Below are 56,599 nucleotides of genomic sequence, written 5' to 3' on the forward strand. Positions count from 1 at the left end.
CGACGCCGTGCGGGTGCAGGGCCCTAACACGACGAGCCAGACTACCTGGACACAAACCACGGTGTGGTCGGCTTCCAAGACGGCTTCCAACTACGTACACGCCGACCACCACGCTATTGTGTGGGTGCCAGTGACGTCGGGGACGGCCACTAAAGCCTTTTTCGCCAGCGACGGGGGCATTGCCTACTCGGCTAACGCCAACTCCACGGCGGCAACGTACGGGCAGCGCAACAACGGCCTGAACATCACCCAGTTTTACGCCCTGGCCCTGCACCCCAGCGACGTAAACTACTTCCTGGCCGGCGCTCAGGACAACGGTACCCAGCGCTACACCCAGGCCGGCGGTCAGGTGACTACCGAGGCTACCGGCGGCGACGGCGCTTTCTGCTTTATCGACCAGAATGAGCCCCAGTTTCAGTTTACGGCCTACATCTACGCCCAGTACCGGCGCTCCACCAACAGTGGCACGAGCTTCACAACTCTGAACCTGAGCACCACGGCCGGCCAGTTTATTAACCCGACCGACTACGACAGCCGCAGCAACACGCTGTATGGCGGCTGGACCGTGGACCGCTTCTTCCGTCTGCCCAGCGCCACGACGGCCGCCGCAACGGCCGTTTCCAACGTATTGCTGGCTACCGGCGCCGGCATGGTTACCCACGTGACGGTGTCACCCAACAACCAGGACCGCCTATTTGTGGGCACCGAGCCCGACTTTTCGGTGGCAACGCCGGGGCCGGGCCACGTGTACCGGGTAGATAATGCCGCTTCCGCTTCGCCCATCGTGACGCTGCTCTACACTGCGCCGGCCGGCATGTCGGTTTCGAGCGTGGCCGTGGAAGCCGGCAACGATGCTCACCTGCTGATGACGCTGTCGAATTACAGCGCCACCGAAGCCAAGGTGCTCGAAACCACGGAAGGCACCAACACCGGCTCCGCAACCGTGGCGGCCGCCACCTGGACCAAACGTCAGGGCGACCTGCCCGACATGCCCGTACGCTGGGCCGTGTTTGACCCGACCGACAACAAACGCGCCCTGCTGGCTACCGAACTGGGCATCTGGAGCACCGACGACCTGACGCAGCCCAGCCCCGCCTGGAAGCCTTCGAGCACGGGCATGGCTAACGTGCGCGTGGACATGCTGCGCATTCGGGCCTCCGACCAGCAATTGGTAGCGGCCACCCACGGCCGGGGGCTGTTTACGTCCGACATCCTGAAAAACCAGCCCATGCCCGTGAAGCTGACCAGCTTTACGGCCCAGAACTCCACGGCCGGCGTGGCAGTGCGCTGGCAAACGGCAATGGAGAAAGATGCCCGTCATTTTGAAGTGGAGCGCTCCACGCGTGGGGAAGCCTTCCAGCACCTGACTACTATAGCCGCGGCAGGCAATTCGAGCACGGCCCACAACTACTCTTACAACGATGCTTCCGTCAGCGGTGGGCTCTACTATTACCGCCTGCGCCAGGTTGACCTGGACGGCACAGTTGTGTATTCGCCGACCGTGGCCGTGACCCGCCAGGGTAGCAGCGCCACCATGTTGACCAGCGTATATCCTAACCCGTTCGGCAATGAGCTGAATCTGGAGCTGCGTGAGCCCCTGACCGGTGATATCGTCACGACGCTCACCAACCTGCAGGGCAGCGTAGTGTTCCGCGCGAAGGGTCAGAGTGCCACCCGCTTGCTGACTGTGCCGGTGCCGGTGCCGCTGGCGGCCGGTACCTACGTGCTGACCGTGCAGGCCGCCGGCCAGCGCGCCACCCGTCGGGTTATTCACCGCTAGGCACGCTGCGTCGCATCAGTCAAACGGCCCCCGGAAAATCTTCCGGGGGCCGTTTTTTTTGGCATTAGCCGCTTTTGCCTACAGCTCCTTGCGGAGGCGGGCCACCGGAATATTAAGCTGCTCCCGGTACTTGGCCACCGTGCGGCGGGCAATGTTGTAGCCGCGGGCGTTGAGCATTTTCTCCAGCTTGTCGTCGCTGAGGGGGCGGCCTTTGCTTTCCCCCTCGATGATTTCCTTCAGAATGTGCTTTACCTCCCGGGAGCTGGCGTCCTCACCCGAGTCGGTGGCAATACCCTCGGAGAAAAAGTACTTAAGCGGGTAAATGCCGAACTCGGTCTGCACCGATTTGGAGTTGGCCACCCGGCTCACGGTGCTGATGTCCATGCCGATTTCGGTGGCAATGTCCTTCAGAATCATGGGGCGTAGCTTGCCTTCGTCGCCCTCGAGGAAGAACTCGCGCTGGTAGCGCACAATGGAGTCCATGGTGCGCAGCAGAGTCTGCTGACGCTGCTTGATGGCGTCGATAAACCAGCGGGCCGAGTCGAGCTTCTGCTTGACGAACGTGACGGCCTCCTTCATTTTCTTGTCCTTCTTGGCCGCCTTGTCGTAGGCCTGGAACATCTCGGTGTAGGCTGGTGCCACCCGTAAATCCGGGGCGTTGCGCGAGTTGAGGGTCAGGTTGAACTGCCCGTTGTCAGAGGTCAGAATGAAGTCGGGTATGATGTACTGCACCTTGCCCATGCCCACGGGGCCGGTGCCGCCGGGTTTGGGGTTGAGCTTCAGAATCAGGGCAATAGCTTCCTTGAGCTCGTCGTCTTCGAGGTCAAGCTTCTGCTGAATGCGCTGGTAATGCTTCTTAGTGAACTCGTCGAAGGTCTCGTGCAGAATCCGCTCGGCGTGCTCGGTTACCTCGTCCTGAGGGCGGCGCTCGAGCTGGAGCATCAGGCATTCCTGCAGGTCGCGCGCGGCAATACCGGCCGGGTCGAAGCTCTGAATAACGTGCAAGACGGCCTCAATATCGGCCTCGCTGGCTTCAATGTTCTGGGAAAACGCCAGGTCGTTGGCAATGGCCGACAGGTCGCGGCGGATGTAGCCGTCGTTGTCGATGGAGCCGATGAGCTGGCGGCCAATGGCTTCCTGCTGCTCGTCGAGGTCGGCAAAGCCCAGCTGGTCCATCAGCGCGTCAATCAACGAGCCGCTGGTGTCGGCCAAGGGCATTTCCCGGTCGTCGTCGGGCTCGCCGGGGCCGTCGCCCTGCATCTTGTATCCCGCAATTTCGTCGTCGTTGAGGTAGTCGCCCAGGTCGAGGTCCTCATTGTCCTTGGTCGTTTCGGCGGGTTCGTCCTTGGCCGGCAGTTCCACTTCAGGCTGCTCGTCGGCACCCTCGTCAAAGTCTTCGTCGAGGGTGTTGTCGTCGGAGTCGAATTCGGAGTCCGGGTCGTCGAAATCATCGTCGTCGGAGTCCGAATCGTCGTCGCGCTCCTGGTCTTCGAGCTCGTCGTCGGAGTTTTCGTCGCCTTCTTCCAGCGCCGGGTTCACTTCAAGCTCTTCTTTGATGCGCGTTTCCAGCTCTGCCGTCGGGATTTGCAGCAGCTTGATGAACTGAATCTGTTGGGGAGACAACTTCTGCGAGAGAAGTTGCTTCATGTCAAGTCGTTGCATACTCGTAAATGCGTATAGCGCCGCGGCGGAAAGGATGCGGCGCTATTTCAAAGATAGACCTTTCTGTACTTGAGTTCAGGCGAAAAAGTTGAGACGAAATCCGGGCATCGGCCGCCGGCGGGCGGCCCCGCGGCGGCAAAAACAAAACATTCGCTGCGGCGAGGCGAAACTGATTTCTGCACTAGCCAAAAGCTCTACCTTTGTTTCTCTGAGTTTTAACCCCGAAATCCGAGTCCGATGTCTGTCAGAAGGTCGAGCGTGCAGGACCTGCTCCAAAGCCAGGAGCTGGAGCGCGAAGTAGTAGTAAAAGGCTGGGTGCGTACCCGCCGTGGCAATAAATACGTGCAGTTCATTGCCGTCAACGACGGTTCGGGCTTCAATTCCATTCAGGTGGTGGCCGACGCCGAGAAGTTTCCCGAGGAAAAGCTCAAGGCCGACGGCGTGGAAAACGGCGCCGCCGTGATGGTGCGCGGCAAGCTGGTGGCCAGCCAGGGCAAGGGCCAGAGCGTGGAAATCCAGGCTTCGGAAATCACCGTCTACGGCAAGGCTGACACCGAAACCTACCCACTGCAGAAGAAAGGCCACTCGCTCGAGTTCCTGCGCGAAATTGCCCACCTGCGCCCCCGCACCAACACGTTTGGGGCCGTGCTGCGCATCCGTCACGCCATGGCCTTTGCCGTGCACCAGTTCTTCAACGACCGGGGCTTTTTCTACGTGCACACGCCCATCGTGACGGGTTCCGACGCCGAGGGCGCCGGCCAGATGTTCCGCGTAACCACCCTGCCCGACCAGAATCCGCCGCTAACGGAGGACAAGTCGGGCGTGGACTACAAGCAGGACTTCTTCGGCAAGCAAACCAACCTGACCGTATCGGGGCAGCTGGAGGGTGAAGTGACGGCCATGGCCCTGGGCAAGGTCTACACGTTCGGCCCCACGTTCCGGGCCGAAAACTCCAACACCGCCCGCCACCTGGCCGAGTTCTGGATGATTGAGCCCGAGGTGGCCTTCAACGACCTGACCGACAACATGGACCTGGCCGAGGAGTTCCTCAAATACTTGGTCCGCTACGCCCTGGATAAGTGCCAGGACGACCTGAAGTTCCTCAACGAGCAGTACGACAAGGAGCTGCTGGGCCGGTTGCAGTTCGTGGTCGACAACGACTTCCAGCGCCTGAATTACACCGAGGCCGTGGAAATTCTGAAGTCGGCCAAGCAGAAGTTCGAGTTTCCCGTGGACTGGGGCACCGACCTGCAGAGCGAGCATGAGCGGTATTTGGTGGAGAAGCACTTCAAGAAGCCCGTTATCCTGACCAACTACCCCAAGGATATCAAGGCCTTCTACATGAAGCTCAACGACGACGGGAAAACCGTGCGGGCTATGGACGTGCTGTTTCCGGGCATCGGCGAAATCATCGGCGGCTCGGAGCGGGAGGAAAGCCTCGAAAAGCTGACCACGCGCATGGCCGAGATGCACGTGCCCGAGCATGACCTGTGGTGGTACCTGGAACTGCGCAAATACGGCACCGCGCCCCACGCCGGCTTCGGCCTGGGCTTCGAACGCCTGATTCTGTTCGTGACGGGCATGGGCAACATCCGCGACGTTATTCCCTTCCCCCGCTTCCCCAAGAGCGCGGAGTTTTAAACCACGGATTCCGGCGGATTCTTCGGATTGCGCGGATTTTGTGGCCGAGTACCAATTAAAAAGGCAGCCCCACCAGGGGCTGCCTTTTTAATTGGTCGTGTTCCAAGCTAGCAGTAGTCCCGCAGCTCCTTGTCGTCAACGGCCACGAGCGTGTCGAGGCGGATTTCGAAGCCGTCCTGCAAACGCAGGTACTCCACTTTGTCTTTGATAAACAGGTCGGTGATGATGCCGCGGGTGGTGCTGGGCGGCGTGTCGGGCTCGGGGCGGTAGGTGAGGGTGCACTCCTAGCCGGTGGTGGCGCGGGCTTCGAGCTCGTCGTAGAAGGAGCAGCTGATGGGATGATACTCGGGCTTGGGCGTGGAAGACATAGCGGCGCGGGAAATGAATGGTGCTCCGCTGAAGTACGTGGTTTTGGCCCCGTGGGTCCAGTTTTTCAGGCCTGTTTTTCCGGTGCTGCGGTGCCGGCCAGCAGCTCGCGCAGGCCTCCAAACAGCGGGTGGCGGTCCAGAATCAGGGCCACGGCGGTCGACACGACGGGCGCGGCCAGCAGCAGCATCCGGCTCATTTCCCCCGACAGCAGCATGTGGGCCAGCACCACGGCCAGCCAGCCCGCGGCCAGCTTCCACGCCAGCCGGGGCAGCCACTGCCGGATGGCGGTGCGCCCACCCCATAAACCGGCCAGCAGCACCAGATTAAACAGCCCGTACACTCCGCTGCAGATAAACAGCCCGCGCGGGGCCAGCAGCCAGCGCAAATTGCTGACGATATTCTGGGTGTGGTCCAGGGCATTAATAAGGCTGTCGACGGCCGGTGGGGGCGCGTAGGCATCGACCAGCGCGTGCACGCCCAGCACCAGCCCGGCGGCGCCCAGCACTACCAGCAGCCGTTGCCAGAGCGGCACAAAGCCTCCGAACAGCAGGACCAACGGCAAAAACAGCGCAAACGACTCCTTTAGCAGCGGCCCCAGCAGCACCACGGCCAGCAGCAGGGGCTGGGAACGGACGGTGAGGGCGTAATACAGCACCACCACGGCCAGCACCACCGCGCTGTCGACCAAGGCCAGGCCCGTTACGTAGGTTGCCGCGCCGCTGGTCATCACGGCGCCCATCCCGATAAGCGCGGGCCCAACGGCGGCACCGTGGGCCCGGGCCGTGCGGAAAAGGTAGAGTCCGGCCCCGGCCAGCAGCAGCCCGTTGATCAGAAAAAAGCTGACTCCGAACGGTGGGCGGCCAGAGGCCGAAATAAACTGGGTGATGCCGTACAGGCCGCGGGCCACCCCGCCGGCCAGCAGGGGCACTACCACCCGGTAGCGGTGTGTCACGGGCACGTCGAAGTTGCCTTCGGCCATGCGCAGGTAGCTGTGCTCGTCGCCGATGTAGTTGTCTGGGTGGTTGGCCAGCAGCAGGTAGGCATTGCTCCAGAGCAGGGCCAGGGCCAGCAAATACACCAGAAACAGGGGCCGGGGGCGGGCAGAGGCCATGAGCTTACCGGCTACAGGTGAGTATGATCGTAGATGTTGGTGGCCTTTTCGTGCATGTGCTTAGCCAATTCGCCATCCTGTGAGGCTTCGTCCCAGGACGCCTCCTTGGTCATCTTCGCGGCCAGGGCGTCAATAGCGGCCTTGTCGGCATCAGTGAGAGGGCGGAAGAGGCGGTAGGCCTGATTGATGAATCCAAAGCCCAGCTGCCCCAGGTTCTGCTCCGTGCAGATAATCATCACAATGTCGCGGCCCGCCAGCTGCTCACCCAGATTCAGCTCACTCACGGTGTGAGTTTCCGGGGTTTGCTCCGGCCAGAAGATCTTTTCGTTGCTGGCCCAGTACCGGGCCCGGGGCCCGAGCAGCTGCTGGTAGAACGGATAGAAGTTGTAGAAGCTCTGCGCGAAACTGTCGCCGATAATCAGCGCGTCGGCGCGCTGCTTGCCGGTTTCGGGCCCAAATACGACGCGGGGATAAGCCATCGGATAAGGCGGCATTTCCCACATCCGGTTCAGAATCAGCTGCAAGTCGTCGTCGGTAAAGCGCAGGGAGTCGGCTTCGGTGGCCACCGTGAGGCCCTGCAGGGCAAAGTCGGGCAGGTCGAGGTGGGTGAGGGCTTCCACGCGCCGGAACATCGTATCAGCCACCAAGGCAGTGGCATAGCCGCTCCAGTGCGTGCCGCCCCGGGGAAACATGGGGTAGCGCGCCGTATCCTGCCACTGCACGAGCAGGGCCGCGGCATCGAGCACATTTAGCCCGCGCTTGCGGGCGGCCTGCATGATGCCGTCGTAGTTGCTCACGCCGCGGGGAATATTGTCGTAGCGCGGCGGAATCATCTTGGGCATCACCCGCGCTTTGCTCGGCGCTATTACCAGCAGCAGCTGGGTGCCGTGGGCCTGCAGCGAATCCTGCACCAGCTTCAGCCGCCGGACTTTATAGTCCAGCTCTTCGTCGCTGGCGTAGTCTTTCCCCAGGTAGACGTCAATAGTAATCGGCTGATACAGCACGTCATCCCGGCCCACAACCACCGTACTCACCTTGGTTTGGTGAAAAAAGGAATAGGCCAGTTGATTGCGCAGCCGGATCAGCCAGTTGCGGAAGCCCAACCGGTCCTGCAGGTAGGCTTCGAGCTGGGGCTGGTAGTTGTTGGTCCGCAGGGTGGTCCAGGTCAGGTCGGGGTGCGACTGCTTGTCGTAGAATCCGTCTAAGGGCTCCACGGTCACCATCGCCAGCTTAGCCTGCAGGGCGGGCAGAATAAATAAGGCCAGCAAGCCCCCGAATAAGAGCCGTTTCAGATAGGGATGCGACACGATAGAATTAGAATCGGAAGTAAATAAAGGGATTGAACGAGCTGCCCACGATGTAGCTCACGCTCAGAATCAGCAGCAGGGCCGTCGCCAGGCTCATGCCGATGGCGCGGGGCAGGGCCAGCCGGTCGGCCGACAGCGTGCCGAGCTCCCAACGCTCCACTCGGGGCAGAGCGGCCATAAAGGAAAAGACCGTGGCCAGCAGCAGCGTAAACCAGAACTCCCGGGTGAAGTTGGGTACGCCCGACCACTCGCCGACCAGCATGCGCCGGATGTAGGCCAGCGCCCCGCTCAGGGTTTCGGCCCGGAACAGCACCCAGCCCACGACGGTAATCAGGAAGGTGGGAATAATGCTCAGCGCGCCAATGCGCTGGTAGATGCGCAGCAGGAAGAGTCGGTCCAGCACCAGAAACAGGCCGTGGAAGGCACCCCAGGCAATGAAGTTCCAGGCTGCGCCATGCCAGAAGCCCGACAGGATAAACACGGTCCAGAGGTTGGCGTACAGGCGGCCGGTGCTCACGCGGTTGCCGCCGAGCGGACTGTAGAGGTAGTCGCGCATCCAGCGGCCCAGCGTGATGTGCCAACGCTGCCAGAACTCGGTGATGGAGCGGGAAATGTAGGGGTTATTGAAGTTTTCGGGAAACTGGAACCCGATCATGCGGCCGATGCCGATGGCCATGTCGGAGTAGCCCGAGAAGTCGAAGTAGATCTGGAAGGTGTAGGCCAGCGCGCCCAGCCAGGCAAGTGGGGCTGATACTTCAGCCGGCGCCAGGGCGAAAATCCGGTCGGCTTCCTGCCCCAGTACGTTGGCAATGAGGGTCTTTTTGGCCAGGCCCAGCACGAAGCGGAACAGGCCGGCCAGCTTGTGGTCGATGGTGTCGAAGGCGGAGCGGTCGGTGAGCTGGTCGGCAATTTCGTGGAAGCGCACGATGGGGCCGGCAATCATCTTCGGGAACAGCATGATGTAGAGCATGAAGTCCCAGAACGACTTCAGGGGCTTGTTCACGCCCCGGTACACGTCGATGGAATAGGTGAGTTTCTCGAAGGTGAAAAACGAGATGCCGATGGGCAGCACAACCTTCTCCCAGGTCAGCCCGCCGCCGCCCATCGCCTCTTTCACGGCGCTAAAGTTTTCGAGAAAGAAGTTGGTATACTTGAAGTAGAACAGCATACCCACGTTGAGGATGATGCTCAAAATAAGGTAGATGCGCTTCTGCCAGCCCTCGGCGGCATCCATGAGCCGAATGATGAAGAAGTTGAGCACTACCGAGCCCAGAAACAAGGCCAGGAAGTTGAGCCCGCCCCAGGCGTAAAACAGCAGGCTGGCGGTCAGGGCCACGAAGTTTTTCAGCCGGGCCGGGGCCAGGTAATACAGCAGCAGAAACGCCGGGAAAAAGTAAAACAGGAATAGGGTACTGCTGAAAACCATAAATCAGGGCAATTAAAAGTAGGAGAGGCGGGTATCGAAGAAAGAAGCAGCACGAATACTCAGGGCGTGGGCCGGAGAAGCTCCCGGTCGTAGCGGGCCAGGGCGGCTTCGTGCAGCGAGTCGAGCAGGGTGTGGCTGCCGTTGTGCTCCTGCTCCCAGATGCGCTGCTGCATCTGCGGCAGCGCCTCCAGCTGCTGCTGGATCTGCTGCACCCGCGCCTGCCCGGCGGCCGACAGCGGGTAGTAGAGGTTGTAGAGCTGATCGAGCAGGCTGTGGTTGGGCAGGTTGTGCTCGGTCATGAGCATGAGCAGAAAGCCGCGCGACTCAATTTCCTTCTGAAAATCGAGCTGGCTCAGCTCGTGGCCTTCCTTGGCGTATTCCTTGTCGTAGACGAAAATAGTGCGGTCCAGGCCCCAGAAGCGCGACTCGGGCGCAAACAGGGTTTGCAGGTAGGGGGCAAACTGCATGAAGGCCCAGTTGAAGCTGTCGCCGATGATGAGCAGGTTCGGCCGCTTCTGCCCGGCCCGCAACGAGTCGAACGTGACGACGGGGTAGGCCGTGGTCGGGTAGTGGGGATAGGGGAAAATCAGGTTCATGGCCCCGTTCAGGTCGCCGTCGGTGAAGCGGATGGTGTCGCCGCTTACGGCTAGCGGGCCGTGCCGCCGAAAGTTGATCAGGTCGAACTTGCCCACCTGCTCGATGCGGGCAAACAGCGTGTCGGCCACCAGGCTGGCCCCGTAGCCGCTCCAGTGCGTGCCGCCTTTCGGAAACAGCGGGTGGCTGGTGGTGTCTTTCCAGAGCTTAAACAACTGCGCGGCATCCAGCAGATTAACGCGCTGCTTTTTCATTTCCCGCATAAATACCGCGGAGTTGGTGCGGTCGGTGGGCGGGCGCTGGTAGTCGTTGGGCAGGGTTTCGGGCTGGTAGCGGGGCTTGTTGGGCGCCATCACGAACAGAAATGGCACGCCACGCTGGGCCAGCGCTTCCTGCACGGCCCGGATGCGCCGCACGCGGTAGGCAATTTCCTCTTCGCCTATAAAATCCTGCCCCTGAGCCGCGGCCACGGTGCCCGGCTGAAACAGCACCAGGTCTTTGCCCACCAGCAGGTCGGAGGAGCGGGCGATGCCCAGCCAGGACAAGGAAAGCTGGTTGCGGAACCGGATCAGCCAGTTGCGAAAGCCAAGCCGGTCTTCCAAGTACTGTTCCAGGGAGGGTTGGTAGGTGCCGGCCAGCAAACCTTCCTTGCTGAATTCGGGGTGGGGAACTTCGTGGTAGGCGCCCTGCAGGGGCGCCATCTGCACCCACTCAAACTTGGCTTGCAAGGCCGGGAGCAACAGCAACAGCAGCAGCAGGGAGAGTAGAATGCGTTTTACAAAAACTGACTGGGCAGCCATAGAATACTGGTAGCTGGAGCAAACGGCCTTTGGCCCGGGAGCAAAAAGCCTCATTATCGGAGCCGTAGCGGCCCGGGTAGAGGTAAAATTAAAGCAAGGAACGGGTATTTTCCTGATTTGCCAACTGCCCGCCGCTACCGTGCCCGCCACTTCGGGGCATAAAAAAAGCCTCTTCCGAAGAAGAGGCTTTGCGGGGTGGGGCGGGTAGGGCCGCTGCTTAGTGCTTGCCCCGGCCTTTGCCGTTGCCGTGTCCGTTACCGCGGCCGTTGCCCTGGTTCCCTTGGTTACCATAGTACTTTTTGGCTTGGCCGGGAGGCATACCGTGGGGGTGACCCTTGTATTTGGTGCGGTATTCCTCGATGCGGACCCAGGGCTGAGCCCCCACGTAGTCGATTACCACGGGGTGGAAGCTGCGCGGGTCGTAGCCGGGATTTGCCAGGCGGGCCCACTGCCCGTTGCGCAGCACCACGTACTGCTGGTCGCGCACGTCGTAGTAGCCGTCGACTTCCGGAATGTAGTAATACTGGGTATTCGGTCCCACGGCCGGACCCCAGGAGGGCGGGTTGATGTTGATATTGACCTGAGCCTGGGCCGGCGAGGCCAGACCGAGCAGCAGGAAAAACGAGGCGCCGAGGGAAAGCTTGGGGAGAAGTTTCATGGCAGAAAAAGTTTGCGTGCAACAGAATTGATGCACGGGGTTTGGCAAGAACGGGGCCAAACCGGCCGGGGTTACGGCGCGGGCGCCGTAACCCCGGCCGGTGCAAAGGCCTGCAACGCGGCTTCGCTAAAACCCATGTCGAAACTCTTCAGGTTGTGCTCGTTGAACAGCACCAGCACCACGTCATGCCGGAGCAGCTCGGCCTTACGGTCGAGGCGGCTGACGGAAGTTTCCCCGCTGAGCTGCCCGTTGTGCTTGCGCCACTGCACCTCCTGGTTGTAGTACCACAGGTGGGAGTCGTCGGCAAACAGCTGGTCTAGGTAAGGATAATACTCAATCAGGGTCCAAACGAAACTGTCGCCGACCACCAGCAGGCGGGGCTTGCGCTGGCCGGGCTTAAGCGGGTCAAACACCACCGTGGGGTAGGCCATGGGGAAAGCCGCCGGGGCCCACAGCAGATTCATGGCCCGCACCATGTCGTCGTCGGTGGAGCGGGGGGTAGTGCTGACTTCCAGGCCAGTGGTGCGGAAGTCGGGCAAGTCGAAGCGGCCGAGCTGCTCGAGGCAGGGAAACAGCACCCGGGCCGCCCGCGTTACGCCGTACAGGCTCCAGTGAATGCCGCCCCGCGGAAATAGCGGGTACGCCGCCGAGTCTTTCCAGGCCCGAAACTGCGCTCCAAAGTTGAGCACGTGAATGCCGGCGGCCTGCATCTCGGCTGCGTAGAGCGTGGCATTGGAAGGCTGAGGCCAGGCCACGCGGTAGGCTTCGGGAACGAACTCGGGGTAGAAAGCCGCTTTGCTGGGTGCAATAACGTAGAGCAGCACCTTGCCGCGCCGGGCCAGCGTGTCCTGCAGGGCCCGCAATTGCGCCACGTGGCGCTGACGCTCCCCGGCGGGCACCACGTCTTGGCCCTGGGCCGCCCACACCGGGTCTTCCTCAAACAGCACGCCCCGCAAGCCGACGAGTACGCTAAACACTTTCGCCTGACCCAGGACCGAGTAGGCCAGCTGGTTGCGGGGCCGGATCCACAGGTCGCGGAAACCGACCTGCTCGGAAGCGTAGCGTTCCAGGGCTGGCTGGTAGGTGTTGTCGCGCAGGCCGGCCCAGTCCAGCACCGGGCGCGGGGCCGGCTGCTGGTAGCCGCCCAGCGGGCCGTTGCGAAAGAACTTGAGGTTGACGGCCGTCTGCACCGCTGGCAGCACCAGCAGCCCGAGCAGGACCACGAACAGCGCCTGCTTGCCCCGGGAGGCTACCGCTCTACGCACGGATGGAAATAAAAGTAGCCGTCAGCGGGCCGTTACACATCATAGCCGAAAATAAACGTAGAAGCGAGTTTGATACTACTGCCCGCCGTCGGGCACAAAAGACAGCAATTTCTTGTTACTCCCCATCTGCACCGCCCCCGGCCGCCGGCCCGAATCTTTCGGGCCCGATCTGCTAACCAGATTGGTAAATAACGGATTCGGGTGGCGAAAGGGGCGCCAGATGCGTACCTTTGCGGACTTATTCGACTTGCTCTGAATGGCTAAGAAAACCAAGGCGGCCCCGGTCGCCGCTACGCCTGAAATCACCGTTTCCGCCGCCGTGGCCGACAATGCCCACGGTCATACCACCGCCGCCGTGCAGGCCGTGCCCCGGGCTGGGGAGGTTAGTGAAGCCGTCCTCGACGCCCGCGCCGACCAGCAGCCCGTGGGCGGAGCCGAGGTAGAGGCGCCGTTTATCGAGGTGTACGGGGCCCGGGAGCACAACCTGAAAAACGTGTCGGTGAGCATTCCGCGCGGGCAGCTGGTGGTGTTTACCGGCATTTCGGGCTCGGGCAAATCGTCGTTGGCTTTCGACACGATTTATGCCGAAGGCCAGCGCCGCTACATGGAAACGTTTTCGGCCTACGCCCGCTCCTTCATGGGCGGCCTGGAGCGCCCCGACGTAGACAAAATCGAGGGGTTGTCGCCGGTAATCAGCATCGAGCAGAAGACGACCTCGCGCAACCCCCGCTCCACAGTGGGCACCATCACCGAGATTTACGACTTTCTGCGCCTGCTCTACGCCCGCACCGCCGAGGCGTTCAGCTACGCCACCGGCGCGAAGATGATCCGGCAGAGCGACGAGCAGATCATCAATTATATCCTCAAGCACTTCGCCGACAAGAAGCTGGTGGTGCTGGCGCCGGTGGTGAAGGGCCGCAAGGGTCACTACCGGGAGCTGTTCCAGCAGATTGCCAAGCTGGGCTTTACCAAGGTGCGCGTGGACGGGGAACTGCTCGACATCACGGCCAAGATGCAGGTGGACCGCTACAAGATCCACGACATCGAAATCGTCATTGACCGGCTCAAGGCGACGAAAGAGGACCGGTTCCGCCTCTCCGGCTCGGTGCAGAACGCCTTGACCCACGGCAAGGGCACCATGCTGGTGCTGGACTCCGACTCGGGCAAGACGCAGTTTTTCTCGCGCTTTCTGATGGACCCGACTACCGGCATTGCCTACGATGACCCGGCGCCCAACACGTTCAGCTTCAACTCGCCCTACGGCGCCTGCCCGACCTGCAACGGCCTGGGCGAGGTCCAGGAAATCACCGAGGACTCGGTGCTGCCCGACAAGAAGCTCAGCGTGAGCCGCGGCGGCATTGCCCCTCTGGGCGAGTACCGCGACATCTGGATTTTTCAGCAGCTGAGCTTAATTCTCAAAAAGCAGAAGTTCAGCCTCAGCACCCCGCTCGAAAAGCTGCCCGCCGACCTGATTGAGCGCCTGCTGTACGGCGTGCCCGAGGATGAGGACGCCGACCCCAAGAAAAGCAGCTACACCGAGCCCTTCGAGGGCATCATCCCCTTCCTGCGCCGGCAGATGGAGTCCGACTCGGAAAACATCCGGGCCTGGATTCAGGAGTACACCCAGGCCCGGCAGTGCCCCGAGTGCCACGGCTACCGTCTCAAAAAGGAAAGCCTGCACTTCAAGATTGCCGACAAAAACATCGGCGAGCTGTCGGTGATGGACATCAAGGAGCTCAGCACCTGGTTTGAGAACCTGGAAGACCGGCTCACCGAGCGCCAGAACGTCATTGGCCGGGAGCTGCTCAAGGAAATCCGCAAGCGGATCGGCTTTTTGCTGGAAGTGGGCCTCGAATACCTCGACCTGCACCGCTCCGTACGGACCTTATCGGGTGGGGAAAGCCAGCGGATTCGCCTGGCCACCCAGATTGGCACCCAGCTCGTGGGCGTGCTCTACATCATGGACGAGCCCAGCATCGGCCTGCACCAGCGCGACAATGAGCGGCTCATCAAGGCTCTGCAGCACCTGCGCGACATCGGCAACTCGGTGATTGTGGTAGAGCACGACAAGGACATGATTATGAATGCCGACTACGTCCTGGACATTGGTCCGGGCGCCGGCATCCACGGCGGCCATATCGTGGCCCACGGCTCGCCCAAGGATATTTTCAGCTCCGGCAGCCTGACTTCGCAGTATCTGAGCGGGGAAAAGCACATCGAGCTGCGCCGACAGAAGCGCAAGGGCGACGGGGGCCAGCTGGTGCTCAAGGGTGCCACCGGCCACAACCTCAAGAACGTCACGGCCAAGTTCCCGCTGGGCAAGCTCGTGGCCGTAACGGGCGTGTCGGGTTCGGGCAAGTCGTCGTTGATTCACGACACGCTGTACCCGATTCTCAACCAGTTCTTCTTCAACTCCAAGAAGGACCCGCTGCCCTACCAGAGCATCGAAGGGCTGGAGCTGATTGACAAGGTAATCGAGGTGGACCAGTCGCCGATTGGGCGCACGCCGCGCTCCAACCCGGCCACGTACACGGGCGTGTTCACCGAAATCCGCAGCCTGTTTGCTTCCCTGCCCGAGGCCAAAATCCGGGGCTACGGGCCGGGGCGCTTCTCCTTCAACGTGAAAGGTGGGCGCTGCGAAACCTGCGAGGGCGCGGGCATGCGCACCATCGAAATGAACTTCCTACCCGACGTGCACGTGCCCTGCGAAACCTGTAAGGGCCGCCGCTACAACCGCGAAACCCTGGAAGTGCGCTTCAAGGGCAAGAGCATCACCGACGTGCTCGACATGACGGTGGAAAAGGCTGTGGAGTACTTCGAAAACCAGCCCCGCATCATCCGCAAGATCCAGGTGCTCAACGAAGTTGGGCTGGGTTACCTCACGCTGGGTCAGCAGGCCACCACGCTCAGTGGCGGCGAGGCCCAGCGGGTGAAGCTGGCCACCGAGCTGGGCAAGAAGGACACCGGCAAAACGTTCTACATCCTCGACGAGCCTACCACCGGCCTGCACTTCGAAGATATCAACCACCTCTCCGACGTGCTCCAGAAGCTGGTCGATAAGGGCAACACGGTGCTCATCATCGAGCACAATCTCGACCTGATTAAGGTCGCCGACCACGTCATTGACCTCGGCCCCGAGGGCGGTGGGGGCGGCGGCACCATCGTGGCCCAGGGCACGCCCGAGCAGGTGGCTAAAGTGAAGAAAGGCCACACGGCCCGCTTCCTGGCTGAAGAGCTCAAAGTCAGTAAGTACGCCGACGGCAAATCGGCTTAACCTGTACAGCAGCAGTTGTAAATGAGGCCGGGAAATCATTATTTCCGGCCTCATTTTTTTCCGGCTTATGCGCGCTCTGCTTCTGCTCCCCATTCTGGCGGTCCTGACCGCCGCTACTACCCCCGGCACGCCACCGGCGGGCACCCGCTTCGAAGGCAAGTTCACCAACGGCCTGAAAGGCAACACGCTTAGCTTCGTGCTGGCGCCCGACGGGAAAACCATCAGTGACGTCACCTTCAAAGGCTACTGGCGCTGCGACGGGAAGCTGGAAATGCTGGGGGCCACGGGACCAAAAGGGACCTTCGCCGTGACCAACGGCACCATTGCCGGCCGCCTCTGTGAGCCCCCGAATGGCGGCGCCTCGGCCTGGTGCTTCGATCTGGGCGGCAAGCTCACCGGCAAAACGGCCACCGGCCGCTTCCGCATGAACATCAACGCCCTGCGCTGCGACTCCTACGAGCTGCAGTGGGAAGCCGCGGCCGTGGGGCCGGCCAAGTAGAGCTCTGCTCGTTCTGCTACGCTAACACCCGGGTGCCGTGCTGGGCCCGGTACGCCTCGTCCAAGCGCTTATGCCGGCGGTTGACCCACAGGCTGAGCAGTGGGAATGCCACGGCCGGAATACCCCGCAGTACTACCGCCGGCAGGAAAAAGGCCAGCACAATGCTGGTGCCGAATACGATAGGAGCCATCAGGGGCCGGGACAAATCCAGGTCGGCGTGCTCGTGCTCGGGGTGGTCCACCAAGTGGTGGTGAGGGTTGCGCAGGTGGCGTTGCAGCAGAATCTGCATGATGCCGGTGAAACTCACGTTGATGCTGTACACAATCCAGGGCGTGCGCAGCAGACCGTACTCACTCTGGTAGGCCGTGGTGAAGGGCATCAGAATGATGCTGAGCAGGAAAAGCAGGTTCAGCCAGAGCAGCTTGTTGTCGAGGCGGCGCACAAAGCGGAAGATGCGGTGGTGGGCCGTCCAGTAGATGGCAATGATAAAGAAGCTCAGCAGAAAGCCCACAAACTTCGGAATCAGGCGCAGTAGCACGTTCAGCACGTCGATTTCCCGGGGGTGGTGCAACTCGGGCACCTTGATTTCGATGACCAGCAGGGTGATGGCAATGGCAAAAACCGCGTCGGTGAACAGAATGACGCGCTCAATCTGGAAGGCGTCGCGGTGTTGTTGGGCTTTTTCAGTGCCGTCCATGCGGGTCCGGGGCCGGGGAAGGTAAGTCGGCCGGCTAAAGATAAAGCGTGGCCCGACAAGCCAAAAGCCGCCGCAGAATATTCCGCGGCGGCTTTCAGGGAAAGTTTGCGAGCAGCTTACTTCCGGTCTTTCACCGCGGCGTACATCTGCTGGGCCATTTCGAGGTGATGTTGCAACACCGGCACCTGCTTGGTGGCAAACGCCTTCAGGGTCGGGTCAGCGGCTTTCACGGAGGCCTCGGTGAATTCCTTCACGTCTTCTTCGTGGTCTTTCACCATTTCCTTGAGGTACTCCTTGTCCAGGTCGGCGCCCTTTTCCTCGGTCACGTCTTTGTACACCTTGGCGTGGTCATCACCGAGGGCGGCAGGCAGGGTAACGTTCTTGGCGGCAGCAATACTTTTCAGCTCTGCATTGGCTTTGGTGTGGTCGGCCACCATCTGCGAGCCAAACTGCTTGCCTTCGGTGGTGCTGCCGTTTTTGGCCACGTAGTCGCCGAGCTGCACTTCCAGCATGCCCCCGCTGGCCGCCTTGGTCAGAAACTCGGAGTCGAAGTCCAGCTTTTTCTCTTCTACTTTGCCCAATTCGGTGTCGGTGGTAGCCGCCGCGTTCTTGGATTCGTTTTCACTCTGGGCGGTTTCCACCGAATCCTGCTTCGTGGAGCAGCCGGCGGCACCCAATAGCACGCCCGCGCACAGCAGGCCATACAACGTCTTTTTCATGGGAAAAACGGGTTGAAAAGTGTGGTAGTGAAGTAAATAAGCGGGGTGATTGGAGCAAAGGAGCGGAAAGCCGACCCGGCACCGACGGCGAAAAAATATGCCGCCGCCCAGCCGGCCAGGAAGCAGAAAGTCGCCGGGAAAACGGCCCGACGACTTTCTGCCAGGAGTAGCTTGGCCTACATTTTCATGTCGGCGCCCTTCTTCGACATATCCAGGTGGCCCTGCACGACGGGCGTTACCTTACCGATAAAGCCCTGCACATCAGCGTCCTTGGTCATTGCCTGGTGGGCCTTGAGCGTGTTGAGCGTTTTCTGATGGTCCAGCACCATCTGATCCATGAACTTCTTCTCGAAATCCTTGCCCGAGAGCTTGCGCATTTCGGCGGCCAGGGCTTTATGTTCCCCGTCCATGTCGGGAGGCAGCACCACGTTTTTCTTGCTGGCAATGGCCTTCAGGTCCGTGGTCGACTTGGTGTGGTCCTTGATCATCATGTTGGCGTGGTCTTTCACCATGCCCGTCACGCCTTTTTCGAGGGCCAGCTTGCTGAGCTGAATCTCGTTTTGGTCGCTGGCCGCCGCCGACTGCATAAACTCGGCATCCGTCGAGTGCGGTGCCGTAGGCCCTTCGGCGCTGGCATTGTTGGCATTCATATCGACGGGGGCCGTGCTGTTGGCGGCGGGGCTGCCTTCCACGGTTGCATCGGCCGGCATGGTCGTCATGGTTGAGTCGCCGGTGGTGCCGTTGTTCATGGTGTTGTCGCTGGCGTTGCCGCCGGCTGTTTCCGAAGTCGGGCCACTGTTGCAGGCCGTGGTGGCAACCAAGGCGGTGCCCAGTAAGCCAAGCAGAATGGTTTTCATAGCGGTAGGAGGTTGGTTGGTGGGAGGTGGGAGGTTGCAGAAACGGGGTCAGTTAGGGCAAAGCCTAGCGGGTGGTGGTATCGGCGGCGGCCGAGTCGGGGTTGGCCGTTACCGTTGGGCCGGCGTCGTTGTCGATAACGGTGGCGTCAGCTTGTACGCCGCCTTCTTCAGTTGCTTTGTCCATATCACTGACGGCTTCACCGGCGGTGCCGTCGGTACGTTTGGCGGAGTCGCCGCAGCTGGCCAGGGACAGGGCGCCGGCAACGAGCAGCAGCGAAAAGAGGTGCTTGGTCATGGGAGTGGGGTAGTAGGTGAAGGAGGAAAAATGGATAAGAAAAAAGTGTCTATTTAGTGACCTGCACCTGGTCCTGGGCTTGCTTGGCCATGTCGAGGTGCTCTTTCAGGGTAGGCAGGTACTTGGCCGCAAAGCCGCGGATGTCGCCGTCGTAGGCATCCTCGCTCATGTCGTCGAAGGCGTCCACGTCGTTGGCGTGGTCATCCACCATCGTTTCGAGGTAGCGCCGGTCAAATTCGGTGCTGGGCAGGCCCGCCAGCTCCTGGTAGGTTTTCTGCTGCTTGCCCCCGAGGCCGGCGGGCAGCACGATGCCTTTTTGCTCGGCCAAAGTTCGGAGCGCCGTATTCACCTCCGAGTGCTGGGTGGCCATGCGCTGGCCAAACTCCTTCACGGCGGGGGCGGTGCCCTTCTGCTGGGCCAGCTTGCCGAGTTCCACTTCCAGCAGTCCGTCGCTGGCGGCATCCACCATAAACTCGGCGTCGCGCTCCTGCTTCTTGGTGATGTTGGCGTCGCCGATGCGCTTCTCGTTTTGAAACCGCGCTTCGGCCACCGGGTCCTTTTTGCTGGCGTCAGAGGACCAGGCTCCCAGAAGTAACAAGCTGAACGGTAGAATGAAGCGGGCAGAATGCATAACGAGGAGCTAGGGCGGCCGGTCAATGGGAACCGGTGAAAGACTATACGCCGGCCCGCTCCGGTGGTTGGAAAAGAGAATAGTTCCGGGGTTGATAAATTTTTTTCGAAGGCGCTTAAACCTCCGCCGGGGCCGGGCCTCCAAGTGACGAATCTGACCAACAACTCCCACACTTTTTCGCCCTGCTCATGACCACCTCCGCTTTCCGCTCCCTGGGTCTGGCCACCCTCGCCAGCAGCCTGCTGCTGCTCTCCACGGCCTGCAACAAAGACAACACTGCCCCGGCTGACAATCTGGAATCGGCGGAAGATAACGGCAGCGCCGAAGAGGAAAACGCGGCCATCGGCGACATCATCAATGCCACCGCACCCGCCGATGCCAGCCTGGCCAACGGTGACTACGCGGCAAGCCTCGAAGACCGGGACAAAGTGCTGGGCCGCTGCGCCACGCGCACTTACAACCCCGCCACGCGCACCCTCACCATCGATTTTGGTACTACCAACTGCCTCTGCCCCAACGGTAAAACCCGCCGCGGCAAGATTGTGGTCGTCTTCAGCCCGGGCCCGTACCGGCAGCCGGGCGCCGTCACGACCGTGACGCTGGTTAACTACTTTGTCAACGACAACCAGCACACCGGCACCCGGGTGCTGACTAACCTCGGGAACGGCTCGTTCAGCCTCGACGTGCAGAACGCCAGCATCATCACGCCCACCGGCACGCACAGCTGGAGTTCCCAGCGCCAGTACCAGCGCACGGCCGGCTTCGGCACGCCCACCATCCTCGACGATGAGTACCTGGTGAGCGGGCAGGCCACGGGCACCAACCGCAAAAAAGTGAGCTACACGGCTACTATCCAGCAGCCGCTGCTCAAGAAATTTGCGCCCGGCTGCGCCCGCCACTTTGTTTCGGGTACCGTGAACATCACCAACTCCCGGGAGAAGGGCATGCTGCTCAACTACGACCCCACCGGCACGGCCGCCTGCGACAATATCGCCACCATCACGGTGAATGGCCGCACCCGCACCATCACTCTGCGCTGATTAGCCGCTCTATAAATTCCAGACCACACTTATTGCAACCCGAAAACCGGCCGGCTCCCGTAGGAGTCGGCCGGCTTTCTTTTAGGGGTAGTGTCGACGGAAGCGGACTGAGCTATTCGCCGCGGAAAACCGGCTTGCGCTTCTCCGTGAAGGCCGTCACGCCCTCCTGGTAGTCCGCCGATTCGCCGGCAATCTGCTGGCAGTGAGCTTCGTAGTCGAGCATTTCGTCCAGGGACGCCGCCCCGGCCTTGTTAAGCATCTGCTTGATGAGGCCAATCGACTTGGTGGGCGCCGCCGCGTAGCGGGCTGCCAGCGCCGCCACGGCCGCGTCCAGCTCAGCGGGGGCCACCACTTGGTTGACCAGTCCCAGCTGCAAGGCTTCGGCTGCCGTTATTTTCGAGCCCAGGGTACAGAGCTCAAACGCTTTGAGCGAGCCCACCAGCCGGGGCAGAAAGTACGAGGAGCCCGAGTCCGGCACGAGCCCGATGTTGATGAAAACCTCAATTAGGGAGGCGTCGGTGGAGGCAATTAGCGCGTCACAGGCCAGGGCCAACGAGCAGCCCGCGCCTGCCGCCACGCCGTTGATGCGCCCGATGATGGGCTTGGGCAGGCTGCGCATGGCCCGGATGATGGGGTTGTAGCGCTGGTGCAGGGAGTCCGAAAACGTGCTTTGCTCGTCGGTCTGCGCTGCTTTCAGGTCCTGGCCCGAACAAAACGCCCGGCCGGCCCCGGTGAGCACCACGGCCCGCACGGCCGAATCGGCGGCCACCTGCTGCAGCGCGTCCTGCAGCTCGTAGCTCAGGGCGTTGTTGAAGGCATTGAAGACGTCGGGGCGGTTGAGCGTGATGGTGGCCACGCCGTTTTGAACGTCGTAAAGCAGGCTGGTATACATGGTGGAGTGGTGAACTTGTGAGATGGTGAAGTGGTGAATTGTCGTTCTGCCGGACCTGTCATGGCGAGGAGGCACGACATTCCGCGTATGAGGCGTCAATTCGTCCTCTCAAATGTACCCAACTCCTTTTCAGCAAAAAGGCCGGGATTAGCATTCGAGTCTGCTCACCTTCTCAGAATTGCCCATAACGGCCGAACAGCAAACTCACCATTTCACGAGTTCACCATCTCACCGCTCCTGCCGCAGCAGGGCCTCAGCCAGAATCAGGTCTTCGGGCGTCGTGATTTTGAGGTTGCGGTAGTCCCCGTCCACAATGTGAATCGGGCACAAGTCCTCTACCACGCTGGCGTCGTCGGTGAAGGTGGGCAGCTCGGGTAGCTGGTAGGCCCGGCGCAGCAAATCTAGGTCGAAGCACTGGGGCGTCTGCACCAGGCGCAGGCGGGAGCGGTTCAGGGCGTAAGAACCCCGCTGGGCCAAGTTGCGCACCGAGTCCTTGGGCGTCACGGCCACCACCACGGCCTTGTAGGTTTCGGCGGCGGCAAAGGCCCGCTCAATGATGGTGCGCGAGGCCAGGGGCCGTACCCCGTCGTGCACGGCCACGATGCCGTCGGGCTGGCCCAGTGCCGCCAGCCCGTTGCGCACCGAGGCCCAGCGCGAGTCGCCGCCGGCTACCACGGTGTGCGGAATCTGCACGTGGTGGCGGGCGCAGAGCTCTTCCCAGACCGCAAACTGGTCGGCGGGCAGCACCACCACGAGCTGGGTCACGCGCAGGGAAGCTTCGGCAAAGCGCCGCAGCGTGTGCAGCAACACCGGCTCGCCGAGCAGCTCCAGAAACTGCTTGGGCCGGTCGGCGCCCATGCGCGTGCCGCTGCCGCCGGCCACCAGAATGGCAAATCGGGGATAAGAAGAGGAGTCAGTCATGGGAAAGCCTAAACAGCCGGCAAATAACGAATAGTCCGACAAGCAAAACGCCGGCTACCCCTGCGGGCATCCGGCGTTTTGTGGAAGCAGGAACCGCGGCAGCGCCGGCGGCTCGTCAGCCTTACAGGATCAGCATAGCGTCGCCGTAACTGAAGAACTTGTATTTCTCCTTGATAGCCAGCTTGTAAGCCTCAATCAGCAGCTCGTGCCCGGCGAAGGCCGAGGTCATCATCATCAGCGTGCTTTCGGGGGTGTGGAAGTTGGTGAGCAGGGCGTTGGCAATTTTGAAATCGTACGGGGGGAAGATAAACCGGTCGGTCCAGCCCTGGTTTTCCTTCAGGCGGTTGTTGGCCGATACCGACGATTCCAGCGCGCGCATCGTGGTGGTACCCACGGCGCAGACGCGCTTTTTGGAATCCAGAGCCTTGTTGACTACTACCGCGGCCTCGGCGGGCACGATGAAGTTCTCGGAGTCCATCTTGTGCTTGGTCAGGTCTTCCACGTCGACGGGGCGGAAGGTGCCCAGGCCCACGTGCAAGGTCACGGCGGTTACTTCCACGCCCTTAATTTCCAGGCGCTTCATCACCTCGCGGGTGAAGTGCAGACCGGCCGAAGGCGCGGCCACGGCGCCCGTATGCTTGGCGTAGATAGTCTGGTACCGCTCTTTGTCGGCCGGTTCGGCCTCACGGGTAATCGACTCCCGGGGCAGAGGCGTCTCGCCGAGGTCGTGCAGGGCTTTGTAGAACTCCTCATCGGAGCCGTCGAACAGAAACTTGATGGTGCGGCCGCGCGAGGTTGTGTTGTCGATAACCTCGGCCACCATGTCCGACTCGCCGAAGTAGAGCTTGTTGCCCACCCGAATTTTGCGGGCCGGGTCCACGAGTACGTCCCAGAGGTGAATTTCCTTGTTGAGCTCCCGTAGCAGGAACACCTCGATTTTGGCGCCGGTCTTTTCCTTGTTGCCGTAGAGGCGGGCCGGAAACACCTTCGTGTCGTTGAGCACGAAAGCGTCGCCCTCGCCGAAGTATTCGATGATGTCCTTGAACACGCGGTGCTCGATCTTGCCCGTGTCGCGGTGCAGCACCATCAGGCGGGACTCGTCGCGGTTTTTGGCTGGGTGCTGCGCCAGCAGGTTCTCAGGCAGATCAAATTTGAACTCGGAAAGTTTCATGGGCAGCTAATAGGCAGTACGTGGGGAAGCTAACAAAATTTTGGGTTGGCAAAAGTACATACATTGGCGGGATTAATCGTTACTTTTCGCCCGAAATCCGTTATTTGGGCGCGTTGCGCGCCGTCGTTAACCCGCTCCGCCGATGCTCGCCCTGCGCCTGACTCTGGAAAGCTTCCGCTTCGCGTGGCAAGCTCTCAAATCGAACCTGCTGCGCACCATCCTGTCGCTGCTCGGCGTCACGGTCGGCATCTTCGCCATCATTGCCGTCTTTGCCGTCGTCGACTCGCTCGAGGCCAACGTGCGCCAGAGCATGAGCTTCGTGGGCGACAAGGTGATTTACGTGGGCAAGTGGCCCTGGTCGTTCGGTGGCGACTATCCCTGGTGGAAGTACTTCAACCGGCCCGTGCCCACGGTGCGCGAGTTCCGGGAGCTGCAGCGCAACCTGGGGCCCAACAACAAGGGCGTGGCCATCTTTGCCACCACCAACGGCAACACCATGAAGGTGGGCAGCAACAGCGTGGCCGACTGCGCCCTGCAGGGCGTGACCTTCGACTTTCGCCAGGTATCGGACGTGCCCATTGCCGAAGGCCGCTACTTCACCACCCAGGAAATCGATGCCTCGCGCAACGTGGCCATCATCGGGGCTACCATTGCCGAAAACCTGTTTCCCTACGGTTCGGCCCTGGGCCGCGAGTTTACGGCCCGCGGGCGCAAGTTCGTCGTCATCGGGGTGATGCAGAAGGAGGGCAAGAAGCTGCTCGACACGCCCAGCAACGACACGAACTGCATGATTCCGTTCGGCATGTTCACCAAGATGTTTGCCCTCAATACCGGCGGCATGACCGGCGTAACGCCCACTATTGCCGTGAAGGGCCGCGACGACGACCCCGGCCTGCTCGATTTAGAGTACGAGCTCCAGGGCGTGATGCGCAACATTCGTGGCCTCAAGCCCCGGCAGGAAGACAATTTCGCCCTGAACCGCCCCGAAATGATGGCCGATGCCATCAGCAAGCTGTTTTCCATTATCGGGGTGGCGGGGGCCGTCATCGGCAGCTTCGCCATGCTGGTTGGCGGCTTCGGCATTGCCAACATCATGTTCGTGTCGGTGAAGGAGCGCACCAACATCATCGGGATTCAGAAGTCGTTGGGGGCCAAAAACTACTTTATCCTGTTTCAGTTTCTGTTCGAGGCCATCTTTCTGTGCCTGCTCGGCGGGGCCGCGGGCATTTTCCTCGTGTTTCTGATTACGCTCAGTCCCCAGGACTCGCTGCCGCTGTCGTTGTCGGCCGGCAACATCACGCTGGGCCTCACCGTGTCGGTGGTGATTGGGATGCTGGCGGGCATCATTCCGGCCGTTATGGCCTCCAACATGGACCCCGTTATTGCCATTCGCTCCAAGTAAACGGCCCTTCGTAATACCCGGGTAATGCGTTAGGCCGAATGTTAACAAATTGTTAACTTGCGCGTCCCTAATTTTGGTCGCCCCGCTTTTCGTGGGGCGGCTTTCTTTTTGCCTCTTAGTAGAAATTCTTCCACCAGCGGGTCGGCCGGGCCGCTACGGGCTCTTTTGCCTACTGCCGGCCCTGCCAATCCCACTCCGTAGCCATGACCAAACTCAAAAAAACGAGCCGGACCAAGCTCTCCGACGAAGTTCTGAACGCCGGCAGCGGCCAGACTATTCGTCAGCCCGACGTCAACGATAACAAAGTCACCACCATCAGCGACATCCGGGAGCAGACCCACGGGGAGCGCACCGTGCAGCTCGACGACGAGCAGCGCATCCGCAAGGCTTTCGTGGACAAGGACTGGAACGAAATTAAGATTGCCGACTCCTGGCAGATCTTCAAGGTGATGGCCGAGTTCGTGGAGGGCTTCGAGAAGATGTCCAAAATCGGGCCCTGCGTATCCATCTTCGGCTCGGCCCGCACCAAGCCCGACAACCCGTACTATCAGATGGCCGAGGAAATTGCGGCCAAGCTGGTGCGCCACGGCTACGGCGTTATTACGGGCGGCGGCCCCGGCATCATGGAGGCTGGCAACAAGGGCGCCCGCTCCGAGGGTGGCCGCTCGGTGGGCCTCAACATTGAGCTGCCCTTCGAGCAGTTCCACAACATCTACATCGACCCGGACAAAGTCATCAACTTCGATTACTTCTTCGTGCGCAAGGTGATGTTTGTGAAGTACGCTCAGGGCTTCATCGGCATGCCCGGCGGCTTCGGCACGCTGGATGAGCTGTTTGAGGCAATTACGCTGATTCAGACGAAGAAAATCGGTCGTTTCCCGATTGTACTCGTGGGTACCAAGTACTGGCAGGGGATGTTCGACTGGATTCAGCAGGCCATGCTGGAAGACGAGCACAACATCTCGCCCGAAGATATGGACCTCGTGCAGCTCGTGGACGACGCGGCCTCGGCCGTGAAAATCATCGACGACTTCTACTCGAAATACCTGCTCTCGCCCAACTTCTAAGCGAAGGGCAGAAGCTGCTGGAAAGCCGGGCGCTTGCGTCCGGCTTTTTTTATGGCCCAGCTTGCAGTGATAAAAGCACTGTACTATTTTGGGTTTGTTTTAAACTTTTGTGAATTGTCGCCGCTTAGTGCAGTTGTATCAATCCGCTCACTACCCACACCTCTGCTCATATGAGTGCCACCAAACACGTGTATGTTGTGCCCCGCTGGGCTGGCTCCGCCCACGACGACTGGTATCCCTGGCTGAAGCGTCAGTTGGAATCGTTGTCCGATTCCCCCGTTACCTACGAAGTCCACCTGCTCACGATGCCCGCCTGGGACTTGCCCACCATCGAGCAGGCCAACGACTACCTGGCGACCGTGCTGCCCCCGCGGGAGCTCAACGAGAACATATATCTGGTAGGACACAGTGTGGGCTGCCTGGCCATTCTGCACTACCTGGCCCAGGCCGCCGAGCAGTTTCCCGTCCATCCGCCCCAGGTGGGCGGGGTGCTGTGCGTGGCGGGCTGGTTTTCCGTCGACAGCCCCTGGCAGGATATTCTCAACTGGATTCACGCCCCCATCGACTACGAAGCGGCCCGGCGCCTGATTCCGGCCCACAAGCTCACCGTGCTGCTTTCCGACGACGACCCCTACACCTCGGGTTACCAGGAAAACGAGCAGCTGTGGGTGGAGCGGCTTAGCTCCAACGTGAGCATTCTGCCCGGGCGCCAGCACTTCAGCGCCCAGCTCGACGCCGACATTCTGGACGCCCTGCGCGACCTGGCCGAGGCGCCCGCCGCGCTGGCTGTGGAGAAATAACGCGCCATCAGCGCGTAGGAAAGGCACCCGCCGGAAGATTATTCCCCGGCGGGTGCCTTTCTTGCGTCCGTGAAGCACGATTTCGACTACGTAATAGCGGGGGGCGGGGCCGCCGGGCTAAGCTTGGCCTACCACCTAGCCCGGGAGCCCCGCCTGCAGGCGCAACGGGTGCTGCTGCTCGAGCCCGAGGCCAAAGACCAGAACGACCGGACCTGGTCGTTCTGGGCCGATGCGCCCACGCTCTTCGACGAGATTGTGGCGCACGAGTGGGGGCGGCTGGCGTTTCGGAGCCCGCAGTTTGAGCGGGTGTTTCAGCTGCCGCGCCACCGCTACAAAATGATTCGGGGCCTGGACTTTTACCGCTTCGTGCGGGCCGCCCTGGCCGACAATCCGCAGTTTACGCTGGTGCGGGCTACGGTGGAAAAGCTCGAAAATACGGCCGACGGCGCGGTGGCACACACCTCGGCCGGCCGCTTCACCGCCCGCTACGCCTTCGACAGCCGCCCGCCGGTTATCAGTCCGCAGCCCGGGCGCTACCGCTACCAGCTCCAGCATTTTGTGGGCTGGGAGGTAGAAACAGAGCAAGACGTATTCGACCCCACGACGGTGGAATTCATGGATTTTCGGGGCCCGCAGCAGCAAGAGGCGCGCTTCATGTACGTGCTGCCCTTTAGTTCGCGCCGGGCCCTGGTCGAGTACACGCTGTTTTCGGAGCAGGTGCTGCCCCAGGCCGAGTACGAAGCCGCCCTGCACGACTACCTGACCACGACGTTGGGGGTGAAAAGCTATCAGATTACGGCGCAAGAGGTGGGTGCCATCCCGATGACTGACCACCCGCTGCCGCCGCGCGACGGGACCCATATCATCAACCTGGGTACCCGGGCGGGGCGGGCCAAACCCAGCACGGGCTACGCTTTCAAGCGCATTCAGGCGCACAGCGCCCGGCTGGTGGCGGCCCTGGCCCAAACCGGCGCCCCACCCCCGGACTCCACCGGCGACCAATGGCAGTTCCGCTTCTTCGATACCCTGCTGCTCGACATCATGCAGCGCCAAGGCGAGCGGACCCGGGACATTTTTGCCGAGCTATTTGCCCGCAACCCCCTGGAGCGCATCCTCGACTTCCTCGACGAAAAGACCTCCGCCCTGGACAACCTGCGCGTGATGCAGTCCGTGACGCCCTGGCCCTTCCTGCGCTCCATCGGCCACGTGCTGCGCGGCTGGCCGGGGAGGCGGTGAAGTGGTGAACGTATGAAATGGTGAATTGAGGTTCTGGCAACGCGGTTCTGCGCTTTTCGCGCCATCCGCGCCACTGGCGCAGGTTGAAAAGCAAACTCACCACTTCACAAGTTCACCATTTCACCGCCAGGCTGGCTTCGCTTTCCAGGAATTCCCGCTCGGCTTGAACCAGGGCAGAAGAGAGGGGCTGGAGCTGGGGAACGGGGCGGGACAGGTTGAGCAGGTAGCCGGGCATCTCGGCCAGGTTATCGAGGTCGTGGGTGATGCAGAGTACCGTTTTGCCCGCGGCCGCCACCCACTCGTGCAGCAGGCTGAACACGCGGCGGCGGTAGTACACGTCGAGCTGCTGGGTGGGCTCGTCGAGTAGGTAGAGTCCGGCATCCTGCAGGGCCAGTTGGGCCAGCCACACCAGTTGCTGCTCCCCCCCCGACAGTTCGGTGAAGTCGCGGTGGGCGAGGTGGGCGGCTCCCACGCTGCGCAAGGCCTCGGTGGCCAGGGCGTAATCAGCGGCGCCGTAGGCGCTCAGGAAGCGGTGGTGGCGGAAGCGCCCCATTACCACCAGCTCCCGCACGTCGATGGGAAAGCCCACGACCCCGCGCTGGGGCAGGTGGGCCAGCACCCCATTGGCCGCCGGCCGGCGCAGCGTGCGCAGGTCGTGGCCGCCGATGTGGATGGTGCCCTGGTAGGAAAGCTGGCCGGTGAGGGCGCGAAACAGGGTGGTTTTGCCGCAGCCATTGTGCCCGATGATGGCCACGAAGGCCGGCGCAGGCACGCACAAAAAAAGGTTGCGGAGCAGAACGCGCTGTTCATACCCCGCAACCAGATTTTCAACGTTGAGAACCGAAAGCTGAGACATCAGAACGGAGAAGTGGTACAAACACTGCCGACCAGAGAAAACGGTCTGGGTTCTAAAATCTAGGCTCTACGTTCTGACCTTTAGTACTCGTCCTCGTTGAACATGAAGTCCTCTTTGGTCGGATAGTCGGGCCAAACTTCCTCGATGTTCTCGTAGGGCTGGCCGTCGTCTTCCAGAGCCTGCAGGTTCTCTACCACTTCCATCGGGGCGCCCGAGCGGATAGAGTAGTCAATCAATTCATCCTTGGTGGCAGGCCAGGGAGCATCTTCCAAATACGAAGCGAGTTCCAGTGTCCAGTACATAGTCGTGGGTGCTACAAAAAAAAGGTTGGCAAAAGTAGTGGTTTCAAGCCAATTATCCGGCAGTTGGGTTTGCCCAGCAAGCAACAGAACCCAATAGGAGAGATAGGGTTGCTTTAGCAGGCACAACGTAAAATCAGCGTGAATGTTGGCCTACGCCGGCAAGCGCTTGCGCAGAAGCTCGATGAGCTCATTCTTCGTGCGGGTTTTGCGCTCAAACGCGCGGATTTTGCCCTGCAGCATGGTGCGGAAAGCCTCGTTGCCGGGCGTGTCGCTGAGCTTGCCCAGGTTTTCCTCCAGCACGTCCTGCTCCTGCCGGTCGTACTTGATAAACTCGCGCAGGGCCTGAATCCGCAGGTTGACCTGCTCCTCGGGCGTGCCCGCGGGCGTGCCGGTGGTGGCCTGGCGCTTGCGTACGAAGTGCTCCAGGGCACTCATTTCGAATACTTTGTCGCAGGCCAGGATAAACTGCTCCCACACCCGGTCCGACTCTTCGCCGCGCACGGGCCCGACTTTTTTCCAGGCTGCCTGCAGCTCCTTGGCCCGGGTTACGGCTTCGTTCATGGGGCGGGTGAGCAGGGCGTCGGCCTCGGCTACCAGGGCGCGTTTTTTGGCCAGGTTGTCGGTGCCGCTGCTGGCGGCGGCCACGTCGGAATCGGTGCGGGCCTTGGTGCTGATGTGTTCCTTGAGGCGCTCAAAAAACAGGTTGTGCGCCGCCCGGAAGCGAGTCCAGAGCTCATTGGCCTGCTTGCGGGGCAAGGAGCCGCCCACCTCGCGCCAGTCGAGCTGGAGCTGCTTGAGCTTCTTGGTGGTCTCGTCGAAGTCGTTGGAGTGCTGCAGAGCCTCCGACTTGTGAATCAGGTCTTTATACTTGTCGTAGACGCGGTTGACCATGGCCTTCTTCTCGGCCATGAATTCCTTTTTGCGCAGGAAAAAGTCTTCCACGGCGGAGTGAAACCGGGATTCGAGCTCCTCGGTCAACTGCTTATCAACGGGCCCGGTTTTGATCCAGCCCTGGCGCAGGTCCTTGAGCTTTTCGCCGGCTTCCTGCCAGTCCACCACGTCGCGCAGGGCCTCCACTTCCTGAATTAGGCTGATTTTGGTGGTCAGGTTCTTCTCCCGGTTGCGGGCAATGGTCACCTTGATAGCCTCCTCGGCCTCCGTGAGGCGGCGGTGAATGGCTTCGAAGTCGCCGAGGCCGTCGTAGGTGGCAATCTGGTCTTTCAGGTGCAGGGCCTTCATCAGGAAAGAGCCCTTGTTGTCGGACTCCTCCATCTTCTGCAGCAGCTCGTCGACCTTGCCGTGGAAGGTTTCGAAGCGCTGGGCGAAGTAGTGCAGGGCCGCCTCGTCGGATTCTTTTACCAGCCCAACCTGGCGGGCGGGCAGGTCCATGAAGGGCCGGAGCCACACTTGGTCGCCCTCGATGTAGCCATAACGGCGGGCTTCGGCCAGTAGGTGGTCATGTTGTTCCATACAATAAACAGCGCGGGTGACGCTAAAAGAACTAGGTGGTCAGAAAGGAAATCAGAGCGGAATGCTTTACAAGTTTACGGTATGGCTGGCAAATAAGCTGACTCTGCTGCCCCGGCGTCGTCCGCAAAGCTGCCCGGCCGGCCCGAAGGCCGCGGGCGGATGCACGAAACTCAACGGCGGAGCTGCCTTGGCCAACGTAAGAAAAAGCTCCAGGGTTAAGGCGTAACGACGGGAAAATCAGCGGCTCAGCTGGTTGGCGCGGGTGCAACTGCGGCCGTCGGCGCCGGGGCGAGGCAGGGGCTTGGGTGCATGCCCTTGGAGCCGGGGCCCACCCCCGCAAAGGCGCGCTGCCGGAGCAGAATAACGGACGGCGCGCCGGAAAGCCGGTGGTTTTTCGGTTAAATACTTGAAATTTGGAGCGCGCAGCAGCCAGAGCCAACCGGCCGCCGCCCGCACCTGCCTTTTCCGGGGAAGCCCGCCGGCCGCCGGCTGGTTACCCGTTGTTCCATTTACCTCCCAGCCCCCGCCCATGAGCGACCAGACGATTATCTTTTCGATGGCCGGCGTGACCAAAGTCTACCCGCCCCAGAAAACAGTTCTCAAAAACATCTACCTCTCGTTTTTTTACGGCGCCAAAATCGGGGTGCTGGGCTTGAACGGCTCGGGTAAGTCCTCGCTGCTCAAGGTTATTGCCGGCGTCGACAAGCAGATTCAAGGCGAAGTGGTCTGGTCGCCGGGCTACACGGTGGGCTACCTGGAGCAGGAGCCCCAGCTCGACCCGACCAAGACCGTACTCGAAGTGGTGCAGGAAGGCGTGGCTGAAACCGTAGCGCTGCTCAAGGAATTCGACGAAATCAACGAGGCCTTCGGGGCCGAGGATGCCGACTTCGACAAGCTACTCGAACGGCAGGGCACCGTGCAGGAGCGCCTCGACCAGCTCGACGCCTGGAACCTGGACTCCAAGCTGGAGCGGGCCATGGACGCGCTGCGCACTCCCGACGGCGACGCCATCATCGGCAACCTCTCGGGCGGGGAAAAGCGCCGCGTGGCGTTGTGCCGCCTGCTCCTGCAGGAACCCGACGTGCTGCTGCTCGACGAGCCCACCAACCACCTCGACGCTGAGTCGGTGCTCTGGCTCGAGCAGCACTTGCAGCAGTACAAGGGCACCGTCATTGCCGTAACCCACGACCGGTACTTCCTCGACAACGTGGCGGGCTGGATTCTGGAGCTGGACCGCGGCGAGGGTATTCCGTGGAAGGGCAACTACTCCTCCTGGCTGGAGCAGAAGTCGACCCGCCTGGCTCAGGAGGAGAAAACCGAAAGCAAGCGCCAGAAAACCCTGGCCCGGGAGCTGGAGTGGGTGCGCATGTCGCCCAAGGCCCGGCAGGCCAAGAGCAAGGCCCGCGTGGCCGGCTACGACAAGCTGGCCAGTGAGGAAGCCAAGGAGAAAGAGCAGCGCCTGGAGCTATTCATCCCCGACGGCCCCCGCCTGGGCGGGCAGGTTATCGAGGCCCACGGCATCACCAAGGCCTTCGGCGACAAGCTGCTGTTCCACGACCTGAGCTTCTCGCTGCCCCAGGGTGGCATTGTGGGCATCATCGGGCCCAACGGCGCGGGTAAGTCCACGCTGTTTCGCCTCATTACCGAGCAATTGCAGCCCGACGCCGGCAACTTCGAAGTCGGTCCCACGGTGCAGTACGCCTACGTGGACCAGCAGCACGACACGCTGGACCCCAACAAGTCGGTGTTCGAAACCATTTCGGGCGGCACCGAAACCATGCTGCTGGCCGGGCGCCCGGTGAATGCCCGAGCCTACGTGGGCAACTTCAACTTCCGCGGCGGCGACCAGGAAAAGAAGGTCGGCAGCCTCTCGGGCGGGGAGCGGAACCGGGTACACCTGGCCACTACCCTCAAGCAGGGCGCCAACCTTCTCCTGCTCGATGAGCCCACCAACGACCTGGACGTTAACGCTATCCGGGCCCTGGAAGACGCGCTGGAGAACTTTGCCGGCTGCGCCGTCATCATCTCGCACGACCGGTGGTTCCTCGACCGGCTGGCCACCCACATCCTGGCCTTCGAGGGCGACTCGGAAGTGGTCTGGTTCGAGGGCAACTTCTCCGACTACGAGGAAGCCAAGAAAAAGCGCCTCGGCGACGTAGAGCCGAAGCGCGTCCGCTACAAGAAGCTGGGCTAAGTTTTGGCAGTATGAAAGCAAAGGGCCTCCCTGATTCGCGGATCGGGGAGGCCCATTGCCTTGTAGGAAAGGATGGCGCTAGTGCGGCATGTGGTTGATTTTGGCTTCGTCGAGGTCGAGCTGGGCTTCCTGGTGGCGGAGCATTTCTTCCTCGAACGTGTCGCCGGCGCGCAGCACGAACAGCTGCTCGCGCTGCACCTGAAGCACGTCGAGCAGCACCTGGTGGTAGCGTTGCAGGGCCTGGCGCTTGCTTTCGTCGTAGTCGAGGGCGTCGAGCAGGTTGCCGGTGCGCTGGGCCTCGGCCTGCATGCGCTGCTGCAGGGCGCTGATGAGCTCATTTTCCCGGATGTCGGCCTCGTAGTGCTGGGCCAGGTGGGCCAGCGCCGCCCGGCGCAGATGCAGGCGGATACCGGCTTCCTGCTCCTCGGGCGGCATGGCGTCGTCCTGGTCGGCAATGCCGGTGAAGCGGATCAGCAGGGGTAGGGTGAGGCCCTGGAAGACGAGCGTGACCAGAATCACCACGAAGGTGATAAACAGAATCAGGTTGCGCTGGGGAAAAGCCTGCCCGTTGGTCAGCAGCAGGGGCACCGACAAAGCCGAGGCCAACGACACCACCCCGCGCATGCCGGCCCAGCCAATCACCAGCGGGCCCTGCCAGCCGGGGCTGACTTCGGTGGTCCGGATGGAATAGCTCCACCAGCGCGGCACGAAGGCTGCCGGGTACATCCACAGCAGCCGGATTACAATCACCAGCCCGCTGATAACGAGTCCGTAGAAAATGGCCTGCCGCAGCGAATAGGAGCCCAGTCCCTGCACTACCTGGGGCAGCTCCAGCCCGATGAGGATAAACACCAGCCCATTGAGCGCAAAGCCCACGCTGGCCCACACGCTGTTGGTCTGGATGCGGGTGTCGGCATCAAACACCCGGTGGGAGCGAAACGACATCAGCAGGCCCCCGCTAACCACGGCCAGCACGCCCGAGAAGTGAAAGTCCTCGGCCAGCAGGTACATCACGTAGGGCGCCAGAAAGGTCAGCACGGTGTTGATGCTGGGCGTGGTGGGCAGGTAGCGGTGAATCAGGTAGAAGCCGTGGGAAACCACCAAGCCCACCACGAGGCCCATCAGGCTGACCAGCACGAAGCTCGTGGCGGCCTGCTGCCACACAAACGTGCCCGATATCACCGCGGCCAGGGCAAAGCGGAACACAATCAGGCTGCTGGCGTCGTTGATCAGGCTTTCGCCTTCCAGGATGCTGGTCACCCGCCGGGGCACCTTGATGCCTTTCAGCACCGAGGTGGCCGCCACCGCGTCGGGGGGCGAAATGATGCCGCCCAGCAGAAAGCCCAGCGGCAGCGTGAAGCCCGGAATCAGGGCCCGGGAGGCGTAGGCCACGATGGTGGAAGTAAAGAACACCAGGCCAAACGCCAGCAGTCCGATGGGGCGGCGCCAGCGCCAGAAGTCGCGCCAGGAAGTTTCCCAGGCGGCCTGGTAGAGCAGGGGCGGCAGGAAAATCAGGAAAATCAGCTCCGGGTCGATGACGATGGGTGGCAGGCCGGGCACGAAGCCCAGGGCCAGCCCGGCCAGCACCAGAAAGATGGGGTAGGAAATGCGCAGCTTCTGGCTCAGCATCACCAGTAGCAGCATGGCAAACAGCAGGCCCAGAACCAACAAGATATTTTCGTGCATCGCGTAAGGAGGGCCAAGGGTGAAGCGCCGGCGCGGGCGGCGGCCGGAAGGTAGGGGCTGCCCGGCAAAAACGCTACGGTAGCCCCGCCCGCCGCCGCCGGTGGGCCGCCGGCTTTAAGCAAAAGCCGTAATTTTGGCCTATGCCCACGCTTTCCCGCCCGCCGGTTGTTCCGGTCCACCCGTTTCGGCCCGACGCGGCCGTCGGCAACCCCTGGTTTACCATGGCGCGGTCGGAGGGTGGGCTGGTGTACGAGGCCGATCTGCTGCTGCCCCACCGCAAGGCGTACTACCTGCTCGTGTTTGTGCGCCACAACCGCGGCCGCCACTGGGTTGACGGTACGCCCTACGACCGGCAGGACAACCGCATCTATTTCACCAACCCGAGTCAGATTCTGGTAAAGGAAGACCCAACGCCTTCGTGGAGCACTCACCTCACCTTTACCAACGAGTTGCTGGCCCTCGAGCAAAACGCCGTGTTGCGCAGCCTGCCGCTGATTCAGAACCTTCGCCACGGGCACGAGCTGGTTCTCACGTCAGCCGATACAACTTTCGTGGAAGAGCAGCTGGCCCGGCTGGAAACCGAGTACCGCCGCCCCGGGGAGTGGCAGCACCGCATGCTCACGGCCCACCTGACCGTATTGCTCACCTACCTGAGCCGGCTGTACGCCGAGCAGTATCCGGCTGCTGAGCCCTCGGCCGACCAGCGGGTGCTGCGGGCCTACCAGGCGAAGGTGGAAGAGTGCTTTCGGGAGCTGCACGAGGTGGGCGCCTACGCGGAGCTGCTGCACCTGTCGGCGGGGCATTTGAGTGAGGTGGTAAAAGCCCAGAGCGGCAAGCCCGCCATCAAGCACCTGCACGAGCGGCTGGTGCTGGAAGCCCGCCGCCTGCTGCTGTACTCGCCCAGCCCGCTCAAGGAAATTGCCTTCGACCTCGGATTTGCCGAGCCCTCGTACTTCGGCCGCTTCTTCAAGCGCGAAACCGGCGTGACCCCGGCCGAGTACCGCAGCATCAGCCGCAAAATGTACCAGTAATGCCGCGGAATGGGTGCCGGCGGCGGCGGGCGGCGCCGGTAGTTTTGTGCTGTTCATTAACCACCTGACCAGCTTCCTTATGAAAACTGCCCTCATTACCGGCGCCAACAAAAGCATCGGCTTCGAAGCCGCCCGCCAGCTGCTCCGGCTCGGCTACTACGTGTACCTGGGCAGCCGCGACGCCCACAAGGGCCAGCAGGCTGCCGACCAGCTCCGCGCCGAAGGCCTCACCCAGGTGGAGCCCCTGCTGCTCGACGTGACAGATAGCGCCTCCATTACCGCCGCCCGCGCGGCCTTGGGCCAGAAAACACCCGTGCTGGACGTGCTCATCAACAACGCGGGCATCCTGGGCGGCATGTCGCAGCCCGCCCTCACCACCAGCCTCACGACCATCCGGGAAGTGTTCGACACTAACGTGTTCGGGGTAATCGAGGTGACGCAGGCCTTTATCGACCTGCTGCGGGAGTCGGTGGCGCCCCGCATCGTCAACGTCACCTCGGGCCTGGGCTCCCTGACGCTCCACAACGACCCAAGCTGGAAGTACTACGCCGTGAAAGGGGCCGCCTACCAGCCCTCTAAGGCTGCGCTGAACGCCTACACCATTATGCTGGCCTACGAGCTGCGCGACACGCCCTTCAAGGTCAACGCCGTGGACCCAGGCTACACCGCCACCGACTTCAACCACTACAGCGGCCCGGGCACCGTGGCCGATGCCGCCGCCCGCGTGGTGAAAGCCGCGCTGTTGGGCCCCGACGGCCCGACCAGCCAGTTTTTCAGCGACGATAACGCCCCGGAAACCGGCATCAGCCCCTGGTAGGTAGACGGCCTTAGGCGAGCTAGGCCGGGCTTAACTCTCGTCGGGCAGCACCTCGGCGTGGAAGCCGGCTTCGCGCAGGAGCTGAATCAGGCCGGCGGGGGGGATGAAGGCGCCCGGGCTTTCCACCCGCAGAATTCGGTCACAGTCTTCGAGGTCGAAGCTGGCCCGGTAGTCCTGAAAATCGTGGTGAATCTGGGCCAGCAGCTGCCGGGCGTGGCGCCGGGCGCGGACGTTGGTTTTGAACACTTCTACCATAGCGCGGAGGTGTTTCGGGTCGGGGTGGAAAAGCGGCGGCTACTCGTGCCGGGCGGGCCGGCTGGTGGATACCGCCGGCGGAAAGGTAGGCAGGCTTTCGGCTTCGGCGGGAAAGCGGCCGAGTACTGACTAGGGTATCATCGGGCGCAGAAGCTTACGCGGCCGTCGACAGGCTGCCGGTGGCCGGGGCAAAAGCCGCAGCCCCGGTGCGGCGGCGGTTGAGCTGGTAAGACGCCGCAATCAGGGCAAAGCCGACCAGAATGGGTAGCCACTGCGCCGCGGGGTCACCGACGGCCACGCCCGAGTACAGGGCCCCGGCCAAATCAAACACGAAACCGGCGTAAGCCCACTCCCGCAGGCGTGGAAAGCCCGGCACGAGCAAAGCAACTACGCCCAGCAGCTTGGCCACGCCCAGAAAAGGCGACAAATAGGCCGGGTAGCCCAGGTGCTGCAGGCCGGCAATGGCTTCGGGCACGCTGAGCAGGTTGCTGACGCCCGACAGCGTCATCAGGGCGGCCAGCAGGCCGGTGGTCAGCCAGTAAAACAGATTTAGCTTTTTCATAGCGCAGAAAGAAAGGGTGGGGAGAAAATGAGGCGGGAAGTCCCGAAGCCCGGGTGCCGTTCGGCGCCCGGGCTTCGGGGCTACTTACTGCTGGGCGGGCTGAGGCTTGTCGTAGTTGAGCATCCAGTCGATGCCGTACTGGTCGGCGAACATGCCGAAGGTGGCGCCCCAGAACGTGTCCTGCAGCTCCATGTTGATGGTACCGCCGGCTGAGAGCAATCTGTACAGACGCTGGATTTCCTCGGCGCTCTGACAATTAATAGACAGGGAAATCATGTCGCCCTTGGCCGCGAAGCCCAGGCCCGAATCGGAGGCCATCAGCACCATGTCGGGGGTGGTCAGGATGGCGTGCATCACGTTTTGCAGGGCTTCGGGTGCTACCTGCTCGGCGGCCGGCGTACCCGCGAAGGTTTGCACCGTCAGCTCGCCGCCGAGGCACTGCTGGTAGAAGGTCATGGCCTCGCGGCAGTTGCCGTTGAACGTGAGGTAGGGGGTGAGGCGGGGCGTATTCATGGGGTGAAAAAAAGGAGGGTGAAAAAAGAAAAGGAAACCCGTTTGCTAATAAATGTAGTAATATTCGCTACATTTAATCTTTCGACGCCAACAAAATTAGTAAAGCGGCCGGGGCTCCCACAGGGGCATTTCCGACTAATTCCGGGTTAATTGCGACACAACGATATTTCAGCTTGAAGCCATGAAGCACATTGCAATCCTGGTTCCCAAGGGAGCCATTCTGGGCAGCATCGAGGGTCCGCGGCTCGTGTTTTCGGAAGTGAATGCCCTGCTGCGACGCATGGGCCAGCCCCCGCTGTTTCGGGTGCAGCTCGTGGGCCTCGAGCCGGCTACCTCCGTTTGCGGGGGCCTCTACACCGTGGCCGCCGACGAGCTGCTGCCAGACGTGGGCCAAACGGATCTGGTCGTGATTCCGGCCGTGGATGGCGACCTGGAGCAGGCGCTGGAGCACAACCGTGCCTTGTTGCCCTGGATTGTGCAGCAGTACCAGGGCGGGGCCGAAGTGGCCAGCTTGTGCATGGGCGCTTTTCTGCTGGCCGCCACCGGCCTGATTACGGGCCGCCGGTGCACCACTCACTGGGCCGCCGCCCACGAGTTCCGGCGCCTGTTTCCGCAGGTCGAGCTGGTGGAAGACCAACTGATTACCGACGAGCACGGTATCTACTCGAGCGGGGGCGCGATTTCCTACCTGAACTTGGTGCTGTACCTGATTGAGAAGTACGCGGGCCGGGAAATGGCGGTGTTTTGCGCCAAAGTATTCCAAATTGACATCGAGCGGGTCAGTCAGTCGGCCTTCGTGGTCTTCAATGGGCAGAAGGAACACGAGGACGAGCTCATCAAAAAGGCCCAGACTTACATCGAAACCAACTATCGGGAGAAAATATCGGTGGACCAGCTGGCCGAAATGCTGGCGCTGGGCCGGCGCAACCTGGAGCGGCGCTTTAAGAAGGCCACGTCGAACTCGGTGGTGGAATACATTCAGCGGGTGAAGGTGGAAGTAGCCAAGAGCAGCCTGGAGTCGGGGCGGGAAAACGTGAACGAGGTGATGTACAACGTGGGCTATTCCGACCCCAAGGCCTTCCGCGTCACCTTCAAGCGTGTCACGGGCCTGTCGCCCAAGCAGTACCGCAGCAAGTACAACCGCGAGGCGGCCGTGCCGGCGTAGGCCAGCCGGCGGCGTGGTCGGCGCTTGGGCCCGCCACCGAAGGCCCGGGAAAAGTTGAGTGGCTTGGGCAACCCCCGGCCCCGGGTCCGCATCTGACCGAACTGAACCATCTACCCCCTGCTCCCATGAAAAACGCTGTTCTCGCCCTGCTTTTTGGTGCCGCCCTCGGCGTCACGACTACGGCCCAGGCCCAACAAGTAAAGCAAACCCGTTCCGTTGCCACGTTTCAGGCCGTGCACGCCGGGGGAGGTGTCAAAGTCGTTCTAACTCCGGGCGCTGCCACCGCTGTAGTGGTGGAGGCTACGCCCGAGGTCCAGTCCCAGCTGCAGACCACGGTGAAGGACGGGGCGCTGGAAATCGGCTGGGAATCCAGCTTGTCGCTGCGCAACAACCGCCGGGCCACCATCTACGTGACCTGCCCCCGGCTCACGGAGCTGGCCGTAAGCGGGGGCGCCACGGCCAAAGGCACCACGCCATTTACCGTCAGCAGCTTCCGGCTCAGCGCCAGCGGTGGCGCTTCCGTCGATATGGCCCTGGCGGCCAAGGACCTGACCAGTGAGGTTTCCGGGGGCGGCTCGGTGTATCTGAACGGTACGGCGGCCCGGCAGGTGGCCACGGTGAGCGGTGGAGGCTCCTACCACGCCTATCCGCTGCAAAGCACCACGGCCGACGTGCGCGCCAGCAGCGGGGCCACGGCCGAAGTGCAGGTGGCCGGGGAATTGGCGGCCCAGGCCTCCAGCGGGGGCAGCGTGCGCTACAAGGGTGGGGCCCGCCTGACCCGGTCGCAGACCAGCAGCGGCGGCAGCGTGAGCCCCGCCCGCTAGCCTGATTTTGTTTCCATCAGCCCAGCTTTGGTTGCCCAGGCGGCCGGAGCTGGGCTTTTTTACGGCCGGCCGGGGTCCGACTTACGTAGTTGATAATGCCCTGATTTTTACCTACTTTTCGGGTCTTATTCGTTTGCATTGCGCGCCGTATGCCCCTGATTTCTACGCTTGATTTTCTGCAGGTCACGTACCGCCCGGAGCTACGGGTGCTCGTGCTGCGCTGGATGCGGCAAACGACCCTGGCCGAACTCCAGCAGGGCTACCAGGCGCTGCTGGCCGAAGCGGCCACGCACCAGTGTTGGTGCTGGCTGGTGGATGCCCGGCGCCGCGACTCGGCCAACCAGGACGGCACGCAGTGGATGATGGACGTGTTTTTTCCCCAGCTGGCGGGCCAGATCCACCACAAGGTGTATCTGGCGTACCTGTTTGCTCCCACCCACCTGCGGGAGCTGGAGGCCGACAATTCCGTGCCGGCCCTGACGTATTTCGACGGCCGGCCTTACCAAGTGGAGCGTTTCACGGAAGAGCTGGCCGCCATGCAGTGGCTGCAGCAGTGCCAGCGCGGAGGCCAGTAGAAAACGATTTCGCACCCGCAGCAGGACCTTTTGAATCCCGCCCCCGTATTTTTGCTTGTTTCCCAGTTTCAGCTGTTCTGCCCGGGCATGAACCTTATTCCTCTCATCGATACCGCCGGAATTTCCATTGCCTTCGACCAGGACAATGGCTGGCTGTATTCGGACTGGAAGGGCGTGCACGACCAGGATTCGTCGCGGCAGGGCTGCCTGCTGATGCTGGAAGCCCTGCGGCGGCAGCCCTGCCGCAAAATCCTGAACGACAACTCCAACATCATTCACACCAGCTTTCAGATTACGGAGGGCGGTATTGCCTGGCTGCGCGAAATGCGGGCCGCGGGCCTCGAATGCCTGGCCTGGGTGTACCCGCGGCATTTCGAGTCGCGGCAGGCTACGGAAGGGCTGCTGCCGCTGCTGGGGCCGCCCGCGGTGGTGGGGTTCGAGGATCTGGCTACGGCCTACATGTGGCTGAAGAAGTATGAACTACGCAACCTGGTACCCAACCCGGCCGACGACACGCTGACCGGCAAGCTGAGTCGCTAAGCTGAACTGGCTGCTCCGGGCTCGCAACGTTTCTTTGCTCAATCCAACTTCGTGTCGCAGGATTTTTTTGAGGGTGTTTTCACATTGGCAGGGAGCGGGAGAAAGTCGCACCCAGCGGCTTTGTGCCAGGGTATTTTGCTAAAATTCTGACTGGCAATAATTTCTGAACCGGGATAGAGCAAAAATCTGTACGATGATCATACGGGCAAAATAGTATCTTTGCTTCCCGCTCTTTTCTCACCTATTGCCCTAATGAAAAAAACCTTAACTCTTCTCCTGGCAGTTTTCTGCTGGGCTACCTCGGCCCGTGCGCAGGCGCAGACCTACCAGTTTTACTACGGCAACCTGCACGCCCACTCGGCTTATTCCGACGGCAACCAGGACGAAGCCACTTCCCACGCCGCCACGCCCGCCCAGGACTACAGCTTTGCTAAGGCCTCGCTGCACCTGGACTTTCTCGGAATTTCGGAGCATAACCACGCCCAGGCTGGCATGAGCCTGCCGAACTACGCCAAGGGCCTGCGGCAGGCCGATAGCCTCACCACGGCCAGCTTCGTGGCCCTGTACGGTATGGAGTGGGGCGTTATTTCGGGTGGCGGCCACATTCTGGTGTATGGCGTAGATCAGCTGCTGGGCTGGGAAGCCGGCAACTTCAACGTGTTCGTAGCCAAAAACGACTATCAGAGCCTGTTTAAGCAAATCAACCGCCGGCCCGGGGCTTTTGCCCTGTTTGCTCACCCGCAGAGCGGCGACTACGGCAACCTGGCCGGCACGGCCGCCTTCAGCCCGCGCGCCGACAGCTCCGTGGTAGGCACGCCGTTGCGCTCCGGCCCGGCCACGTCCACCAACGTCACCTACTCTAACGCCTCGACGGGCTCCTACGAAAGCACTTATCAGCGCATGCTGGCCAAGGGCTACCACGTCGGCATCAGCCTCGACCACGACAACCACAACACTACCTTCGGCCGCACCACGCCCGGCCGCCTGGTAATTCTGTCGCCGACGCTGACCAAAGCCAACCTGATGCAGGCCCTGCGCAACCGCCGCTTCTTCGCCTCCGATGACTGGAATGCCCAAGTGAATTTCACTCTGAACGGCCAGCCGATGGGTACCATCATGGAAGGTACCGGCAACGCTTCGTTGAGCGTGAATGTGGCCGACGGCGACAATGAGTCCGTGCGCTCCATCACCCTGATGCGGGGCGTACCCGCCAACGGCGTCAATGCCGTGTCGGTAGCTACCACGCCCGCCGGCACCGCCGCCCTCACCTACACCGACACCAACGTACCGAATTCGGCCTATTACTACTACGCCATCATCATCCAGAACGACGGCGACCGTATCGTAACGTCGCCCATCTGGTACAGCCGCGGCGGCGTGACGGCTGCGGCTCCCGCCCAGGAACTGGCCGCCCTCGACGTGTTTCCCAACCCGGTGCAGGGTGGCAGCACCACGCTGTCGTACTCGCTGCCCAAGGCTTCGCGCGTGACGCTGGAAGTGCTCGATAACCTGGGCCGCCCGGTGAGCGTGCTGGCGCAGGATGAGCAGCAGAGCGCCGGCCCGCACTCCTACGCGCTGTCGGTGAGCCAGCTGAACCTGGCCTCGGGCCTCTACACCGTGCGCCTGGTGCAGGCCACAGGCACTACGTACCGCAAGCTGGTGGTCGCCCAATAGACAGTTATTAGCCTTGTGAAAAGCCCCGGTCACGTCAGCGGCCGGGGCTTTTTGTTGGGTGCGGCCACGGGAAATACGACGCAAAGGCAACTTGCGGGCAAGCCCGCTACGTAAGGATCAACCAGCGTTGCCGGTCGAAAACGTCGGCTGCTTTGTCCGTTTCTCACCTCCTGACCAGCTATTATGCATTCCGATCCAGCTATTACTCCATCCGCCGTGGCTTCGCACGACGGGTCACGCCGCCAGTTTATCAACCAGGCCGGCCGGGGCCTGCTGGCCGTGAGCGTGGCCGGGAGTCTGGTAGTGGCCACCACCACGGCGGCGGAAGCCCAGGCGGCCAAAACCGCTAAGGCGTCCCTGCAAACCGGCCCAACAGACGTGCAACTGCCGCCGCTGGGGGCCGCCACCGACCCGCAGCCGGGCGCCCTGCCCAACCCGCTGCCGCCCGACCAGCGCGTGGGTTTCGCCCTTGTGGGCCTGGGACACCTGACGCTGGAAGAAATTCTGCCTGGCTTCGCTCACTGTAAGAAATCCAAGCCGGTGGCGCTGGTCAGCGGCGACCCGGATAAGATGAGCAAGGTGGCCCGGCAGTACGGCATCAAGCCCGAAAACTGCTACTCCTATGAAACCTACGATAAGCTCAAGGACAACCCCGAGGTTGAAGTCATTTACATCGTGCTGCCCAACTCCATGCACGCCGAATACACCGTGCGGGGCGCCAAGGCCGGCAAGCACATTCTCTGCGAAAAGCCCATGGCCAACTCGGCCAAAGAGTGCCGGCAGATGATTGAGGCCTGCGAAAAAGCCGGTAAAAAGCTCATGATTGCCTACCGAATTCAGTACGAGCCCCTCAACCGTCAAGTGTTCGAGCTGGTCCGCAACAAAACCTACGGCAAAGTGAAATGGATTGAGGCCGTAAACACGCAGAACCAGGTCCACGACGACCAGTGGCGCCACAAAAAGACCCTGGCCGGGGGCGGTGCCCTGCCCGACATCGGCCTGTACTGCCTCAATACCACCCGCTACCTGCTTGGTGAGGAGCCCACCGAGGTGTCGGCCAGCATCTACAGCACGCCCGGCGACGCGCGCTTCGCGGAAGTTGAGGAAAACGTGAGCTTCACGCTGCGCTTTCCCAGCGGCATTATTGCCAACTGCGCCACCGGCTACGGCACCTACAACGCCAAGCGCTACCGCGTGTATGCCGAGGCCGGCTGGATCGATATGGACCCCGGCTTTGCCTACCACGGCCTGAAAATGACCCGGGCCCACGCCCCTAACGGCCACGAGGTGAAAGAGCAGCCCACCGTGCCCGACAAAAGCCAGTTTGCCCTCGAAATGGACCACATGGCCGAGTGCGTGCGCGAAAACAAAACGCCTTACACTCCCGGCGAAGAGGGCTTGCAGGACCAGCTGATTATGGAGGCCATCTACAAGTCGGCGCGGGACAACCGGCCGGTGAAGCTGCCCGCCGTGAGCAAACTCGACGCCTTCCGGGGCACGCCGCCCAAGTCGGAAAGCTAAGCTCGCGGTATAAGGCTCTTTATGGCAATTCCCCGGCCCGCTCGCACCTACACCAACCCCATCTGGGACGACGACTTTCCCGACCCGACCATTATTCGGGCCGCGGACGGCTATTACTACGCCTACGGTACCCAAACTAAGCGGCAGGGCCGGATCATCAACCTACAGGTGGCCCGCTCCCCCGATTTGGTTACGTGGGAATTGTTGGGAGAAGGAATGCCCGACAAGCCCCGGTGGGCGGCGCACACCCAGAAGTTCTGGGCACCGCACGTCAGTGAGCACGCCGGGCGCTACTACCTCTACTACTCGGCCCTGCCCGACACCTGCACCGGCTTCTGCCTGGGCGCCGCCTCGGCTGATTCCCCGGCCGGGCCGTTCGTGGATTGCGGCACCCCGTTGCAGTGCGGCCCCGGCTTCGTCGACCTCGACCCGATGAGCTTCGATGACCCCGCCGCCGGCCGCCGCTGGCTGTACTGGGGCTCGGGCTTCGGACCCATTAAGATGCAGGAACTGGCACCCGACCGGCTGAGCTTTTTGCCCGGCAGTGAGGTCATTGAGTTGATTCTTCCGGCCAGTAACGCCGCTGCTGGTAGCTACGAACAGCTGGTGGAGGGCGCCTGGGTGGTGTTGCGCGAGGGGTGGTACTACCTGTTTTATTCGGGCAACAACTGTTGCGGCCCCCAAGCCCACTACGCTGTGTTAGTGGCCCGGTCGCGCCAGGCCACGGGGCCGTTTGAAACCCTGACTGCTGCCACCGGCAACCCCGAAGCCACCCTGCTCGCCGCCAACGACCATTGGCACGCCCCGGGCCACAACTGCGTTATCACCGATGCCGCCGGCCACGACTGGCTCGCCTACCACGCCATTGACCCCCGCCAGCCTACCTTCGACGCCATTGACGACGAGCAGGGGTTTTCGCGCCGGGTACTGCTGCTCGACCGGCTGGAGTACGCCGACGGTTGGCCCCGCCTGCTGACGGGCGGCACGCCGTCGTGGAAAGCGCAAAAAGCCCCGCTCACGTGAGTAAGCGGGGCTGGTAGAACCGTAAAGCGGGAGTGGATTACAGATTTTTCAGCCAGGCCGTGCGCAGCGCCAGCTGGGCGGGCGTAGCGTCGGGCAGCAGGGAAAAATCGTAGCGCTTCACCTCTTCCTGGTCCAGCAAACGGCCGCGCACCGTTTTATCCGCGCCGTTGTGGCGGACGGTCAGCTCGTAGGCGTCGCCGGCCTTAGCGGTTTTTACCTGCCCCAAAACCTGCCGCAGATTGGCCGGCGTGATGGCCGTGCCCTGGTAGCTGATGAGCTGGTCGCCGGACGCTACGCCGAGCGTTTGCAGAGTTGCTGGCACGGCATCGAAGGCGACTTCCTTGCCCGCCTGCACCTGGAATGACGTCGGCGTGGCGCCCAGCGCGCCGATGCGCCGGCCGGTATGCAGTACCGGGGCGTAGCGGACCCCAACCTTGGCATAGTACTCGGTCAGGGGCAGGGGCTGAGCCTGCTGCACGTAGCGGGTGAAAAAGTCCCCGATTTCGGGGTACGTCAGGCGGACGAAGTCGGTGAAAAACGTCTTTTCGCTGAAGGGCTTGCTTGGTCCATACTGCTTGGTCAGCTCTAAAATCACCTCACGCAGCCCCCGTTTGCCGCCCGAAAGCTCCAGCAGCCGCAGGTCCAGCAAGGCGGCCGTCACGGCTCCCCGCTGGTAGATGTTGCCGTACTGGCGCTGGCCTTCGTCGCTGAAGGAGGTAAGGCCCAGCTTGCTCAGCGAGTAGGTGGTATCAGCCTGCTGGTGGTCGTAGGCCACTTTGTCGTGCAGGTTTTGCAGATATACGTCCAGGGGCTTGAGACCGGCGCGGACCTGCATCATGTCGGCGGCCCACTCGGTAGTGCCTTCGTAGAGCCAGAGGTGTTCCGACCCGGTGGGCTGCACGAAGTTGAAGCGCTCAATAATTTCGGAGTGCAGGTTCAGCGGGGTCACGACGTGGAAAAACTCGTGGGCGGCGGTGCTGGTCACGGCCGCCGCCAGCTCCGGGGTGAAAGGCGCCTCGCGCAGCACGTACTCCGAGCTGTAGGAGTGCTCCCAGGCCCCGTTGCTCCGGTCGTCGAAGTGATAGAGGAAGGTATAGCGCTTCACGGGCAGCTGCACCAAAAACGCCTGGGCGGCCTGTAGCATCTGCTGCATGCTCTGGAGCAGGGGCTCGGCCTTCACCTGGTCGGTATGAGAATAGCAGTACAATCCTACTTCGGTGCTGCCCAGCATGGTTTTCGCCTCGGTCAGTCGGCCTAGCAAAAACGGCGAATCCACGGCCTGATCATAGTTTTTGGCCTCGTAAAAGCCCTTGCTGTCGGCCGTGAGCGGAGTGCCGATTTTCCAGTCGGCGGGGTAGTTGAGCTTAATGCGCAGGGGTTTGTCCTGCCAGCTCTGGGGGTAGCCAAACAGCGTCTGCCCGTTGAGCAGGGCATGGTCAGTTTCGAGCGAGGAACCGCACATGCGGTAAATCGGGTGTTCCGTCACCGGCGTATCCCAGGTTTCGGCAATGGTATAGCGGATTTCGCGCGTCTTTTCGGGGTCGGCCAGCTGCCACTGGTTGGGGCCCAGCTGCCGGGCGCCGAGCGGGGCACCTTTGCGGTCGAAGGCCTCGAATTTGCTCACGTACCGGCCCATATCCATGATCTGGTAGGTGCCGGGCGCGGTGGCGGCAAACTGATAAACGCCCTGGGCCTTGCTCAGCTTGGGCAGCTCCAGCCGCACCTGGAAGTGGTTGGCGTCGGTGGCGGGGTCCAGCGTGACAGTGTAAGTCAGGGCTTTTTGGGCCTGGGCGAGGCCGGGGGCCGCCAGGGCGCCGGCCAGCAGGAGCCGGGAAAGGAATGGGTGCATAATGGGGTCGGGAGGATTATTGCTAACGGATGGAAAAAAGTGCCGGACGTTGCCTGCCCGCTTGCTCATTAAGCCAAACTAAGCCCCGCTGGAACACGCTAAGCCACTGGATGCTGCTTGGTAGAATCCCCGAAAGGTAGTCGAGCCAAGCAAGGTGAGCCGTGGGAGATAATAGAACTAATCAGGCAGGGAAAATGCGTTAAGGCTTGCGCGGGTAAGAAAGCTGGCAACCGCGGCAATAAAAACATTCTGATTTTACGGTATTGTTATGATCTGTGTGAAATTTTCAAAAAATATGGATTAATAATATGATTATGGCTCTAAATAACGGTGAAAGGGCAAGAATTTTTGCTTGAATTTTAACTATAGTAAGATATCCATAGGATAGGATATTGCCTTCATGAGTTGCACTCAGTTCATTGCTGCTGCATAGTGCAATCAACTTTTTTGGCGTACTTCTAACTGGCTGGATATGAAAAAAACTTGTACTATTTCGTTTAGTGGAGTTCTGGCGCGCCTGTGGCGCACTTCACTCCTGACCTTGGGCAGCGCCGTGCTGCTCGCTCCGGCAGTGCTGGGGCAGGCCTTTCCCCGCAACGAGACTTTCAAGGGAAACACTGCCTCGAACTTCTCCTTCGGCGGCACCGCCCGGCTCACCGGCACCGGGGGCGCCAACGACGCCGTGGGCGCGGGCTACTTACGCCTTACCGACGCGGCCAACAACCAGGCGGGCTACGTCATCGACAACGTGGGCTTTCCGTCCTCGGCAGGCTTCACCATCTCGTTTGAGTTCTTTTCCTACGGCGGCACGGCCATCGGGGCCGACGGCTTCAGCGTGTTTCTGGTGGATGCCGTGCAACCCAGCGGGGGCTTTGCCATCGGGGCCTCGGGCGGGTCGTTGGGCTACGCCCAGAAAACCATTGCGCCCCTGTCCGACGGCGTGACCAACGGCTACATCGGCATTGGCATCGACGAATTTGGCAACTACTCCAACGGCTCGGAAGGCCGCTCCGGGGGCAGCGCGGTCCTCGATGCCAACGGCCGGGTGGCCAACGGCATTGCCATCCGCGGGGCCGGCAACGGCTCGGCTGCCACCGATTACCCCTACCTGACCGGCACCCAGCCCGGCGGCCTGGGCTTCGCCCTCGACGTGGACGCGGTGCGCGCCCAGGCCGGCGACGCCGACTACCGCCGCGCCTTTATCGACGTGGTGCCCACGACGGTAGGGGCGGTAACCACCTACCGGATTTCGGTGCGCATTCAGCACGGCAACGCCGTGCGTACGGCCATCGACAACTTCGTGGTGCCCACTCCGCCCCAGAATCTGCGCCTGGGCTTCTCGGGCTCGACGGGCGGCAGCACCAACATCCACGAAATCCGCAACCTGAACATTGTGCAGGTTCCCTTCGCCAATACTGACGTAGCCAGCACCGCCTACAACCAGCCCGTGACGGTGAACGTGCTGGCCAACGACGTGGCCCCCGGCAGCAGCATCAACCCGGCCTCCGTCGACCTGGACCCGAATACGGCTGGCCAGCAAACCTCCTACACCCTGCCCGGCCAGGGCACGGTGGCCGTCGACAACCAGGGCGTCGTCACGTTTACGCCCAGCGGCACGTTTGCCGGCACGGTGGCTATTCCTTACACCATGCAGTCGATTCTGGGGCCCGACTACACCTCGAGCCCGGCCAACATCCGCATCACCGTGAACGGGGCTGACGTGGCCACGACGCTCAACGGCCCGGCCACCACCAACGCCGGCGCCATCATCACATACTCCATGACGACCGTAAACCAGGGCACGGTGCCGGCCTTGACGGTGGTACCCAAGGTGCAGCTGCCCGCTAATCTGCCCCTGAACACCGTCACGCCGACGGCGGGCGGGGTCTACGATCCGACCAGCGGCTGGGTAACGTTTTTGCCCGTCAACACGCTGCTGAGCGGGGCCCCGGCCGTGGCCAACGGCGTCACGTTCAAAGTACCCATCGGGGCGCCGGCTTCGATGAACAGCGTGGCCACTTCCACTTCTCTGGTACCCGACCCGCAGATGAGCAACAACACGGCCCTGCTGACCACGGCCGTGGGTACGCCGCTGCCGGTGGAACTGACCAAGTTCACCGCCACCGCCGTCCGCAACGAGGCCCAGCTGAACTGGACCACGGCTTCGGAGAAAAACAACGACCGATTTGAGGTGGAGCGCTCCACGGATGCCGTGCGGTTTGAAACCATCGGTACCGTGCGCGGCAAGGGCACCAGCACTACCGCCAGCCAGTACGGGCTGCGCGACGCCCAGGCCGGCCGCCTGGCCCGCAAGGTTGTGTACTACCGCCTGCGCCAGCTCGACCTGGACGGCAAGGTTTCCTATAGCCCCACCCGCGCCGTGCAGTTTGCCGCCCGCCTCGATATTTCGGTGTACCCGAACCCGGGGGCGTTGCAAGATCAGGCCACGCTGGATCTGACGGCCCTGCCCGCCGGCCCGTACGAGGTGCAACTGCTGGATGTGCATGGCCGCCAGGTGCAGCGCTGCTCCCTGGCCGGGGCCGCGGAGCATCCGCTGCGCGTGCAGACCTTGCCGGCCGGACTGTATCTGGTGAAGGTGCAGGGGGCGGCCGGCACGGTCACGCTGCCCTTCGTGCGTAACTAGGGCTGTCCGCAGTAGTGTATGCTGAGTTGTAAAAAGGCCGGTGGAGCAATCCAGCGGCCTTTTTGCGGGTAGAAGTCCAACGCTGGGCAAGGTTCGGGCGTAGAGTAAAACCATTCCACCCTTCCCTCTCAGCCATGTGCGGCCGCTATACTTTCACCACGCCCAAGCCGGTTATTGAGAAGCGCTTCGACGTTTCGTTTGGCCCGGATATGCCCCCGAACTACAATGCGGCCCCGTCCCAGCAGCTGCCGATTATCACCAACTCGGCGCCCGGGCGGGTGCAGCTAATGCAGTGGGGACTGCTGCCGGGCTGGGTCAAGGACGTGAAAGCTGCGCCCAAGCCCATCAACGCCCGGGCCGAGACGCTGAGTGAAAAGCCCTCGGTCCGGCAACTGCTGCAGCGCCGCCGCTGCCTGGTGCTGGCCGACAGCTTCTACGAGTGGCAGCAGACGGCCGCCGGCACGAAAGGACCCAAAACGCCCCACCGCATTCTGTTGCGCAACGAGCAGCCCTTTGCCTTCGCCGGCCTCTGGGATGAGTGGGCCGACCGCAGCACCGGCGAAGTGCTGCCCACTTTCACCATCATCACCACCGAGCCCAACGCGCTGATGGCCCGGCTGCACAACCGCATGCCCGTGATTCTGCCCGACCGCGCCGCCGAACTGGCCTGGCTCGATGACGCAGAGTCGGTGGCCGCGCACCAGGCCCTGCTCCAGCCCTATGCCGCCGACCTGATGCAGGAATATATTGTCAGCACCCAGGTTAACTCGCCGGCCAACAACGACCCCTCCGTACTGGCCCCGGCCGCTTAGGCCCGGCTGTGCCAATGAGGCTAAAAACGAAAAACCCCGCCCGGCCGAAGCTGAGCGGGGTTTTATCTTGATAGTGCAGTCTGACTAGTGGCCCTGGTGCTCCTGGGCGCCTTTGTTGGCTTTCTTGTCGTCGTCTGCTTTGCGGGCTTTGGACTCTTTCACCGGCTCAGCCGAGGTCTTGCCGTCTTCCTCTTCCTGGTCGGGCTGGGCGGCGCGGTTAACGGCCACCACGGCCACCACGGCAATGGCGGCAATTCCGAGGATGAGTTGGGTTGGGGTCAGCCGCTGGGCTGCCTTTTTGAGCAGGGTGCCGCCGTTTTTCAGCAGGTCATCCATATGGTCGTGGTTGCCCTGCACGAGCACGTGGTAAGCGCTTTCGAAAGTGCGGGCCAGGTCCTCGGGCAGAATTTTCTCTAGTTGTTGTTCGAGCTGCTGTTCCATAGCGGAGCTTTGGTGTAGTGTGGAAAAAGTCGGTTCAGATAGCGTGGCGAAACCACCGTGAGGCCTCTACGCAAAAAGGTGGCGGCGGGCTGCCCCACCGGCCGCTTTTTTCACGGCTCCCCGTTGCTTTTCAGCCTAAAGCCGAGCTCTGCCCCACTAGCGGGCTACTGAGCCTGCACAGCGTTGTCGGCTGCGGCTATCAGTCCTCGGCCGGCTGGGACAAAAGAAAAGCCCCACCGCGGGGTGGGGCTTTTTAGAAAAGAGCGTCGGTAAGGCTATTCGTACACCTTTACCACGAACACGTAATCCTGGAGCTTGCGAATCTGCTTGGGGCGCGAGGTGCCGGTGAGCAGGTTGGTGCGCGGCACGTTGTAAGCCTGGCTCGGGCCGGCCGCCGACAGCGAATCCACCAGCCGCATCAGGTACGACGACTTGGTGGCAAAGGCCGCACTCTGCATATCCATTTGCCGGCCGCTGATAATGCCGATCAGGTTGCCCCGCTCGTCGAGTAGCGGCCCGCCGCTGTTGCCGGGGTTCACCGGACTCGAAATCTGGTAGAAAGCCGTGTCGCCCTCAAAGCCCGAGCGCGCACTCAAGGACCCGTCGTTGAAGACCAGGTCTTCGCGGGGGTAGCCCAGCGTGTACACCTTCTCGCCCAGGTCGGCCGAGCCGCGCTTAAACGAGTAGGGCAGGCGGCCAAAGCCACTGAACTTGCGGTCCTTGATGCGCAGGATGGCCAGGTCGCGGGCTACGTCAGTAAACACAGTTTCGGCGCGGTAGCGCTGCCGGTCCCGGCTTTCGATGAGCAGCGAGTCGGCACCCTGAATAACGTGGTAGCTCGTTACGAGGTAGCCGTCGGCGGTGAGGGCGAAACCTGTGCCGCTGAACTTGCCGGGGTTCAGGTCCACGGCCGGCTTGGCCCCGTCGACCTGCTTAATGGCTTTGTTCATGGCGCGCTGGTTGCGCTTGATGCGCTCCACTTCGCGGCGCAGTACGGTGTAGCCGTAGAGCGAGGGCCGCTGGGCTGCCCGCCACCACTCCAGTCCCAGCAAGGTGGTAAATACGGCCATCACGGCGACCGAGGCGGCCACCATCATCGTGGCGCGGTGGGCGCCCCAGAACTCGCGCAGTTTGCGCTCAATCGGCGAAATGTAGACCTGCGGCATGGTCGGCACGCCGGTTTCCAGGGTGTCGCCTTCCAGTTCCACGGCCGCTTCCGCATCCATGGCGGCCTGCACCGCGTGCAGCTTGCGCCGGGTGCTGAGCCGCTGGCCGTAAGCGTGGAGCGTAGTGGTCAGGGCCGTAAAGTCGGCGTACTGCTGCGCAAAATCTGGGTCGGCCGCCAAGCGGCGCTCCAGATCAGCCCGCTCCTGCGCCGGCAGCTCCCCGTTGCGGTGAGCTTCGAATAAGGCGTAATAGTCAGCTTCCGTTTTCATAGTTGTAAAGCGACTAAGTGGGACTTAAAACGACTCTTCTTCCTTGTAATGAGAGAAAAACAGCTTTTTCAGGCGCACCAGGCACTTGTATTTCTGATTCTTGGCGTTGTCGGGGTTGGTGTAGCCAAACTCCGCCGTGAGTTGCTGCATGGACTTGTCCAGCAGGTAAAAACCTTCCAAAAGCGAGCGGCACGGCTCCCCGATGCGGTCCAGCGCCTCGCCCATGAGGGCAAACTGCTGGTCACGCTCCTCGGCCGCCGCCAGATCGGCTTCGGCGCCGGTTTCGAGGAAGGGCTCGTGGTCATCGAGGCGGCCGCCGAAACGGGTTTTCTCGGTGAGTCGCTTCAGCCACAACCGGCGGCACACGGCGTAGAGGTAAGTTTTGATCTGGCAGCTAAGCTCCAGGGAGCCGTCGCGCACTTTCTCGTAAAACACCATCACGCCCTCCTGATACACATCCTTGGCTTCGTCGTCGGTGCCGCTGTTTTGCAGCACGTAGTGCGAAATCATGGGGTAATGCAGGCGGTAAAGCTGTGCCAGCGCCCGGTCGTCGCCGCGGCGGATAGCCGCCACAAACTCTTCATCGGTGTAGGAAGGAACGCCCTTGCCCATTCGCTTTGCTCTTTAATACAGAAGTGAGAGTTGGGTAACCCGGAAAAAATATTTTTTCTGCCCGCGGGTTACCTTCTGGAAAAGCCGGTATGAACGGCGTTTTTCAGACAAACTTTTTCAAACGTAACACCAAAAATGAAGAATCTCCTGAAGGTTTCCGCTCTTGCTTTCGTATTCGCTGCTGCTCTGACTTCGTGCGAGTCGAAGACCGCTACCACGGAAACCACCGTTACTGAGCCTACCACCGTTGAGACCACCGTTCCTGCTACGACGGACTCGACCGCTACCACCACGACGGTAGCTACGGATTCGGCTGCTCCAGCTGCTGCTCCCGCTGCAGAAGGTGCCACGACCACCACGACGACCACCGAAACCAAGTAATTATTGGCCAGCGCCTGCTGGCACGTAATGCTGTAACGGCCCGGCTTCCTGTTAGGATGCCGGGCCGTTATCTTTTCCGGGCGGCCAGGGAAAAGGTAAAAGTTTTATTAAAAATATAATTTCAAAAGTGCAATATTTGCCGGGCTTTTCCCCATTGAAGCCAAGCTGTCCTATACCGCTACTTTCCCAATTCGTCCCACCAGTGTACTTACCTTCCTTGCCTTCCACGGATGCCGATGCTTTGGCGGCCGGGGCGCCTTCGTCGTTGCCCACGCCTGAGCCACCCGCTACGCCCGACTGCCCGGCCGTTTACGCCGTGGGCGAGTACCGGGTCGGGGATGCGGAGGACGAACTGCTCAACGGCCACCCGGATATCCGCTACTAGCGGCGGCCAACGCCTCTCCTGTCGCATCAGCCCGGCCGGCCTCAGCCGCAACGGGGGAAGAAATAAACTGACCCCGCCACGCGTTAGGCCCTGGCCGGGCAAGCTCCACCGCACCCGTTGGGAATGGATTGTCGTATCAGGAGGGAGCCGGTGGGAGAAAGAGTCACCGCCGGGGGGCTAGACTCCGCGTCATTTTACTTTTTGCTTTCAGGTCATGAAACGTCTTGCGCTACTTCTGCTCGGGCTGGGTTTCACGCAGCTTGCCCACGCCCAACTCGGGGTCAAAGCCGGCATCAACGCGGCCGTGCTGGACGGCAAAATCAACCAGCGTACCGACTACAAGGTCTACTACCACGCGGGTTTGTTCTACGAAATTCCGGTTGTCGGACCGGTTTCGGTGCAGCCGGAGCTGCTGTATTCCCTGCAGGGTACCGAAACCAAGTCGGACTTTGAAAACTACGATACCAAGCTTCACTACCTAACCTTGCCGCTGCTGGCCAAGGTGCACGTTGGGCCGCTGTTTGTGGAAGGCGGGCCGCAGTTTGGCGTGCTGCTGACGGCCCGCGACGCGGGCACGATGCTGGTATCGGCGCCAGGCACCACGGCCCAGTATGGCAGCACCAGCCGGCAGGTGGAGGACAACTATAAAAAAGGAGACTTCAGCCTCTGCGCCGGGGCAGGCGTGAAGCTCGGGGGCTTTCTGGTTGGAGGCCGTTTCAACGCCGGCATCAACGACATCAACGACGTGAAAAATGTGAGCGGCGTGAATGACCCGAAGCTGCACAACCGGGTGTTTCAGGCCTACGTGGCCGTGCAGCTCGGCGGCCGGTAGCAGCGCGTCAGGTTGGGTTCCCCTCAATCAGGGCCAGTAGCGCCGCCGCAATGCCGGGCCAAGGCTGGTTCAGATCCAGGGTCACGACGCGGACGGGGTGAGGGCCGAGCGTGTAGCGCACGTCCACGGCCTGGGCGGCGGCAGGGTACAGCAGGATGCCCTGAAGCTGCTGGCCGGGCTGAGTCGGTTGGTTTTGCAGGTAGGCGTAAAGCTGGTAGAGGTGGGGCGAAATCAGCTTCTGTTGGTCGTAGCGCGGGCGCAGGGCGGCGGCGTAGTACTTCGTGTCGAGGATAATTTTGCGCTCAGCTGATTCGAGCGTCGTGTCCGTAATCATGGCTGGTAGCAATGCCAGGTCGGCTGCGGAATCGGCGGCGGCCTGCCAAGCAATGGTTTCGGACAGCACCCGGTAGCGGCGCTGCTCGTGCCGGTAAAAGTTGCGCACGAAAGCCTCAAACAGCTGAGCCATCAGTCGTTCGTCCCGGCGAAAGTCGCGGAAGCGGGTGTGGCCGCCCGCTTCGGCCGTGGGCAAGGCACTGTGGTAAATCAACTCGCACACGTTCAGCAAAAAAGCCTGGGCACCCGGCAGCCGTAGCCGCCGCATAGCTCGTAGCGCAGTCAAGGAAAGCGGCGTCGGCACCAGCGCGGCGGGAAAGCGGCGGCGCAGGGCGCGCAGTTCCCGCCGCAGTGAGGCCGGCAGGCTCCGGACGGCGCTCAGCTCCGCGACGGTGCCCAGCAGCAGCCGGTTGAAGGGCGTGTCGGGACCCAGCTCATCGTAGCGGCAGACGGCCCGGCCCCGGCGTAGCAGGTCGCGGCTGAGGCTGGGAGCCAGCAGCAGGCGGCCGCGCAGCTCGGGCAGCTCCTGCTGCTGCTCGGTGTAGGCGTTTTCCAGCCCCCGACGCAGCAGCCGATGCGTGCCCGTGACCAACACGTGGGTGAGCAGGTCCAGGGGGCGGTGAAAGCCGGTGGCCTCCGTGGTAAGCAGCGCGTCCTGCTCGGGCAGGCGGTTCCAGGCGTAGCAGAGCAGGTAATACAGATTCTGGATGGGAATCAGCATGATGCAGGCTTTACTGGCGTAGCAACTGGCGGCGCTGGGCGGCGGCCTTGGCCGGCTGGTCGAGCCAATACTCCTCCAGCAGCGGCCCGATTTCCTGCTCCAGAATCAAATTCAGCCATTCTTCGGCTTCAGCCGGTTCGGTGGGCGGCTGGCAGAAGTAGCTGTGGCCAATGCGGAAGTCGGGGCCCAGCTCGGGGTCGTCGGCAATACTCTGGTTCAGCTCCGTGAGCCGGGCCACTAGGCGGCTGATGATGGCCGCGGGTACTCCTTGCTTCACCAGAAACTGCTGCAGGGGCAACCCAAACTCGGGCTCCAGGCGCAAAAAGGCGAAGCGGCGGCGCAGGGCGTAGTCGAGTGGGGTCAGGGACCGGTCGGCGGTGTTCATGGTGCCGATGACGAACAGGTTTTCGGGCACGAAAAAGCGCGGGGCTGCGGCCGGGGAGTAAGGCAGGCGCACGGCGTGGGCGGGGCCGCGCTTATCGGCTTCGAGCAGCAGCAGGAGCTCCCCGAAGATACGGCTCACATTGCCCCGGTTTATTTCGTCGATGAGCAGAAAATACGGCTTGTCGGGCTCGCGCTGGGCTTTCTGGCAGATTTCGAGCAGCACGCCGGCCGTGAGGTGGAAGGTGCCGTGGGCATCGGGGCGGAAGCCCTGCACAAAATCCTCGTAGCTGTAGCTGGGGTGAAACTGCACCAGCTCCACGCGGGCCGCGTCGGTGGCGCCTAGCTCCAGCCAGGCCAGGCGGCGGGCCAGAAACGTTTTGCCGGTGCCGGGCGGCCCCTGCAGAATCAGGTTGCGGCGCCGGTGCAGGGCCGCCAGCGCCTGATCCAGCTCTTTGCCGGAAGCAAACAGCTCTTGCAGCGCCGCGGCGCGGGAGTAGGGTTGGGCAGCCGGGGAGTAAGCTGCCAGCGGCTCTTGAGCCTGGGCCTGAACCACCGATTTTGCGGCCGGCTCGCGGTGGGGAGGACCGGTGTACAACTCCTGCATGGCTTCCTGAGCGGCCACGTCGCCGTCTAGGGTGGGGGAGCTG

Annotated in this window: 52 protein-coding genes (1 of these 52 cut by a window edge); 24 read left to right on the forward strand and 28 right to left on the reverse strand. The window is 62.0% G+C overall.

The features are described 5' to 3' along the window. Positions 1–1,780: T9SS type A sorting domain-containing protein (locus EWM57_RS08980; RefSeq protein ID WP_129920808.1), on the forward strand; the 1,780-nt coding region annotated here is incomplete at its 5' end. Between the two features lie 78 nt (positions 1,781–1,858). Here the strand turns inward: EWM57_RS08980 and rpoN are convergent. Further along, positions 1,859–3,442: an RNA polymerase factor sigma-54 gene (gene rpoN, locus EWM57_RS08985; protein WP_394345409.1), complete on the reverse strand. Its 1,584-nt coding sequence runs from the start codon at positions 3,440–3,442 to the stop codon at positions 1,859–1,861. 237 nt (positions 3,443–3,679) lie between these two features. On the opposite strand from rpoN, the gene asnS reads away from it, so the two are divergent. Then, the gene (gene asnS, locus EWM57_RS08990) at positions 3,680–5,083 is read left to right on the forward strand and encodes an asparagine--tRNA ligase (protein ID WP_129920810.1); all 1,404 of its coding nucleotides are present in this window, start codon (positions 3,680–3,682) and stop codon (positions 5,081–5,083) included. Between the two features lie 433 nt (positions 5,084–5,516). Here the strand turns inward: asnS and EWM57_RS08995 are convergent, their stop codons facing one another. The 6 genes from EWM57_RS08995 to EWM57_RS09020 all read right to left on the reverse strand — a co-directional run bounded on the left by EWM57_RS08995 (position 5,517) and on the right by EWM57_RS09020 (position 12,613). Continuing rightward, a complete protein-coding gene (locus EWM57_RS08995; protein ID WP_129920811.1) occupies positions 5,517–6,563 on the reverse strand; it encodes a hypothetical protein in 1,047 nt (348 codons plus the stop codon). An 11-nt stretch (positions 6,564–6,574) separates the two neighbouring features. Beyond that, positions 6,575–7,870, reverse strand: coding sequence for an alginate O-acetyltransferase AlgX-related protein (locus EWM57_RS09000; protein WP_129920812.1), 1,296 nt, complete (start codon positions 7,868–7,870; stop codon positions 6,575–6,577). A 7-nt stretch (positions 7,871–7,877) separates the two neighbouring features. Next, entirely contained in the window at positions 7,878–9,296 is a 1,419-nt protein-coding gene (locus EWM57_RS09005) for an MBOAT family O-acyltransferase (RefSeq protein ID WP_129920813.1), read from the reverse strand. A gap of 59 nt (positions 9,297–9,355) precedes the next feature. After that, positions 9,356–10,690: an alginate O-acetyltransferase AlgX-related protein gene (locus EWM57_RS09010; RefSeq protein ID WP_165370462.1), complete on the reverse strand. Its 1,335-nt coding sequence runs from the start codon at positions 10,688–10,690 to the stop codon at positions 9,356–9,358. 217 nt (positions 10,691–10,907) lie between these two features. Then, complete coding sequence (locus EWM57_RS09015) at positions 10,908–11,348, reverse strand: hypothetical protein (RefSeq protein WP_129920815.1); 441 nt, start codon at positions 11,346–11,348, stop codon at positions 10,908–10,910. Positions 11,349–11,419: 71 nt separating this feature from the next. After that, on the reverse strand, positions 11,420–12,613 hold the full coding sequence (locus tag EWM57_RS09020) for an alginate O-acetyltransferase AlgX-related protein (RefSeq protein ID WP_129920816.1): 1,194 nt from the start codon (positions 12,611–12,613) through the stop codon (positions 11,420–11,422). A gap of 256 nt (positions 12,614–12,869) precedes the next feature. Here EWM57_RS09020 and uvrA point away from each other — a divergent pair, with 256 nt between their 5' ends. Next, complete coding sequence (gene uvrA / locus EWM57_RS09025; RefSeq protein ID WP_242510028.1) at positions 12,870–15,887, forward strand: excinuclease ABC subunit UvrA; 3,018 nt, start codon at positions 12,870–12,872, stop codon at positions 15,885–15,887. Positions 15,888–15,954: 67 nt separating this feature from the next. After that, positions 15,955–16,386 carry a hypothetical protein gene (locus tag EWM57_RS09030; RefSeq protein ID WP_129920817.1) on the forward strand — a complete coding sequence of 144 codons (432 nt, stop codon included), beginning with the start codon at positions 15,955–15,957 and terminating at the stop codon, positions 16,384–16,386. A 16-nt stretch (positions 16,387–16,402) separates the two neighbouring features. Here the strand turns inward: EWM57_RS09030 and EWM57_RS09035 are convergent, their stop codons facing one another. The 5 genes from EWM57_RS09035 to EWM57_RS09055 form a co-directional block, all read right to left on the reverse strand. Continuing rightward, positions 16,403–17,083, reverse strand: coding sequence for a TMEM175 family protein (locus EWM57_RS09035; protein WP_129920818.1), 681 nt, complete (start codon positions 17,081–17,083; stop codon positions 16,403–16,405). Between the two features lie 116 nt (positions 17,084–17,199). Further along, positions 17,200–17,802, reverse strand: a complete 603-nt coding sequence (locus EWM57_RS09040; protein ID WP_129920819.1) for a DUF4142 domain-containing protein — start codon at positions 17,800–17,802, stop codon at positions 17,200–17,202. Positions 17,803–17,978: 176 nt separating this feature from the next. Continuing rightward, complete coding sequence (locus EWM57_RS09045) at positions 17,979–18,659, reverse strand: DUF4142 domain-containing protein (RefSeq protein ID WP_129920820.1); 681 nt, start codon at positions 18,657–18,659, stop codon at positions 17,979–17,981. A 64-nt stretch (positions 18,660–18,723) separates the two neighbouring features. Then, positions 18,724–18,954 (reverse strand): hypothetical protein, encoded by a 231-nt coding sequence (locus EWM57_RS09050; protein WP_129920821.1) that lies wholly within the window; start codon positions 18,952–18,954, stop codon positions 18,724–18,726. A 49-nt stretch (positions 18,955–19,003) separates the two neighbouring features. Continuing rightward, complete coding sequence (locus tag EWM57_RS09055) at positions 19,004–19,585, reverse strand: DUF4142 domain-containing protein (RefSeq protein WP_129920822.1); 582 nt, start codon at positions 19,583–19,585, stop codon at positions 19,004–19,006. A gap of 188 nt (positions 19,586–19,773) precedes the next feature. Here EWM57_RS09055 and EWM57_RS09060 point away from each other — a divergent pair, with 188 nt between their 5' ends. Then, positions 19,774–20,625, forward strand: a complete 852-nt coding sequence (locus EWM57_RS09060) for a hypothetical protein (RefSeq protein ID WP_129920823.1) — start codon at positions 19,774–19,776, stop codon at positions 20,623–20,625. A gap of 112 nt (positions 20,626–20,737) precedes the next feature. Here the strand turns inward: EWM57_RS09060 and EWM57_RS09065 are convergent, their stop codons facing one another. The 3 genes from EWM57_RS09065 to queA form a co-directional block, all read right to left on the reverse strand. Continuing rightward, complete coding sequence (locus EWM57_RS09065; protein WP_129920824.1) at positions 20,738–21,517, reverse strand: enoyl-CoA hydratase-related protein; 780 nt, start codon at positions 21,515–21,517, stop codon at positions 20,738–20,740. 228 nt (positions 21,518–21,745) lie between these two features. Continuing rightward, on the reverse strand, positions 21,746–22,438 hold the full coding sequence (locus tag EWM57_RS09070) for a 2-C-methyl-D-erythritol 4-phosphate cytidylyltransferase (protein ID WP_129920825.1): 693 nt from the start codon (positions 22,436–22,438) through the stop codon (positions 21,746–21,748). Positions 22,439–22,559: 121 nt separating this feature from the next. Next, positions 22,560–23,609 (reverse strand): tRNA preQ1(34) S-adenosylmethionine ribosyltransferase-isomerase QueA, encoded by a 1,050-nt coding sequence (queA, locus tag EWM57_RS09075; protein ID WP_129920826.1) that lies wholly within the window; start codon positions 23,607–23,609, stop codon positions 22,560–22,562. Positions 23,610–23,751: 142 nt separating this feature from the next. Between queA and EWM57_RS09080 the strand changes: the two genes are divergently transcribed. The 4 genes from EWM57_RS09080 (at position 23,752) to EWM57_RS09095 (ending at position 28,114) form a co-directional block, all read left to right on the forward strand. Then, complete coding sequence (locus EWM57_RS09080; RefSeq protein WP_129920827.1) at positions 23,752–25,011, forward strand: ABC transporter permease; 1,260 nt, start codon at positions 23,752–23,754, stop codon at positions 25,009–25,011. Between the two features lie 203 nt (positions 25,012–25,214). Then, entirely contained in the window at positions 25,215–26,078 is an 864-nt protein-coding gene (locus EWM57_RS09085; protein WP_129920828.1) for an LOG family protein, read from the forward strand. Between the two features lie 170 nt (positions 26,079–26,248). Next, positions 26,249–26,878 (forward strand): RBBP9/YdeN family alpha/beta hydrolase, encoded by a 630-nt coding sequence (locus tag EWM57_RS09090; RefSeq protein ID WP_129920829.1) that lies wholly within the window; start codon positions 26,249–26,251, stop codon positions 26,876–26,878. Positions 26,879–26,947: 69 nt separating this feature from the next. Further along, the gene (locus EWM57_RS09095; protein WP_129920830.1) at positions 26,948–28,114 is read left to right on the forward strand and encodes a lycopene cyclase family protein; all 1,167 of its coding nucleotides are present in this window, start codon (positions 26,948–26,950) and stop codon (positions 28,112–28,114) included. A 112-nt stretch (positions 28,115–28,226) separates the two neighbouring features. Here the strand turns inward: EWM57_RS09095 and EWM57_RS09100 are convergent, their stop codons facing one another. From EWM57_RS09100 to EWM57_RS09110, 3 genes are all read right to left on the reverse strand, one after another. Next, positions 28,227–28,970, reverse strand: coding sequence for an ABC transporter ATP-binding protein (locus EWM57_RS09100; RefSeq protein WP_129920831.1), 744 nt, complete (start codon positions 28,968–28,970; stop codon positions 28,227–28,229). Positions 28,971–29,050: 80 nt separating this feature from the next. After that, positions 29,051–29,272, reverse strand: coding sequence for a DUF2795 domain-containing protein (locus tag EWM57_RS09105; protein WP_019948259.1), 222 nt, complete (start codon positions 29,270–29,272; stop codon positions 29,051–29,053). 150 nt (positions 29,273–29,422) lie between these two features. Next, a complete protein-coding gene (locus tag EWM57_RS09110) occupies positions 29,423–30,742 on the reverse strand; it encodes a DUF349 domain-containing protein (RefSeq protein WP_129920832.1) in 1,320 nt (439 codons plus the stop codon). A gap of 529 nt (positions 30,743–31,271) precedes the next feature. Between EWM57_RS09110 and ettA the strand changes: the two genes are divergently transcribed. Beyond that, entirely contained in the window at positions 31,272–32,936 is a 1,665-nt protein-coding gene (ettA, locus tag EWM57_RS09115) for an energy-dependent translational throttle protein EttA (protein ID WP_129920833.1), read from the forward strand. A 78-nt stretch (positions 32,937–33,014) separates the two neighbouring features. Here the strand turns inward: ettA and EWM57_RS09120 are convergent, their stop codons facing one another. Continuing rightward, positions 33,015–34,622, reverse strand: coding sequence for a Na+/H+ antiporter (locus EWM57_RS09120; protein ID WP_129920834.1), 1,608 nt, complete (start codon positions 34,620–34,622; stop codon positions 33,015–33,017). Between the two features lie 140 nt (positions 34,623–34,762). Here EWM57_RS09120 and EWM57_RS09125 point away from each other — a divergent pair, with 140 nt between their 5' ends. Further along, on the forward strand, positions 34,763–35,653 hold the full coding sequence (locus EWM57_RS09125; RefSeq protein ID WP_129920835.1) for an AraC family transcriptional regulator: 891 nt from the start codon (positions 34,763–34,765) through the stop codon (positions 35,651–35,653). 79 nt (positions 35,654–35,732) lie between these two features. Next, positions 35,733–36,470 (forward strand): SDR family oxidoreductase, encoded by a 738-nt coding sequence (locus tag EWM57_RS09130; protein WP_129920836.1) that lies wholly within the window; start codon positions 35,733–35,735, stop codon positions 36,468–36,470. A gap of 30 nt (positions 36,471–36,500) precedes the next feature. Here the strand turns inward: EWM57_RS09130 and EWM57_RS09135 are convergent, their stop codons facing one another. From EWM57_RS09135 to EWM57_RS09145, 3 genes are all read right to left on the reverse strand, one after another. Further along, positions 36,501–36,725 carry a hypothetical protein gene (locus tag EWM57_RS09135; RefSeq protein ID WP_129920837.1) on the reverse strand — a complete coding sequence of 75 codons (225 nt, stop codon included), beginning with the start codon at positions 36,723–36,725 and terminating at the stop codon, positions 36,501–36,503. A 154-nt stretch (positions 36,726–36,879) separates the two neighbouring features. Next, positions 36,880–37,287, reverse strand: coding sequence for a DoxX family protein (locus tag EWM57_RS09140; protein ID WP_129920838.1), 408 nt, complete (start codon positions 37,285–37,287; stop codon positions 36,880–36,882). Positions 37,288–37,371: 84 nt separating this feature from the next. Beyond that, on the reverse strand, positions 37,372–37,800 hold the full coding sequence (locus EWM57_RS09145; protein ID WP_129920839.1) for a VOC family protein: 429 nt from the start codon (positions 37,798–37,800) through the stop codon (positions 37,372–37,374). A gap of 181 nt (positions 37,801–37,981) precedes the next feature. Between EWM57_RS09145 and EWM57_RS09150 the strand changes: the two genes are divergently transcribed. From EWM57_RS09150 to EWM57_RS09180, 7 genes are all read left to right on the forward strand, one after another. Continuing rightward, positions 37,982–38,965 (forward strand): GlxA family transcriptional regulator, encoded by a 984-nt coding sequence (locus EWM57_RS09150; protein WP_129920840.1) that lies wholly within the window; start codon positions 37,982–37,984, stop codon positions 38,963–38,965. A gap of 125 nt (positions 38,966–39,090) precedes the next feature. Then, entirely contained in the window at positions 39,091–39,789 is a 699-nt protein-coding gene (locus EWM57_RS09155) for a head GIN domain-containing protein (RefSeq protein ID WP_129920841.1), read from the forward strand. Between the two features lie 149 nt (positions 39,790–39,938). Then, positions 39,939–40,364 (forward strand): hypothetical protein, encoded by a 426-nt coding sequence (locus EWM57_RS09160; protein ID WP_129920842.1) that lies wholly within the window; start codon positions 39,939–39,941, stop codon positions 40,362–40,364. 87 nt (positions 40,365–40,451) lie between these two features. Then, positions 40,452–40,904, forward strand: coding sequence for a hypothetical protein (locus EWM57_RS09165; RefSeq protein ID WP_129920843.1), 453 nt, complete (start codon positions 40,452–40,454; stop codon positions 40,902–40,904). A 252-nt stretch (positions 40,905–41,156) separates the two neighbouring features. Next, positions 41,157–42,578 (forward strand): CehA/McbA family metallohydrolase, encoded by a 1,422-nt coding sequence (locus EWM57_RS09170; protein WP_129920844.1) that lies wholly within the window; start codon positions 41,157–41,159, stop codon positions 42,576–42,578. A 183-nt stretch (positions 42,579–42,761) separates the two neighbouring features. Next, a complete protein-coding gene (locus EWM57_RS09175) occupies positions 42,762–44,099 on the forward strand; it encodes a Gfo/Idh/MocA family protein (protein WP_129920845.1) in 1,338 nt (445 codons plus the stop codon). A 21-nt stretch (positions 44,100–44,120) separates the two neighbouring features. Further along, positions 44,121–45,122, forward strand: coding sequence for a glycoside hydrolase family 43 protein (locus EWM57_RS09180; RefSeq protein WP_129920846.1), 1,002 nt, complete (start codon positions 44,121–44,123; stop codon positions 45,120–45,122). A 37-nt stretch (positions 45,123–45,159) separates the two neighbouring features. Here EWM57_RS09180 and EWM57_RS09185 read toward each other — a convergent pair whose 3' ends face one another. Continuing rightward, entirely contained in the window at positions 45,160–46,971 is a 1,812-nt protein-coding gene (locus EWM57_RS09185) for a M61 family metallopeptidase (protein ID WP_129920847.1), read from the reverse strand. Positions 46,972–47,443: 472 nt separating this feature from the next. On the opposite strand from EWM57_RS09185, the gene EWM57_RS09190 reads away from it, so the two are divergent. Together EWM57_RS09190 and EWM57_RS09195 are read left to right on the forward strand one after the other, a co-directional pair. Continuing rightward, positions 47,444–49,615, forward strand: a complete 2,172-nt coding sequence (locus EWM57_RS09190) for a T9SS type A sorting domain-containing protein (RefSeq protein WP_129920848.1) — start codon at positions 47,444–47,446, stop codon at positions 49,613–49,615. Positions 49,616–49,749: 134 nt separating this feature from the next. Beyond that, entirely contained in the window at positions 49,750–50,427 is a 678-nt protein-coding gene (locus tag EWM57_RS09195) for an SOS response-associated peptidase (RefSeq protein WP_129920849.1), read from the forward strand. An 84-nt stretch (positions 50,428–50,511) separates the two neighbouring features. Here EWM57_RS09195 and EWM57_RS09200 read toward each other — a convergent pair whose 3' ends face one another. From EWM57_RS09200 to EWM57_RS09210, 3 genes are all read right to left on the reverse strand, one after another. Further along, positions 50,512–50,868 carry a hypothetical protein gene (locus EWM57_RS09200; RefSeq protein ID WP_129920850.1) on the reverse strand — a complete coding sequence of 119 codons (357 nt, stop codon included), beginning with the start codon at positions 50,866–50,868 and terminating at the stop codon, positions 50,512–50,514. A gap of 275 nt (positions 50,869–51,143) precedes the next feature. Then, positions 51,144–52,304 (reverse strand): S1 family peptidase, encoded by a 1,161-nt coding sequence (locus EWM57_RS09205; protein ID WP_129920851.1) that lies wholly within the window; start codon positions 52,302–52,304, stop codon positions 51,144–51,146. Positions 52,305–52,328: 24 nt separating this feature from the next. Next, the gene (locus EWM57_RS09210) at positions 52,329–52,916 is read right to left on the reverse strand and encodes an RNA polymerase sigma factor (protein WP_129920852.1); all 588 of its coding nucleotides are present in this window, start codon (positions 52,914–52,916) and stop codon (positions 52,329–52,331) included. Between the two features lie 135 nt (positions 52,917–53,051). Here EWM57_RS09210 and EWM57_RS09215 point away from each other — a divergent pair, with 135 nt between their 5' ends. The 3 genes from EWM57_RS09215 (at position 53,052) to EWM57_RS09220 (ending at position 54,514) form a co-directional block, all read left to right on the forward strand. Continuing rightward, positions 53,052–53,297, forward strand: a complete 246-nt coding sequence (locus tag EWM57_RS09215; protein WP_129920853.1) for a hypothetical protein — start codon at positions 53,052–53,054, stop codon at positions 53,295–53,297. Positions 53,298–53,514: 217 nt separating this feature from the next. Next, complete coding sequence (locus EWM57_RS21125) at positions 53,515–53,682, forward strand: hypothetical protein (protein WP_165370463.1); 168 nt, start codon at positions 53,515–53,517, stop codon at positions 53,680–53,682. A gap of 214 nt (positions 53,683–53,896) precedes the next feature. Beyond that, on the forward strand, positions 53,897–54,514 hold the full coding sequence (locus EWM57_RS09220) for a porin family protein (protein WP_129920854.1): 618 nt from the start codon (positions 53,897–53,899) through the stop codon (positions 54,512–54,514). Positions 54,515–54,521: 7 nt separating this feature from the next. Here EWM57_RS09220 and EWM57_RS09225 read toward each other — a convergent pair whose 3' ends face one another. Further along, complete coding sequence (locus EWM57_RS09225) at positions 54,522–55,568, reverse strand: 5-methylcytosine restriction system specificity protein McrC (protein ID WP_129920855.1); 1,047 nt, start codon at positions 55,566–55,568, stop codon at positions 54,522–54,524. Positions 55,569–55,578: 10 nt separating this feature from the next. Then, positions 55,579–56,599: the 3' portion of an AAA family ATPase gene (locus tag EWM57_RS21130; protein WP_165370464.1), read on the reverse strand. The gene runs 275 nt beyond the window's last position; only the last 1,021 of its 1,296 coding nucleotides appear in the window; its start codon lies beyond the right edge, outside the window; it ends in the stop codon at positions 55,579–55,581.

The organism is Hymenobacter persicinus (assembly GCF_004167665.1).
Taxonomy (GTDB): Bacteria; Bacteroidota; Bacteroidia; order Cytophagales; family Hymenobacteraceae; genus Hymenobacter; species Hymenobacter persicinus.

Coding starts and splice junctions, on each gene's coding strand:
- EWM57_RS09205 (WP_129920851.1), bottom strand. CDS start 52,304: ATGAAAACGGAAGCTGACTATTACGCCTTATTCGAAGCTCACCGCAAC.
- EWM57_RS09170 (WP_129920844.1), top strand. CDS start 41,157: ATGAAAAAAACCTTAACTCTTCTCCTGGCAGTTTTCTGCTGGGCTACC.
- EWM57_RS09050 (WP_129920821.1), bottom strand. CDS start 18,954: ATGACCAAGCACCTCTTTTCGCTGCTGCTCGTTGCCGGCGCCCTGTCC.
- EWM57_RS09070 (WP_129920825.1), bottom strand. CDS start 22,438: ATGACTGACTCCTCTTCTTATCCCCGATTTGCCATTCTGGTGGCCGGC.
- EWM57_RS09045 (WP_129920820.1), bottom strand. CDS start 18,659: ATGAAAACCATTCTGCTTGGCTTACTGGGCACCGCCTTGGTTGCCACC.
- queA (WP_129920826.1), bottom strand. CDS start 23,609: ATGAAACTTTCCGAGTTCAAATTTGATCTGCCTGAGAACCTGCTGGCG.
- EWM57_RS09100 (WP_129920831.1), bottom strand. CDS start 28,970: ATGTCTCAGCTTTCGGTTCTCAACGTTGAAAATCTGGTTGCGGGGTAT.
- asnS (WP_129920810.1), top strand. CDS start 3,680: ATGTCTGTCAGAAGGTCGAGCGTGCAGGACCTGCTCCAAAGCCAGGAG.
- EWM57_RS09090 (WP_129920829.1), top strand. CDS start 26,249: ATGAGTGCCACCAAACACGTGTATGTTGTGCCCCGCTGGGCTGGCTCC.
- EWM57_RS09180 (WP_129920846.1), top strand. CDS start 44,121: ATGGCAATTCCCCGGCCCGCTCGCACCTACACCAACCCCATCTGGGAC.
- EWM57_RS09140 (WP_129920838.1), bottom strand. CDS start 37,287: ATGAAAAAGCTAAATCTGTTTTACTGGCTGACCACCGGCCTGCTGGCC.
- EWM57_RS09195 (WP_129920849.1), top strand. CDS start 49,750: ATGTGCGGCCGCTATACTTTCACCACGCCCAAGCCGGTTATTGAGAAG.
- EWM57_RS08995 (WP_129920811.1), bottom strand. CDS start 6,563: ATGGCCTCTGCCCGCCCCCGGCCCCTGTTTCTGGTGTATTTGCTGGCC.
- EWM57_RS09105 (WP_019948259.1), bottom strand. CDS start 29,272: ATGTACTGGACACTGGAACTCGCTTCGTATTTGGAAGATGCTCCCTGG.
- EWM57_RS09130 (WP_129920836.1), top strand. CDS start 35,733: ATGAAAACTGCCCTCATTACCGGCGCCAACAAAAGCATCGGCTTCGAA.
- EWM57_RS09120 (WP_129920834.1), bottom strand. CDS start 34,622: ATGCACGAAAATATCTTGTTGGTTCTGGGCCTGCTGTTTGCCATGCTG.
- rpoN (WP_394345409.1), bottom strand. CDS start 3,442: ATGCAACGACTTGACATGAAGCAACTTCTCTCGCAGAAGTTGTCTCCC.
- EWM57_RS09060 (WP_129920823.1), top strand. CDS start 19,774: ATGACCACCTCCGCTTTCCGCTCCCTGGGTCTGGCCACCCTCGCCAGC.
- EWM57_RS09185 (WP_129920847.1), bottom strand. CDS start 46,971: ATGCACCCATTCCTTTCCCGGCTCCTGCTGGCCGGCGCCCTGGCGGCC.
- EWM57_RS09080 (WP_129920827.1), top strand. CDS start 23,752: ATGCTCGCCCTGCGCCTGACTCTGGAAAGCTTCCGCTTCGCGTGGCAA.
- EWM57_RS09155 (WP_129920841.1), top strand. CDS start 39,091: ATGAAAAACGCTGTTCTCGCCCTGCTTTTTGGTGCCGCCCTCGGCGTC.
- EWM57_RS09110 (WP_129920832.1), bottom strand. CDS start 30,742: ATGGAACAACATGACCACCTACTGGCCGAAGCCCGCCGTTATGGCTAC.
- EWM57_RS09160 (WP_129920842.1), top strand. CDS start 39,939: ATGCCCCTGATTTCTACGCTTGATTTTCTGCAGGTCACGTACCGCCCG.
- EWM57_RS09145 (WP_129920839.1), bottom strand. CDS start 37,800: ATGAATACGCCCCGCCTCACCCCCTACCTCACGTTCAACGGCAACTGC.
- uvrA (WP_242510028.1), top strand. CDS start 12,870: ATGGCTAAGAAAACCAAGGCGGCCCCGGTCGCCGCTACGCCTGAAATC.
- ettA (WP_129920833.1), top strand. CDS start 31,272: ATGAGCGACCAGACGATTATCTTTTCGATGGCCGGCGTGACCAAAGTC.
- EWM57_RS09200 (WP_129920850.1), bottom strand. CDS start 50,868: ATGGAACAGCAGCTCGAACAACAACTAGAGAAAATTCTGCCCGAGGAC.
- EWM57_RS09225 (WP_129920855.1), bottom strand. CDS start 55,568: ATGCTGATTCCCATCCAGAATCTGTATTACCTGCTCTGCTACGCCTGG.
- EWM57_RS09055 (WP_129920822.1), bottom strand. CDS start 19,585: ATGCATTCTGCCCGCTTCATTCTACCGTTCAGCTTGTTACTTCTGGGA.
- EWM57_RS09215 (WP_129920853.1), top strand. CDS start 53,052: ATGAAGAATCTCCTGAAGGTTTCCGCTCTTGCTTTCGTATTCGCTGCT.
- EWM57_RS09005 (WP_129920813.1), bottom strand. CDS start 9,296: ATGGTTTTCAGCAGTACCCTATTCCTGTTTTACTTTTTCCCGGCGTTT.
- EWM57_RS09085 (WP_129920828.1), top strand. CDS start 25,215: ATGACCAAACTCAAAAAAACGAGCCGGACCAAGCTCTCCGACGAAGTT.
- EWM57_RS09150 (WP_129920840.1), top strand. CDS start 37,982: ATGAAGCACATTGCAATCCTGGTTCCCAAGGGAGCCATTCTGGGCAGC.
- EWM57_RS09010 (WP_165370462.1), bottom strand. CDS start 10,690: ATGGCTGCCCAGTCAGTTTTTGTAAAACGCATTCTACTCTCCCTGCTG.
- EWM57_RS09135 (WP_129920837.1), bottom strand. CDS start 36,725: ATGGTAGAAGTGTTCAAAACCAACGTCCGCGCCCGGCGCCACGCCCGG.
- EWM57_RS09015 (WP_129920815.1), bottom strand. CDS start 11,348: ATGAAACTTCTCCCCAAGCTTTCCCTCGGCGCCTCGTTTTTCCTGCTG.
- EWM57_RS09065 (WP_129920824.1), bottom strand. CDS start 21,517: ATGTATACCAGCCTGCTTTACGACGTTCAAAACGGCGTGGCCACCATC.
- EWM57_RS09175 (WP_129920845.1), top strand. CDS start 42,762: ATGCATTCCGATCCAGCTATTACTCCATCCGCCGTGGCTTCGCACGAC.
- EWM57_RS09125 (WP_129920835.1), top strand. CDS start 34,763: ATGCCCACGCTTTCCCGCCCGCCGGTTGTTCCGGTCCACCCGTTTCGG.
- EWM57_RS09030 (WP_129920817.1), top strand. CDS start 15,955: ATGCGCGCTCTGCTTCTGCTCCCCATTCTGGCGGTCCTGACCGCCGCT.
- EWM57_RS09040 (WP_129920819.1), bottom strand. CDS start 17,802: ATGAAAAAGACGTTGTATGGCCTGCTGTGCGCGGGCGTGCTATTGGGT.
- EWM57_RS09165 (WP_129920843.1), top strand. CDS start 40,452: ATGAACCTTATTCCTCTCATCGATACCGCCGGAATTTCCATTGCCTTC.
- EWM57_RS09210 (WP_129920852.1), bottom strand. CDS start 52,916: ATGGGCAAGGGCGTTCCTTCCTACACCGATGAAGAGTTTGTGGCGGCT.
- EWM57_RS09035 (WP_129920818.1), bottom strand. CDS start 17,083: ATGGACGGCACTGAAAAAGCCCAACAACACCGCGACGCCTTCCAGATT.
- EWM57_RS09220 (WP_129920854.1), top strand. CDS start 53,897: ATGAAACGTCTTGCGCTACTTCTGCTCGGGCTGGGTTTCACGCAGCTT.
- EWM57_RS09190 (WP_129920848.1), top strand. CDS start 47,444: ATGAAAAAAACTTGTACTATTTCGTTTAGTGGAGTTCTGGCGCGCCTG.